The following is a 57,671-nucleotide window of genomic DNA, read 5'->3' as shown; positions in this document are numbered from 1 at the left end:
GGACGTCACGGCCAACGTGCGCAGCATCCGCGACGTGCCCGGTGAGCTGACGCCGTCGGCCGAGTTCCCGGCGGTGCCTGACCTGATCGAGATCCGGGGCGAGGTCTACTTTCCGGTCGCCGCGTTCGCGGACCTCAACGCCGGGCTGGTCGAGCAGGGCAAGGCGCCGTTCGCCAACCCGCGCAACGCGGCGGCCGGCAGCCTCCGGCAGAAGGACCCCCGGGTCACCGCGTCCCGCCCGCTGCGCCTGGTCGTGCACGGCATCGGTGCCCGCCGCGGCTTCCAGCCGGCCTCCCAGTCCGAGTCGTACGCCGCGCTGAGGGCCTGGGGCCTGCCGACCAGCGATCGGTGGCGCGTCGTGCCCGACCTGGCCGGCGTTGCGGAGTTCATCGCCTACTACGCGGAGCACCGGCACGACGTCGAGCACGAGATCGACGGTGTGGTCGTCAAGGTCGACCCGGTCTCCATCCAGGGCCGGCTCGGCTCGACCAGCCGCGCGCCGCGCTGGGCGATCGCCTTCAAGTACCCGCCGGAGGAGGTCAACACCAAGCTGCTCGACATCGACGTGAACGTCGGGCGGACTGGCCGGGTCACCCCGTTCGCCGTCCTGGAGCCGGTCCGGGTGGCCGGGTCGACGGTCGCGCTGGCCACGCTGCACAACGCCCGCGAGGTCGAGCGCAAGGGGGTGCTGATCGGCGACACGGTGGTGATCCGTAAGGCCGGTGACGTCATCCCCGAGGTGCTCGGTCCGGTGGTCGAGTTGCGTCCCGCCGACGCTCGGCCGTTCGTCATGCCGACCACCTGCCCGGCCTGCGGCACCCCGCTCGCCCCGTCGAAGGAGGGCGACGTCGACATCCGTTGCCCGAACACGCGCAGCTGCCCGGCCCAGCTCCGCGAGCGGGTCTTCCACCTCGCCGGGCGGGGGGCCTTCGACATCGAGGTCCTCGGCTACAAGGGCGCCGCCGCGCTGCTCGACGCGCAGATCATCACGGACGAGGGCGACCTGTTCGGCCTCGACGCCGAGCAGCTCGCCCGGTCACCGTTCTTCGTCAACAAGGACGGCAGCCTCGGCAGCAACGCGGTGAAGCTGCTGGAGAACCTGGCGGTGGCCAAGGAACGCGACCTGTGGCGGGTGCTGGTGGCGCTCTCCATCCGGCACGTCGGCCCGACGGCGGCGCAGGCGCTCGCCCGGCACTTCCGGTCGGTCGAGGGGATCGACAAGGCCACCGAGGAGGAGCTGTCCTCGGTCGACGGCGTCGGGCCGACCATCGCCGCGAGCATCCGGGAGTGGTTCGCGGTCGACTGGCACCGCGAGGTGGTGCGGAAGTGGGCCGAGGCCGGCGTCCGGATGGCGGAGGAGGCGGTCGACGAGGGGCCGCGCCCCCTGGAGGGGGTGACCGTGGTGGTGACCGGCACGCTCTCCGGTTTCTCCCGGGACCAGGCGGCGGAGGCGATCCAGTCCCGGGGCGGCAAGGTCAGCGGGTCGGTGTCCAAGAAGACCGCGTTCGTGGTGGTCGGCGACAATCCGGGCTCCAAGGCCGACAAGGCGGTGAGCCTCAAGGTGCCGACGCTGGACGAGGAGGGCTTCCGCGTCCTGCTCGACTCCGGTCCGGACGCCGCCCAGAAGGTCGCCCGGATCGGCGAATAGCCGGGGATCTTGGGCGCGTATACCAACTTAATTACGACTACGACCGATTCGTGACTGTCGGACGGGGAAACTCGGCACCTGGGGCGTTTCATTGGGGCACGGCGTACGGACGGGTACGCCGTTCGTGACCGCCGGAGGTGTGATGGAGACCGCCGACCCGCGCAACTCCGTCCCACCAGGACGGGTGGCGCCGTTCTCCGCCTTCGTGGCCGCGGTCATCGCCGTGGCCGCGTTGGTCTCGGCCGCTCCTCTGCTCGCGTTCACCGACCAGGTGTCCCGGCTTCCCGCCGCGTTCTGGACCATGGCCGTGCTGGCCGTCGCCTGCGACGCCCGTCCGTTCGTCGCGCCCGGGCGGCGCCAGTCGTCGGCGGTGTTCCCGTCGACGTGCTTCACCTTCGCGATCCTGCTCGGCTGGGGGCTGGGCCCGGCGGTCGCCGTGCAGGCCGTTGCCGTGGTCGTGTCGGGAGCCCGGTTGGGATACGCCCCCTGGCGGACCGCCTTCAACGCCGGGCAGTACGCGTGCGCGCTCGGTGCCGCGTACGCCGTCACCCGCCTCGGTCCCGGCGACCTGTTCGACGGCGGCCGGCTGCGGGGGACCGACGTGGCGGTCGTGGGCGGGGCGATGCTGGCCTGGTTCGCCGTCAACTACGGCCTGGTCAGCTCGGCGGTGCGGCTGCGCTTCGGTGAGCGCTGGACGCCCGGCCTGCGGCAGGGCCTGGGGTTCGAGCTGCTGTCCACCGGTTCGCTGCTGCTGCTCGCGCCGGTGCTGGTCACCGCCGCCCGGGCGAGCGCGGCGCTGATCCCGCTGGTGCTCGTGCCGCTGTTCGCCGTCTACCGGATGGCCCGGCTCAGCGTGGAGCAGCAGCAGCTCGCCTCCCTCGACCCGCTCACCGGGCTGCCCAACCGCAAGGCGCTGCTCGCCGAGGTCGGCGAGCAGTTGCACCTGCACGCGGAGCGGGCGGCGCGCGGCGAGCCGCCCGCCCGGCTGGCGCTGCTGCTGATCGACCTGGACCGGTTCAAGCACGTCAACGACGCGCTCGGGCACGCGGTGGGTGACCGGCTGCTGGTCGAGGTGAGCGCCCGTCTCACCGAGGTGGTCGGGCGGGACATGGTCGCCCGGCTCGGCGGGGACGAGTTCGCCATCGTGATGACGGGGCTGACCGACGCCGGCGAGGCGCGCGAGTTGGCCGACCGGGTGGTCGCGGTGCTGGCTGAGCCGGTGCCGCTGGACGGGCTGCCGCTGGACGTCGGCGGGTCGATCGGCATCGCGCTCTTCCCCGACCACGGGGAGGACTTCGCCACCCTCATGCGCCACGCCGACGTGGCGATGTACGACGCGAAGCACCGCAACGACACGGTCGCCGTGTACGCGGCCGAGTCCGACCACAACTCCGCCGAGCGGCTCGGGCTCCTGGCCGACCTGCGCCGGGTCCTGGAGACCGGGGCGTCGGCCGCCGATCCCTCGACCGCCCAGCCGGGACCGGGCGAGCCGGCCCCGGACGCCGGCGCTCCGGGCCTCGACGGCCGGCCGGAAGCGGAATTCGCTGACCCCGACGTCGAAGCGGCCGGTGGCGAGACGGTGGGCGCCAACGGCCGGGACGGGGACGTGACCCAGCCGGTGCTCGCCCCCGGTGGGCCGGCGCTGGCGGTTCCGGCCACCGCGCGGGGTGGGGACGGCGCCGCGCTGCCGGCCCGCGACGGCGGCTCCCGTACCGGCCGCTGGCGGCTGCGTGGCCGGCGGCAGCGGGACGACGACCTGGCCCACACCGACGAGCTGATCCAGCGGATCGTCACCGCCGCCGACCCGATCCGCCGCCGGGAGGCGCGGGCGGCGGGAGCCGACGCACCAGCGGCCGGCGCCGCCGGACCGCCGGGCGTCGCCGCCGGGCACCCGGCCGGTCCCGCCGCACACCCGGGCGTCGCCGCCGGGCACCCGGCCGCTGCCGACCGGGCCGACCCCGCGCGGCACCACGACCGCGCCGGTGGCGCACGGAACGGATCGCGGGGCCGGGGCGGCGGCCGTCCCGACGGGACCCCGCAGCGCCGGGGCCGTGGCACGGCCGACCGGCAGTCCGGCGAGCCGGCCGCTGACGCCGGTGAGATCACGATGTATTACCAGCCGCAGATCGCGATCGCCACCGGCGAGGTGGTGGGTGTCGAGGCGCTGCTGCGCTGGCGGCACCCGCGGCGGGGGATGGTCGACCCGGAGGAGCTGATCCGGGTGGCGGAGCAGAGCGCCGTGATGCGCCTGCTCACCTTCCGGGTGGTCGACGACGTGGTGGAGCAGCTCGCGAAGTGGTCGGCCGCCGGTCTCGGATTGCGGGCCTCGCTCAACGTCAGCGTGCGGGACCTGCACACCGGCGAGATCGCCGACCGGATCGCCGGCCGGCTGGCCCGGTACGGCGTACCGCCGCAGCGCCTTCAGCTGGAGATCACCGAGGGGGCCCTGATGGCGGACCCGCGCCGGGTGCTGGCCACCATCTCCCGGCTGCACCGCCTCGGGGTGGGGATCGCGCTGGACGATTTCGGCACCGGGTACTCGTCGTTGCAGCACCTGCGCCGGCTGCCGCTGTCCGAGGTGAAGGTGGACCGCTCCTTCGTGCTGGGCATGGCGGAGGACGCCGACGACGCGGCGATCGTCACGTCGATGATCGAGCTGGCCGGCGCGCTCGGGCTGCGGGTGGTCGCCGAGGGGGTCGAGGACGAGCGCACCTGGCGGCTGCTGCACGCGGCCGGGTGCGACGCCGCGCAGGGCTGGTTCTACGCCCGGCCGATGCCGGCCGAGGAACTCGTCGCCTGGCTGGCCCGGTACCGCCCGGTCCGTCCGGCCGCCGGTCCGGACACCGCGGTCCCGCGCCGGCACCCGCGTTGAGCGTGCGCGGGAAACCGGGGCGCGGCGGGACCGCTCGTGGTCGGCGCCCCCGACGAGCCGGGGGTGCGGGCAGTGGCGTCCGGCGGGCTCGGAGGGGGAGTCGGGGACGCGCCGCCAAGGCGGAACAATAGACTCGCTCCGGTCACCGCGCGTCACGCACCACCGCCGCGGTCGGCGCAGGAGGACCCAGCAGGACAGCCACGAAGGGGGCACCGATGGCCGCCATTTCCCGCGAGGAGGTCGCGCACCTGGCGCGACTGTCGCGGCTCGCCGTGACGGAGGAGGAGCTGGACACCTTCGCCGGCCAGCTCGACGTGATCCTCCAGGCGGTCGCCCAGGTCGGCGAGGTCGCCGCCGCGGACATTCCGCCGACCTCCCACTCCGTGCCGCTGACGAACGTGCTGCGGGAGGACGTGGTGACGCCGTGCCTGACCCCCGAGGAGGCGCTGTCGGGCGCGCCCGACGCCGAGGAGCAGCGGTTCCGCGTCCCGCGGATCCTGGACGAGGATGTGGCATCGTGACCGATCTGACGAGACTGACCGCCGCGGAGCTCGCCGGCCTGGTGGCCAAGGGCGAGGCTTCCGCCGTCGAGGTCACCCAGGCCCACCTGGACCGGATCGCCGCCGTCGACGACCGCGTGCACGCGTTCCTGCACGTCGACACCGCCGGTGCGCTGGACGCGGCCCGCGCGGTGGACGAGCGCCGCGCCGCCGGTGAGAAGCTGGGCCCCCTCGCGGGCGTGCCGGTCGCGGTCAAGGACGTGCTCACCACGAAGGGCGTGCCGACCACCGTCGGCTCGAAGATCCTGGAGGGCTGGCGCCCGCCGTACGACTCGACGATCGTGCAGCGGCTGCGTGCCGCGGGCACGGTGATGCTCGGCAAGACCAACATGGACGAGTTCGCGATGGGCTCCTCCACCGAGTACTCGGCGTACGGCGCGACCCACAACCCCTGGGACCTGAACCGGATCCCGGGTGGCTCGGGCGGTGGCAGCGCCGCGGCCCTCGCCGCGTACGAGGCGCCGCTCGCGATCGGGTCGGACACGGGCGGCTCGATCCGCCAGCCCGGCGCCGTCACCGGCACCGTCGGTGCGAAGCCGACGTACGGCGGGACGTCCCGGTACGGCCTGGTGGCGTTCTCGTCCTCGCTGGACACGCCCGGCCCGTGCGCCCGTACGGTGCTGGACGCCGCGCTGCTGCACGAGGCGATCGCCGGCCACGACCCGCGCGACTCCACCTCCATCCCGGCCCCGGTGCCGGACGTGGTGGCCGCCGCGAAGCTCGGCGCGACCGGGGACCTGACCGGCGTCAAGCTGGGCGTGGTGGAGGAGTTCGCCGGCGAGGGCGCCGAGCCGGGCATCACGGCCGCGTTCCGCGACGCGGTCGACACGCTCACCAAGCTGGGCGCCGAGATCGTCGAGGTGTCCTGCCCGCACTTCAGGTACGCGCTGCCGGCGTACTACCTGATCGCCCCGAGCGAGTGCTCCTCCAACCTGGCCCGGTTCGACGGTGTCCGCTTCGGCCTGCGGGTCGGCGACGACGGCAACCGGTCGCTGGAGGAGGTCATGTCGCTGACCCGCGAGGCCGGCTTCGGCCCCGAGGTCAAGCGCCGCATCATGATCGGCACGTACGCCCTCTCGTCGGGCTACTACGACGCGTACTACGGGCAGGCGCAGAAGGTCCGCACGCTCATCACCCGGGACTTCACCGCCGCGTTCGAGCAGGTCGACGCGCTGATCTCGCCGACGACGCCGTTCGTGGCGTTCCCGATCGGGGCGCGCACCTCCGACCCGTACCAGATGTACCTGGCCGACCTGTTCACCATCCCGACGAACCTGTACGGCGGTCCGGGCATCTCGGTGCCGTGCGGCCTGTCCGAGGGGTTGCCGGTCGGGCTCCAGGTCATGGCACCGACGATGGCCGACGACCGGATGTACCGGGTCGCGGCCGCGCTGGAGAGCGCCGTCGGCACGTTCACCCCACCGGCACTGTGAGGCAGGAGCACCGATGACGACGACACTGCCCGCGTACGACGAGGTCGTCGCGCGCTTCGAACCGGTGATCGGCCTGGAGACCCACGTCGAGCTGGGCACGAACACCAAGATGTTCTGCGGCTGCCCGACCGACTTCGGCGGCGCGCCGAACACCCGGGTCTGCCCGGTCTGCCTGGGCCTGCCGGGCTCGCTGCCGGTGGCCAACAAGGCGGCCATCGAGGCGACGATCCGGATCGGTCTGGCGCTGAACTGCTCGATCGCCGAGTGGTGCCGGTTCGCGCGGAAGAACTACTTCTACCCGGACATGCCGAAGAACTTCCAGATCAGCCAGTACGACGAGCCGCTCTGCGTCGACGGCTACCTGGACGTCGACGTGAACGGCGAGACCGTGCGCATCGGCATCGAGCGGGTGCACCTGGAGGAGGACACCGGCAAGACGTTGCACGTCGGCGGCGCGACCGGTCGCATCCACGGCGCCACCGAGTCGCTGGTGGACTACAACCGGGCCGGCATCCCCCTGGTCGAGATCGTCACCAAGCCGGTCACCGGCACCGGCGCGCTGGCGCCGGAGGTGGCCCGCGCGTACGTCACCGAGCTGCGTGACGTGATCCGCTCGCTCGGCGTCTCCGACGTGCGGATGGAGGAGGGTTCGCTGCGCTGCGACGTCAACACCTCCCTCAACCTGCCCGGGGAGGAGTGGGGCACCCGCACCGAGACGAAGAACGTCAACTCGCTGCGTTCGGTGGAGCGGGCGGTCCGCTCGGAGATGATCCGGCAGGCGTCGGTGCTCGACGTGGGCGGCCGGATCACCCAGGAGACCCGGCACTTCCACGAGGACACCGGTGACACCACGCCGGGCCGGTCCAAGGAGACGGCGACCGACTACCGGTACTTCCCCGAGCCGGACCTGGTGCCGCTCGCGCCGGACCCGGCGTGGGTGGCCGAGCTGAAGGCCGCGCTGCCCGAGCTGCCCCGGTTGCACCGGCGGCGCCTGCAGGAACAGTGGGGTCTGTCCGACCTGGACATGCAGTCGGTGCTCAACGCCGGTGCGGTCGAGCTGATCGAGGCGACGGTCGCCGCCGGCGCGACCCCGGCCGCCGCCCGCAAGTGGTGGCTCGGTGAGCTGTCCCGCCGCGCCAACGAGGCCGGCGTGGAGCTGGCCGACGTCGGGGCCACCCCGTCGCAGGTGGCCGAGCTGCAGAGCCTGGTCGACGCGGGCAAGCTCAACGACAAGCTGGCCCGGACCGTCCTGGAGGGCGTCGTGGCCGGCGAGGGTACGCCCACCGAGATCATGACCAACCGGAACCTGGAGGTCGTCTCGGACACCGGGGCGCTGACCGCCGCCGTGGACGAGGCGATCGCCGCCAACCCGGACATCGCCGACAAGGTCCGTGGCGGCAAGACGGCCGCGGCCGGCGCGCTGGTCGGCGCGGTCATGAAGACCACCCGGGGTCAGGCCGACGCCAAGACCGTCCGCGAACTGATCCTGACCCGCCTGGGCGCCCAGGGCTGACGTGCAAGGAAGGGCCCCTTCTTAACGCCTGGTGCATAGGAAGGGGCCCTTCCCAACCCCCCCCACACCCCTCGGAGGGCGTCAACGGCGACGCCCGGATGGAGTCACCGTGAACCAGCACGACCTCGACGTCCTCGACGAGATCCAGCGGCGGGTGCTCTGGCTCGCCACCCGCATCGTCGACGCCGCCAACCACGACCGGGACACCGGTGACGGGGTGAAGGTGGGCGGGCACCAGGCGTCGAGCGCCTCCCTGGTCACCGCGATGACCGCGCTGTGGTTCGCGCACCTCGACGCCGAGGACCGGGTCGCCGTGAAACCGCACGCGTCGCCGGTGTTCCACGCCGTCCAGTACCTGCTCGGCAACCTGGACCGGTCGTACCTGACCCGGTTGCGGGCGCGGGGCGGCCTCCAGTCGTACCCGTCCCGGACCAAGGACCCCGACGAGGTGGACTTCTCCACCGGCTCGGTCGGGCTGGGCGCCGCCGCGCCGCTGTTCGCCGCGGCCACCCGCCGCTACGTCGACGCGCACTTCGGCGAGCGCCCGCGCTCCCGGTTCATCGCCCTGATCGGCGACGCCGAGCTGGACGAGGGCAACATCTGGGAGGCCGTCGCCGACCCCGCGACCACCGGCCTCGGGAACGTCATGTGGGTGGTCGACTTCAACCGGCAGTCGCTGGACCGGGTGGTTCCCGGCGTCCGCATCGACCAGTGGCGGGGGCAGTTCGAGGCGGCCGGCTGGCACGTGGTCGAGGTCAAGTACGGCCGCCGGCTCGCCGAGGCGTACGCCCGGCCCGGCGGCGAGGCGCTGCGCGACTGGATCGACGCGATGCCCAACGAGCAGTACCAGTCGCTGTTCGGGCTGGCCGGGCCGGCCCTGCGCAAGCAGTTCCTCGACGGTGCCCCGGCGGGCGTCGCCGACCTGATCGCGGACGTCTCCGACGACGAGCTGGGCCCGCTCGTCACCGATCTCGGCGGCCACGACCTGGCGGCCATGCTCGACGCGTACGCCCAGTGCGACGCGGTCACCGACCGGCCCAGCGTCGTCTTCGCGTACACCGTCAAGGGCTGGGGGCTGCCGATCGCCGGCAACCCGCGCAACCACTCGGCTCTGCTCACCACCGAGCAGGTCGCCGCCCTGCGCGCCGCGCAGGGCCTGACGTCCGAGACCGAGTGGGACCGCCTCGACCCGGCGTCCCCGGCCGGCATCCGGGCCGGCGAGCGCCGGGAGGCGCTGTCCCGCGCGCCGCGCACGCGGGCGCTGGGCGTCCCGGTCCCGGAGACCACCCGGGTACGCGCGAACAAGCCGATCTCCACCCAGGAGGTCTTCGGTCGGGTGCTGGTCGACCTGGCCCGCGACCCGCAGGTGGGGCGTTACCTGGTCACCACCGCGCCCGACGTGGCCACCTCGACCAACCTGGCCGGGTTCATCAACAAGACCGGGGTGTTCGCCCCGACCGAGCAGCGTTCCTGGAGCGAGGACCGGATGCTGCGCTGGACCGAGAGCCCGGCCGGGCAGCACATCGAGCTGGGCATCTCGGAGATGAACCTGTTCCTGCTGCTCGGGCAGCTCGGCCTGTCGTGGGACCTGTCCGGGCAGCCGCTGCTGCCGGTCGGCACCGTGTACGACCCGTTCGTGCTGCGCGGCCTCGACGCGTTCCTGTACGGCACCTACTCCGGGTCGCGGTTCGTCGTCGCGGGCACCCCGTCGGGCGTCACCCTCGCGCCCGAGGGCGGCGCACACCAGTCGACGATCACCGCCAGCGTCGGCCTGGAGCTGCCCGGGGTCACCTTCGTCGAGCCCGCGTACGCGGCCACCCTGGACTGGCTGCTCTGCGACGCGTTCGGCCAGATCGCGCAGGGCGGGGCGCCCGCCGCCACCGCCGCACCGGCCGAGGACGGCGCGTACTACTTCCGGCTCAGCACCCGCCCGATCGACCAGGCGCCCTTCGAGGCGGCCCGCGCCCGCCTCGGCGACGCCGTGCTGCGCCGGCAGGTGCTCGCCGGCGCGTACCGCCTGGTCGACGCCCACCAGGCGTACCCGCACCTGGCGGACGCCCCGGTCGTGCAGATCGCCGCGTCCGGTGCGGTGCTGCCGGAGGTGCTGGCCGCCGCCGCGGAACTGGCCGAGGAGGGCGTCGCCGCGCACGTCGTGGACGTCACCAGCCTGGACCGTCTCTACGGGGCCTGGCAGCGCACCCTGCGGCAGGGCGTGCGCACCGCCACGGTCCCCAGCGTCCCCGGTGCCCTGCGGTCGGCCTTCGCCGACCGGGTGCCGGTGGTGACGGTGCACGACGCCGCCTCGCACGCGATGGCCTGGCTCGGCTCGGCGGTCGGCGCTCCGGCGGTGCCCCTCGGCGTGGACGAGTTCGGTCAGTCCGGCAGCGTCACCGAGCTGTACGAACTGCACGACCTCCTCCCCGGCAGCATCGTCAACGCCGCTCTCGCCGCCCTGTCCCTCCGCTGACGCGGGCGCCGCCGGCGCGTACGCCCGCGCCCGGGTCAGCGGGTCGGGGTCGGGGTGACCGGGGCGGGGGCGCCGGCCTTCGGGTCCTCCACGATGTGCCGCTGGAGGTTCACCTGGGCCTGCCCGGTGCCGCCCACCGTGATGTCGTCGTACGCCTGGAGCAGCTTGTTCTCGTCGTCGAAGTACAGGACGCTCATCGACAGGGGCGTCGGCTGCTCGCCCTCCAGCCCGCGCAGGCCGGCGCCGCCGCTCGACCCCTGCACCATCAGCAGGGTGGGCGACTGACCGGGTGCCTGCGGCAGCTTGGACACGTCGCGCCGGTGGGTGTGGCCGGCGAGCACCAGGGGAGTGGTGCCGGCGAGCGGCCCGGCGGACGCGGGATCGTGCACCAGCCCGATGTTCACCGGCCGGGGCGAGCTGCGTACCGTCGCGGCGAGCTTGTCGCCGGTGTCGATGAGCTGGTCGGCGGTCTCCCGGGTCAGGCCGCTGCCCGCCGGCGAGGTGCTCTTGTCCGGGGTGAACCGGGGGTCGCCGATGCCGGCGATGGTCAGCCCGGCGACGGTGGTGGTGTTGTTGTCGAGCACGATCGCGTTGCGCTGGCGGGCCACCGCCGCCGCCGTACGGCCCGAGTCGTGGTTGCCCCGGATGAACACGTACGGCTTCTGGAGCAGCCCGATCGCGCCGACGTAGGACGCCTCCGGCTCGCTGCCCCAGTCGGTGATGTCGCCGGTGTCCACCACCACGTCGATGTTGAACTGCTCCACCACGGTGCGGATGAGCTGCCAGGCCGCGGGGTTGAGGTGCATGTCGGAGATGTGCAGGACCCGGGTGGTGTCCGGGTCCGGCTCGTACACGGGCAGCGCCGAGACGGTGGTGTAGAGCTGGCTGACGTTGCCGACGATGTGCTGGAGCTGCTCGGCGTACCGGGTGTAGTCGTTGGCGATCCGGCGCGCGTCACCGACGATGGCCGGCGCGTTGACCAGCAGCCCCTCGTAGCGCGGCTCCTCGATCGCCTGGGGGCGCAGGGTGGACGCCGCGGTGCCGAGGCTGACCGCGGTCACCGCCAGCGCGAGCCCGCCCGCCCAGGCGGCCCGCCGGGTGTCGCGGAACACCAGCAGGGCCAGCACCAGGGTGACCAGCACCGTCGAGGCCGCCGTACGCAGGCCCAGCCGCATCACGCCCTCGCGGACGTCGTCGACCGCGGTGCGGCTCGCCTGGCTGAGGCTGGCCGGGTCGTCGAGGAGCGCCTCGGTGCGGCCCTGGTCGAGCGCACCCAGCTCCACGGTCAGGTGGGTCGGCCCGTCGTGGCTGTCGAGCAGCAGCGCGCCGAGCGGGGGGACGTCGACGGTGGTGCTGCCGGTGAGCGCCGGGGCCACCGTCAGGTCCGCCTGGAACGGCCCGATGTCGGTGCTGACCCGGCCGCCGGCCAGCGCACCGATCATGACCCCGGCCAGGGCGACCGCGAGGACCGCCAGCGTCACACCGGTCGCGCGGAGGGCCCGCCACCTGCGCCGGCCGTCGGTCGGCCCGCGGAGGGCGAACCGCCGTGTACGGCCGGCCTTCGGTGCCACGTCGCTCCGGCCCTCCTGCTGCTCGTTCTCCTGCCCGTCCATGCTGAGATTCTGACCTGCCCGCCGACGGATCTTGGCAAACCTTGCGCGTGGCGTCCCCCGACGTCAGCTTCGTCCGGCTCCGCCCTGAGCGAACACCAGGCGCAGCAGCCGGTCGTCCTCCGGTGCCGGGTCGCCGCGCCCGTCGTGGTTCGACGTGCTCACCCACAGCGAGCCGTCCGGCGCCGCCGCGGCCGCCCGCAGCCGGCCGAAGCGGTTGGTCAGCAGGTCACGCGGCTGGCCGAGCACCGTACCGGTCTCGGTCAGCTCGACCAGCCAGAGCCGCCGGCCCCGCAGGCAGGCCGTCGCCAGCACCGACTCCGCCCGGGCGAGCCCGGAGCACGAGGCGTCGGAGGTGGGCCACTGGGTGATCGGGTTGACGTACCGGCGGTCGTCGGAGCGGCCCTCGACCTCCGGCCACCCGTAGTTGCGGCCCTTGACGATCTCGTTGATCTCGTCCCAGGTGTTCTGTCCGAATTCGACCGCGTACATCTTCTGGTTGGCGGCCCAGGTGAACCCCTGCACGTTCCGGTGTCCGAGCGACCAGACCGGGGAGTCGGGGAACGGGTTGCCGGGCGCGGGCTTCCCGTCGGTGGTGATCCGCAGGATCTTGCCGCCGAGGCGCTTGGCGTCCTGCGACTGCGTCCGGTCGCCGGCGTCGCCGGTGCTGGCGTAGAGCTGGCCGTCCGGCCCGAACGCGAGGCCACCGCCGTTGTGGATGCCCGCCTTCGGGATGCCGGTCAGGATCGGCTGGGGCCGCTCGCCCAGCCGGAGCCGCGCGATCCGGTTGTCGCGCTCGGCGGTGTAGTAGATGAAGATCGTCCGGTCCCGCTGGTAGCTCGGCGAGACGGCGATGCCCATCAGCCCGCCCTCGCCGCCGGCCGTCACCTCGGCGACCGTCTGCACCCGGGTGACCTTCAGGCCGTCGGGGCCGGACTCGGGGCCGACCTGGAGGATGCGGCCGGTGTCCCGTTCGGTGACCAGCGCTCCCCCGTCGGGCAGGAAGGCGATGCCCCACGGCACGCGCAGGCCCTTGGCGAGCACGGTGGCCACGACCTCCCGGCCGGCGCCGCCGGGGCTCGCCGTCGCCGACGGCGTGGGGAAGGTGGGCGGCTCACCGGCCCGGTCCGGCTCCGGCTCGCCGAAGGTGCAACCGGTGGTGACCAGCAGCGCCGCGCACGAGGCGGCGAGCGCCGCCCGGAGGCGGCGGGTGCGACGGTACGGGGGACGGGCGCTCACCCGGCCCAGCGTAGCCCGCTGCGGTGGCGATGCGGGCCCGCCGGGCATCGCCGGTCGGCGCGACGGAGGTCAGCGGGCGCGGACGGCGAGCAGCGCGATGTCGTCCTCACGGCGGTGCGCCGCGGTCACCAGCAGGTCGCACAGCCGGTCCAGGGGCAGGCTTTCCGTACCCCGGAGCCGGTCGGCCAGCTCGTCGAGGCCGGTGTCGATGGGCTGGTCCCGCCGCTCCACCAGGCCGTCGCTGAAGAGCAGCAGCGTGTCGCCGCCGGCGAGCGTCGCGTGGTGGGTGGTCCGCCGTACCGGTGCGGTCAGGCCGAGCAGGGGCTCCGGCGGCGCCGCCAGGGCCTCCACGGTGCCGTCCGCGCGTACCACGAGGGGCGCCGGGTGCCCGGCGTTGCACCAGGCGACCGACTGGCCGCCCCGGCCGTCCGACCGCAGGCGGACCAGGACGGCGGTGGCTACGGCGGGGATCCGCAACCCGCGGATCGTGTCGTCCAGGTGGCGCATCAGGTCGGCGACGGCGTCCGTCCGGCCGTACGCGTTGCCCCGGACCAGGTTGCGGAGCTGCCCCATGGTGGCGGCCGCCTCGATGTCGTGCCCGGCCACGTCCCCGATCGCGGCGACCAGGTCGCCGTCGGGTTGCCGGAAGACGTCGTACCAGTCGCCACCGACCTCGACCCGGTCCGCCGCCGGCTGGTACCGGGCGGCGAGCTCCAACCGGTCGTCGGTGGGCAGCGGCGGCAGCATGCTGTGTTGCAGGACGTGGGCGACGTGCCGCTGCTCCCCGTACATCGAGCTGTTGCCGATCGCCTGCCCCGCCCGGCGGCCGATCTCCACGGCGGTGAGCAGGTCGCCGTCGTCGAGATGCCGTCGGGCCGGGCCGTTGACGAGAGTGACCGTCCCGAGCACGCGGTCGCGGCCGGTGTCCGTGATCGGCACGGTGAGATGCGAGGCGAAGCCCAGCCGCTCGGCGATCTCGGGCATCTCGGAGCCGATCGTGCCGCTCCGCACGTCGGCGAGGGTGGCGGCGGCGCCGAGCACCGGTGTGCCGGTGCGCAGCACGGTCAGGGTGATCGACCCGGGCCCGAGTCGGGTGCGCATGAGCTGGGCGAAGCGGGCCACGTCCGCCGCGCGGGCCGGATCCCGGTGCGCCGCCACCACGTCGTGCAGCCCGCCGTCCGGGCCCACCACGCTGACCACGCACCAGTCGGCGAGCAGCGGGACCATGGTGGCGGTGAGCTGGCGCAGCGCGGTGCCGATGTCGAGGGTGCCGGCCAGCGTCTCGCTCAGTCCGGCCAGCAGCGCCAGCCGTGAGTGCGCCTCCTCGGCCCGCCGCCGGGCCTGCTCCGCGCCGTCGAGCGCGATCCGCAGCCGCAGCTCGGACGAGCAGGCCGCCGCCAGGTCGGCGAGCGTCCGCAGCTGGGCGGCGGTCCAGGCCCGGGGCTTGCTGTCGATCGCGCACAGCGAGCCCAGGACCCGACCGTCCAGGTCGGTCAGGGGCATCCCGGCGTACGCGACCACACCGAGGTCGGGGATGGCCAGGTTGTCCCGCACCCGGGGGTAGAGCCGCGCGTCGGGCAGCACCATGGGCGTTTCCAGGTCGACCACGTGCTGGCAGAACGAGTGGCTGAGCGGGGTCTCGCGCCGGTCGGCCCACGGTTGGGGCAGCCCGGTCTCACCCGGGAAGAACTGTCGTTCGGCGTCGACCAGGGAGACCAGCGCGACGGGCACGTCGAGCAGGTCCGCCACCAGCCGGGCGAAGCGGTCGAAGGCGTCGTCGGGGGTGGCGGCCAAACGCGTCTCCGCGAGCGCCCGCAGCCGGGCGGGGTCGCCGAGGCCCAGGATCGGGACGGACCGCCCGGAGGGTCGGTCGGTGCCGTCGCTCATGGAACCACCTGTCTGGCCGCGTTGACGATCCGGAGACCGGCTGGCACTCCGGCTCCCGTTATACCCGCCCGAGGGGCGGATCGATGCCGCCCGTCGGTCGCCCTGGTCACCCGCGACCCGGCGCCCGTTCGGGTGTGGGAGACCGCCCCGAAGGGCGCCCGGCCGGCCGAGGGCCTATCGTCGGCGGGCGTGAAGCTGTGGATCCCGCACGAGGACGGCCCGTCCCTGCTCGGTGACCTGCCACCGGGCGTCACCGTGGAGGTGGCGTCGGACCCGACGCGCCTCCCGTCGACGGTGTCCGACGTCCGGTTCTGGGTGCCGCCCTTCCTCGCCGGGCCGGCGGCCACCGCCCTGCTGCGGGACCTGCCCGACCTCGAGGTCGTGCAGTTGCTCTCCGCCGGGGCGGACGCGTGGGTCGGCCGGATGCCGGCCGGGGTGACGCTCTGCGACGCCCGCGGGGTGCACGACCCGGCCACGGCCGAGTGGGTGGTCACGGCGATCCTCTCCCACCTGCGGGCCTTCCCGGCGTTCGCCCGCGCGCAGGCCCGCCGCGAGTGGGCGTACGCCCAGGTGACGCCGACCGACGAGTTGATCGGCAAGCGGGTGCTCATCGTCGGGGCCGGCTCGATCGGCGCCGCGGTCCGGCGGCGCCTCGAACCGTTCGAGGTGAGCCTCACCCTGGTCGCGCGGACGGCCCGGCCGGGCGTCCACGGAGTGGCCGAGCTGCCCCGGCTGCTTCCCGAGGCCGACGTGGTGGTGCTGCTGGTGCCGCTGACCGAGCGGACCCGTGGGCTGGTCGACGGGGCGTTCCTCGGGGCCATGCGGGACGGCGCGTTGCTGGTCAACGCCGCGCGTGGCCCGGTGGCCCGGACCGAGGCGCTGGTCGCCGAGCTGCGTACCGGCCGGATCTCGGCCGCGCTGGACGTGACCGACCCGGAGCCGCTGCCCTCCGACCATCCCCTGTGGACGATGCCGAACGTGCTGCTCACCCCGCACGTCGCCGGCTCGGTACGCGGCCTGCTGCCACGGGCGTACCGGCTGGTGGGGGATCAGGTCCGCCGGTTCGCCGCCGGGGCGCCGCTGATCAACGCCGTGGTCGACGGCTACTGAGCCGGCTCGTCGGGCCGGCTCTGGCCGGTGGCGGCGACCAGCCGGGGCAGGTCCTTCCCGCGGACCGCCGGGAGCGGCACCTCCCGGCCGTCGTCGAGGCGGGCGACCGCCCGGCCGCGCGGATCGCTGGCCAGCTCGACGACCTGGTCCCAGGTGATGCGGCGCTCCCCGGTGAGCGCCCGCAGGCGTAGACCCCGGGAGTCGGCGTCGGTGCCGGCCCGCCACGCCCACAGGCCCACGGCGAGGGGGACGAGCAGCACCGGCAGGAAGTACCACTCGGCGTTGGCCAGTGGCAGGGCGCCGATGAAGGCGATCACCGCGGCCGCCGCGATGGCCTGGTTGTGCCGGAACCGGACGGTGTCGGAGCTGCTCACCCCCCGATGATCCCACCCTGCCCAGCCGCCGGACGCGGCGGGCCGCACCGGTCACCGCCCGACCCGGGCGGTGACGCACGTCACGGTAAGGTGGTCGTCACCGCCCGGTCGCCGCCTCGTTGACGAGGGTTGGGCACCGGACTTTTCGTTCGCGTCCCGCCCCGCCGCACCGCCCCCGTGCCCCCTCACGAAGGCGATCGCCGTGCCCCTCGCGTACCCGCTCCGCGCCCCGGCCCGCCGGCCGGCCCTGCCGGAGGTCGTCGTCCTCGCAGTGGTCACCGTGCTCCTGCTCGCCGCCGCGGTCGGACCGCTGCCCGCCCTGGGCGTGGTGGCGCTCACCGCGGCCGCCGGGAGCGCGCTCGCCGGCACCCGGCTGTCGCGGCTGGCCGCCGGCCCACCCCGTCCGGCCGCCCGGGACGGCGACACCCGGGCCGCCGCGCGGCGCCGGGCGGCCCGGCCCCGGCGGGTCGCCGCCCTGCTGGACGCGGCCGTCGTCGCCGCCGGGCTCACCGCCGCCGTCCTGCCGCTGACGGACGACGCGCAGCGCAGCAGCGCGGCCGTCACCGGGCTGGCCGTCGCGGCCGTGCTGTTCGGGGCCGGCCTGGCCGTGCTGGCCAACCCGCCGCACCCACCGGTCCGGGTCCGGCTGCGCCGCGCCGCCGACGCGGCCGGGCCGGGCGCCGGCCTGGCCCTCGCCGCCTGGTTGCTCCTGCCACGCGACAGCGTCGGCGCCCCGGCCCGTCTCGCCGCGGCGGTGGCGCTCGGCGTGCTGGCGGTGGCCGCGCTCACCGCGCTGACCGGGCCGCACCGCCACTCCGGTGCGGCCCGGTGCCGCGGTGGGGCGGCGCTCGCGCTGACCGGCCTGGTCGTGCTCGCCACGTTGACCGCCGGCCCCCTGCCCGACCGGGCCGGGCTGCTGGCCGTACCCCCGCTGGTGGGCGGGGTGCTGCTGACCGCGGGGGGTGCGCGGCGCGCGCTGCGCCCGGAGCTGGACCCGCCGCCGCGGCCGACCGCCGTCTGGCCGCGGGTGGTGGCACCGGCGGTCGCCGTGGTCGCGGCGACCGCCTGGTGGCTCGGTTCCGGGTTGGCGCCCGATCCGACCGCCGTGCTGCTCGCGCTCTGCGTGATCCCGCCACTGGTGCTCCGGGAGCTGCTCCGGCCCCGGCGGCGTCCGCACGCCGGGTGGGTTCCCGCGCCGGTGGACGGCGCGGCCGGGTCCGTCGGGGCGGGCGGCTCGGTGCCGCCGCCGGCGGGCGGGGCGGCCGGGGCCGGCCTGACCGGGGACCGGGATGCGCTGCTGCGGGCGCTCGCCGTGCTGCGGGACGCGCCGCCCCCGTCGAGTGCGCTGCTCGTGGTGGAGCTGCACGCGCCCAGCGCCGACGTGGCGGAGCGGCTCGCCGGTCCCGACCTGGCGGCCGAGGTGGCGCGCCGGACCCGGGCCGTCCTCGGCCCGGGCGACCTGGTGGCCGACGTGACCCACACGGGCTTCGCGGTGGCGACCGGCGTCGGGCCGTTGCTCGCGTACGCGCTGGGGACCCGGCTGGTCGCCGCGCTCACCCAGCCCTACCAGGTGCCCGGCGCGGTGCTGCGGCTCCAGGCCAGCATCGGGCTGGCCGAGACCGGCGGGACCGACCCGGAGGACGTGCTGCGCCAGGCGGACCTGGCTCGCCGGCGGGCCGTGCAGCTCGGCCGGGACCGGGTCGAGTGGTACGACGCCTACCTGGAGGAGCAGCTGGTCCGCCGCCTGGATCTGGAGCGGGAACTGCCCGGTGCGGTCGCCCGGGGGGAGCTGGACCTGGTCTTCCAGCCGGTGCTCGGGCTGGCCGACCGGGTGCCGGTGGGCGCGGAGGCGCTGCTGCGTTGGCGCAGCCCGGTGCTCGGCACGGTGCTTCCCGCCGAGCTGCTGCCGGTGGCGGAGGATCTCGACGTGGTGGGCGAGCTGGGCCTCTGGGTCCTCGACCGGGCCTGCCGGCAGCTGGCCGACTGGACCGGCACCGGGCGTGAGCTGTGGATGGCGATCAACGTGACCGTCCGTGAGTTGACCGCGCCGGACTTCGTGCCCCGGACGGCGGCGGTGCTCGACACGTACGGCTTGCCGCCGGATCGGCTGGTGGTCGAGGTGGCCGAGCCGAGGGTGGCGGCGGAGCTGCCGACGGTGGTGGCCCGGCTGGCGGGGTTGCGGTCGTTGGGTGTCCGCACCGCGCTGGACGACTTCCGCGCCGAGCACGCCTCCCTCGCGCAGCTACGCCGGCTCCCGATCGACCTGCTCAAGGTGGGCCCGGAGCTGGTGACCCGGGGGACGGACGCGTCGGGGCCGCTGATCGACGTGGTGGTGAGTGTCGGCGATCGGCTCGGCCTGGAGATCGTCGTCGAGGAGTTGGAGTCGGAGGACCAGGTGGCGGGGGCGCAGCGCGCCGGGTGCCGGTACGGGCAGGGGTTCGCCCTCGCCCGGCCGGCCACCGCCGAGCGGGTCGAGGCGTACTTCGACGAGTTCCCCTACGCGTCCCGCTGACGACGCTGCGGCTGAATCGGTTCAGCCGAGCCGGGGTGGCGACGCGGTGCTGCCGCGCGGGGTGAGGTGCGCGGTCTCGTCCTGGAACCCGCCGACCGGCGACCCGCCGATCAGGGCCAGCAGTTGGCGGGCGGCGTGGGCGCCGTACGCGGGGATGTCCCGGCCCAGCGCCGTCAGCGGCGGGTGCACGAGCCGGCACAGCGGTGAGTCGTCCCACGCCACGATGGACAGGTCGCCCGGGACGGCGAGCCCCATCTCCTGCGCCACCGACAGCCCGGCGATCGCCATCACGTCGTTGTCGTAGATGACGGCGGTGGGCCGCGCGGGCGAGCTGAGCAGGCGGCGGGTGGCGCGGGCGCCCTCCTCGCCGGTGTAGTCGGACGAGACGGTGACCGCGTCGGGCAGGTCGAGCCGCCGGCACACCTCGGTGAAGGCCTCGGTGCGGATGGACGTGTGCAGCAGCTCGGGCAGGCCGCCCACCCGGGCGATGCGGCGGTGGCCGAGGGCGACCAGGTACTCCATGGTCTCCACCAGGGCCGCCGCGTCGTCGGACCAGACGCTGGCCAGCCGCCCGGTGCCGCCGGGCCCGCCGATCACGACGGCGGGCAGGCCCAGCTCCTCCAGGACGGGGACGCGCCGGTCGTCGGCGCGCAGGTCGCACACGAGCACCCCGTCCACCCGCCGCTCGCCCCACCAGCGGCGGTAGACGGCGATCTCGGCGTCCTGGTCGGCGACCACCTGGAGGGTCAGCGCGTACGACCGGGCGGAGAGCTCCGCCTCGACGCCGCTGATCAGCTCCATGAAGAACGGCTCGATCCCGAGGGTGCGGGCGGGCCGGCACAACGCCAGGCCGATGGCGTCCGAGGTGGCGCCGGAGAGCGCCCGGGCGGCGCTGCTGCGGCTGAAGCCGATCTCCGCCGCGACGGCGAGGATGCGTTGCCGGGTCGCCTCCGAGACGCCGGGCTGACCGTTGAGCGCGTAGGAGACCGCTCCCTTCGAGACCCCGGCCCGGCGCGCGACGTCGGCGATGGTCGGCCGCTTCACCGGCGCCCCCTTCGTGCTCCGCCGCCCCGCGTCGGCGGCCGCTGATCACTTGCTCGGTTCAGCCTACGTCAGTCCGGGTCGTTGACAGGGTCGCAGGCCGCCCGTACGGTGTCGTAGCTTATCCGGTTCAGTAGATGTCGCTCGATGTCGGGAGCGATGCCAGTTGGGTGGAGGATGTGATGACGCGATCCCTGGCCCGGTGGGCGAGGAGAGCCGCCGTCGGCGCGGTCAGCCTCGTCCTACCGCCGGGTGCTGGCGGGCGCCCTCGTCGTCACCCTGCCCCTGCTGGTCATGCTGTTCATCGGTGGACGCCAGATCGTCCGCGGAATCATGGAAGGTGCGGTGAAGTCGTGACCCCGTTGCACGAGGGCTGGACCCTGCGGGCGCTGCCCGGACCGGAGGTGCCGGCCGCGGTCGCCGGCCGGGTGGTGCCGGCCACCGTCCCCGGCTGCGTCCACACCGACCTGCTCGCCGCCGGGCTCGTCCCCGACCCGTACCTCGACGACAACGAGACGCGGCTCGCCTGGATCGGGCGCACCGACTGGGTGTACGAGACGACGTTCGACCGGCCGTCGGGCGGGCACCAGCGCCTCGACCTGGTCTGCGCCGGCCTGGACACGGTCGCCACGGTGACCCTCAACGGCGCCGAGGTCGGCCGCACCGAGAACATGCACCGCGGGTACCGCTTCGACGTCACCGCCCTGCTGCGGGCCGGGGACAACGCCCTCGCCGTCCGCTTCGACTCGCCGTACCGGTACGCCGAGGCGCACCGTGACCGGCTCGGCGACCGGCCCAACGCGTACCCCGAGCCGTTCCCCTTCATCCGCAAGATGGCCTGCAACTTCGGGTGGGACTGGGGGCCCACGGTGGTCACCGCCGGCATCTGGCGGGAGATCGGCCTGCACGGCTGGTCCACCGCCCGGCTGCGGACCGTCCGCCCGCTGGTCACCGTCGCCGGCGGCGAGGGCCGGGTCGAGCTGCACGTCGACGTGGAGCGCGCCGCCGACGTGCCGGTCACCGTCCGCGCCTCCGTCGCCGGTGCCGACGCCGAGGCGCGGATCGCGGCGGGGGAGCACCGGGCCGTCCTGACCCTCACCGTCCGCGACCCGCAGCTGTGGTGGCCCTGGGGGTACGGCGACCAGGCGCGCCACACCCTGGACGTGGCCCTCGTCGACGGCGACGGCGCCGTGCTCGACACCTGGCGGCGGCGCATCGGCTTCCGGTCGGTACGGGTCGACACCGCCCCCGACGCGCACGGCGCCCCGTTCGCCCTGCACGTCAACGACACCCCGATCTTCGTCCGGGGCGTGAACTGGATCCCCGACGACGCCTTCCCCAGCCGGATCACCCGCCAGCGGCTGGCGCGGCGCTTCGACCAGGCCGCCGGCGCCAACGTCAACCTGCTGCGGGTGTGGGGCGGCGGCCGGTACGAGTCGGAGGACTTCTACGAGCTGGCCGACGAGCGCGGCCTCCTGGTGCAGCAGGACTTCCCCTTCGCCTGCGCCGCGTACCCCGAGGAGGAGCCGTTCGCCACCGAGGTCGCCGCGGAGGCGGCCGAGCAGGTGGTCCGCCTCGCGCCGCACCCGTCGCTGGTGCTGTGGACCGGCAACAACGAGAACATCTGGGGCTGGCACGACTGGGACTGGCAGGAGCCGCTCGCCGGGCGCACCTGGGGCCGCGGCTACTACCTGGACCTGCTGCCCCGGATCGTCGCCGAGCTGGACCCGACCCGCCCCTACTGGCCGGGCAGCCCCTGGTCCGGCAGCGAGGACATCCACCCCAACGATCCCGCCTACGGGACCACGCACATCTGGGACGTCTACAACACCGCCGACTACCTGACGTACCGCGAGTACGTGCCCCGCTTCGTCGCCGAGTTCGGCTGGCAGGCGCCCCCGGCGTACGCGACGCTGCGCCGGGCGTTGACCGACGAGCCGCTCGCCCACGACTCGCCCGGCATGGTCCACCACCAGAAGGCGACCGACGGCGACCGCAAGCTGCGCCGGGGTCTCGACGCCCACCTGCCGGCCCCGCGCGACTTCGACGACTGGCACTACTTCACCCAGCTCGTCCAGGCCCGCGCGATCCAGGTCGGGGTGGAGCACTTCCGCTCCCACCGGGACCGCTGCACCGGCACCATCGTGTGGCAGCTGAACGACTGCTGGCCGGTCACCTCCTGGTCCGCGGTCGACGGCGACGGCCGGCGCAAACCGCTGTGGTACGCGCTGCGCCGGGCCTACGCCGACCGGCTGCTCACCGTCCAACCCCGCGACGGCGGGCTGGCGCTGGTCGCGGTGAACGAGACCGGTTCGCCGTGGCGGACCGGGGCGACGGTCACCCGGCTCACCCTGGCCGGTGAGCCGCGGGCGAAGACCGCGGTCGAGCTGGACGTGCCGCCGTACTCCTCGGTGGTGCGGGCGCTGCCGGCGGAGCTGGCGCGGCCGGAGGAGGCCCGCCGGGAGCTGCTGCTCGCCGAGGCGGGGGAGGAGGCCGAGCGGGCGCTCTGGTTCTACGCCGAGGATCGCGACGTCGCGTGGCCGGCGGCCGGGTACGACGCGACGGTCGAGCCGGCCGACGCCGGCCACCGGGTCCGGGTCTCCGCGCGGACGATCCTGCGTGACCTGACCCTGTTCCCGGACCGCCTCGATCCGTCGGCCGAGGTCGACGAGGCGCTGGTGACGCTGCTGCCCGGCGAGTCCGTCACCTTCACCGTCCGCGCGCACACCCCGCTGGACCCCGCCGCGCTCACCCGCCGCCCGACCCTCCGCTGCGTGAACGACTGAAAGGAAGGGCCCCTTCTTAACGTCTCCGGTAGTGGAGGGGCCCCTTCTTAACGCCTTCGGCACGGCGTTGCCCGGTGCGGTTTCGCCGGCGCCCGTGGGGTACCTGGTGGGCATGACGAAACCGGTTGATCCCTCCCTGCCCGAGGAACTCGACGAGCACGCCGGGGGCGCAGACCCCGGTCCCGGAGCCCCCGACCGGATCCACGGCGAGACCGGCGAGCCGGACGAGCAGTTCCAGTCGCCGATGGGGGTCGCAGGAATGTCGCCGGGCGGCGGATCGTACGGCGGCACCTCGCCCGCCGACCAGAACCCCGCCGCCGATCCGGGTGGCGTCCCTCGCGGCAACCAGTGAAGCCACCGTGCCCGCTGCGATGTTAAGAAGGGCCCCTTCCACCGCCCTGGGCGTTAGGAAGGGGCCCTTCCTTCTCACTCGGGGACGCGGCGGTAGGCGCCGTCGCTGGCCGAGGTGGCCATCGAGGCGTACGCGCGCAACGCCGCCGACACCGGGCGCTGCCGGTCGACCGGGGTGTACGGGCGGTCCCGCTTCTCCTGGGCGATCCGGCGGGCCTGGAGCACGTCGTCCGGCACGTTCAGCTCGATGGAGCGCCCCGGGATGTCGATGACGATCTCGTCGCCCTCCTCGACCAGCGCGATCAGGCCGCCGGAGGCCGCCTCCGGTGAGACGTGCCCGATGGACAGCCCGGAGGTGCCGCCGGAGAACCGACCGTCGGTGAGCAGCGCGCAGGCCCGGCCCAGCCCGCGGCCCTTGAGGAACGAGGTGGGGTAGAGCATCTCCTGCATGCCCGGGCCGCCCTTCGGCCCCTCGTACCGGATCACCACCACGTCACCGGCGACGACGTCCTTCGCCAGGATCGCCGACACCGCGTCGTCCTGGGACTCGTACACCTTCGCCGGGCCACGGAACGTCAGGCACTCCTCGGGCACGCCGGCGGTCTTCACCACGCAGCCGTCCGGCGCGAGGTTGCCGTGCAGGATGGCCAGCCCGCCGTCGGCGCTGTACGCGTGCTCACGGTCACGGATGCAGCCGCCCGTCGCGTCGGTGTCCAGCGACGACCAGCGGTTGGTGGTGGAGAACGGCTCGGTGGTGCGGACCCCGCCCGGGGCGGCGTGGAACAGCTCCACGGCCTCCGGGACCGCCGTTCTGCCGCGCACGTCCCAGTCGGCCAGCCAGCGGTCCAGTGAGGGGGAGTGCACGGCGTGCACCTCCCGGTTGAGCAGGCCGGCGCGGTCCAGCTCGCCCAGGATGGCCGGGATGCCGCCGGCCCGGTGCACGTCCTCCATGTGGTACTGCGGCGAGTTCGGTGCGACCTTGGCGAGGCAGGGCACCCGCCGGGAGATGGCGTCGATGTCGGCGACCGAGAAGTCCAGCTCGGCCTCCCGCGCGGCGGCGAGCAGGTGCAGGATCGTGTTCGTCGATCCGCCCATCGCCACGTCCAGGGCCACCGCGTTCTCGAACGCCGAGCGGCTGGCGACCGACCGGGGCAGCACGGCGGCGTCGTCGCCGTCGTACCACCGCTTGGCGATCTCCACCACGGTGCGCCCGGCCTCGACGAAGAGCGACCGGCGCGCGGCGTGGGTGGCGAGGGTCGAGCCGTTGCCCGGCAGCGCCAGGCCGATGGCCTCGGTGAGGCAGTTCATCGAGTTGGCCGTGAACATGCCGGAGCAGGAGCCGCAGGTCGGGCAGGCCGAGCGTTCGATGGCCCCGAGCTGGTCCTCGGTGACCGCCTCGTTGGAGGCGGCGATCATCGCGTCGATCAGGTCGATCTTGGAGTGGACCACGCCCTCGATCGCGACCGTCTTGCCGGCCTCCATCGGCCCGCCGGAGACGAAGACGGTCGGGATGTTCAGCCGGAGCGCGGCCAGCAGCATCCCCGGCGTGATCTTGTCGCAGTTGGAGATGCAGACCAGGGCGTCCGCGCAGTGGGCGTTGACCATGTACTCCACGGCATCGGCGATCAGCTCCCGGCTGGGCAGCGAGTAGAGCATCCCGCCGTGGCCCATCGCGATGCCGTCGTCGACCGCGATGGTGTTGAACTCTCGGCCGACCCCGCCGGCCTCGGCCACCGCGTCGGCGACGAGACCGCCGAGGTCCTTGAGGTGGACGTGACCGGGGACGAACTGGGTGAAGCTGTTGGCGATGGCGACGATCGGCTTGCCGAAGTCGTCGTCGGTCATCCCGGTGGCCCGCCACAGGGCCCGGGCGCCGGCCATCGTCCGACCGTGCGTGGAGGTCTTCGACCGCAGCTCAGGCATGCATACCAGTCTGGCACCGCCGCCGCGCGACCGCCGCCCGCGCAGGACGTGTCCCAACAGATGCACACCCGGTACCCCACCGCGCGGGGTGATCCGGCACAGTTGAGGGCGTGCTGTCACCCCCGGGCATGCTCACCGTCGCGGTGCTGAGCGCGCTCGTCGCCGCGTCGGGCGTCGCGCTGCTGACCGCCGGCGTGCGGCGGCGGGAGGTGGCGCACCGCTCGGCGTACGTGCTGCTCGCCGCGGCGGCCGGCGTCGGGCTGGTGGCGGTGCTGGTCGGGGCGGGCGTGGCGCTGGAGGCGGCGGGGCACGCCGGGCACGGGTCGGTCCGGCGCACCGGCTGGGCCGAGGTGGTCGCGCTGGTCACCGCCGTCAGCGGCCTGCTCTTCGCGGCCGGGATCCTGCGGCTGCCCGGGGTGGCGCCCACGCCCGGGGTGGCCACCCGGCTGTCGCTGGACGGCCTGATCGTCGCCACCGCGCTCTGGTTCGTGGGGTGGGTGCTCTTCTCCGAGCCGACCCGGCTGCTCGGCGACGCCACCCCGATGGCCTGCGAGCCGATCCTGCTCGCCACCGTCAGCGCGGCGCTCACCGCGGGGTTGGCCGTCATCGTGGTCTTCCGGGCCCCGCCCCGGCGGCACCGGCTCGCCACGCTCGTGACCGGCGCCGTCGGCGTGACCACCGGCGGGCTCGGCATCGCCACCGGGCTGTGCCAGGCGGGCCCGGCGGTGGCGCTGGTCGGCGCGGCGGTGCTGGCCGCCGGTCTGCTGACCGTCGCGCTGGTGGTCCGGCGGCTCGACCCGCCCTGCCGGTTCGAGGTCGACGTGAACCGGCGCGACGCCGAGTACGGCGTGCTGCCGATGGTCGCGATGGCGGCCTCGGCGATGTACCACCTGCTCCAGGACGGCCGGTTCGACGCGCTGGGCATCGTGGCCGGCAGCGTGGAGGGCTTCGCGCTGGTGGCCCGGCAGTACCTGACCCTGCACGACGTCCGCAGGTACGCGGGCCGGCTGGCCGAGCGGGAGGCCCACTTCCGTGAGCTCGCGCACACCGACCCGCTGACCGGCCTGGCCAACCGGCGGGGGCTGCTGCGGGCCCTGCACCGCTGCGCGGCGGCGGGCACCCCGTGCGTGCTGCTCACCCTCGACCTCGACGGCTTCAAGAACGTCAACGACATGCGGGGCCACGACGCCGGCGACGCGGTGCTCGCCGAGGTGGGCCGGCGGCTGCGCGGCAACCTGCGCCCCGGCGACGTGGCGGCCCGTCTCGGCGGCGACGAGTTCGCCGTGCTGATGCCGGGCCGGCCGGCCGACGCCGACCGGGTCGGTCAGCGGCTGCTCGGGGTGCTCGGCGCCGCGTACCAGCAGCCGGAGGGGGCGGTCTTCCTCTCGGTGAGCATCGGCACCGCCGGCTGGGCCGGCGAGCCGGACGTCGAGCTGCTGCTGCGCCACGCCGACCTCGCCCTGCGGTACGCCAAGCAGCGCGGCAAGAACCGGATCGAGCGGTACGACGCCGCGTACGACCGGCTGCTGCGCCGGCGGACCACCCTGGAGCACGAGCTGCGCGGCGCGATCGACCGCGGCGAGCTGCGGCTCGCGTTCCAGCCGGTCGCCTCGCTGCCGTCGGTGCGCCCGGTCGGCGCCGAGGCGCTGCTGCGGTGGCGCCATCCGGAGCTGGGCAACGTGCGGCCCGACGAGTTCATCCCCCTCGCCGAGGAGTGCGGGATGATCGCCAAGCTGGGTGCCTGGGTGCTGCACGAGGCCTGCCACCAGCTCTCCCGCTGGCTGGCCGACGGCCACGACGTGTGGGTGTCGGTGAACGTCTCGCCCCGGGAGCTGCACGCCCCGGAGTACGTCGTCCAGGTCGCCGAGGCGCTGCGCGCCCACCACGTCCCACCGCAGCGCCTGGTGCTGGAGGTCACCGAGCACGCGGTCGCGACCGACCTGGACGAGCTGATCCGCCGGCTGAGCGCGCTGCGGCGCACCGGCGTCCGGATCGCCCTGGACGACTTCGGCGCCGGGTACTCGTCGCTCGGCCAGCTGCGCCGCCTCCCGATCGACATTCTCAAGATCGATCACAGCCTCGTCGCCGAGCACGAGCCGGTCCGGCCGATCGGTACGGACGGGCCGGCCTTCGCACCGATGGTCGACATCGTGATGCGGCTCGGTCACCAGCTCGGCCTGGAGGTCATCGCCGAGGGCGTCACCACCCCGACGGAGCTGGCCGCGGTGGTGGCGGCCGGCTGCCGCTTCGGCCAGGGCGCCCTCTTCGGCTGGGGCGTGCCGGCCGAGCACCTGGAGGCGATGTTGGAGGCCGCCACGTCGCCCGGGGCCCGGCCGGTCCCGACCTCGGCGCCGCCCGCCCCGCCGGCCCGTCCCACGCCACCGCGACGCCTGCCGAGGCTTCCCGCGCCCCGCCAACCCGCCTCCGAGCAGGCCGAACAGGGCCCCGAAGCTCCCCGAACGGGGGATTCCACAAGATCCGTTAACCAGCATGTGGGATCAGTTGACTCAGCGCGTGAGATGCGTCAGGCTTGACCGCATGTTGTCGTACTGGTCGCGTCGAGTACTTACCTGAGCGCACTCTCCCCACCGAGAGTGCGCTGGCCCCGTGCATCCTGCACGTGGGCTTTTTTGTTGCCGTCAGACCCCATCGGTGCGGGCCCCGCCCGCGTTCCACTGCCCGAGAGCCGCACCCACTCCAGCCGAAGGCCTGAACCGCCATGACGAGACCCACGCCCGAGACCCTCGCCAACTCCGCCCGGCGGGCCCGCGCGGCCGCCGAGCCGGCGCACGACGCCGAGCCGGCCGCCCGCGCCGCGGCCACCCCGACCGTCCCGGGGGTACGCACCCCCGCTCCGGCCCAGGTCTCCGGTGCCGGTTCCCTCGTGCGGTCCCTCGAAGCCCTCGGCGTCGACGTCGTCTTCGGCATCCCCGGTGGCGCGATCCTGCCGGCGTACGACCCGCTCTACGACTCCACCGTCCGGCACATCCTGGTCCGGCACGAGCAGGGGGCCGGGCACGCCGCGACGGGGTACGCGCAGGCCACCGGCCGGGTCGGCGTCTGCATCGCCACCTCCGGGCCGGGCGCGACCAACCTCGTCACGCCGATCGCCGACGCGTACATGGACTCGGTGCCCATGGTGGCGATCACCGGCCAGGTCGCGCGGCCCTCGATCGGCACGGACGCCTTCCAGGAGGCGGACATCCAGGGCATCACCCTGCCCATCACCAAGCACAACTTCCTGGTCCAGAACGCCGACGAGATCCCCCGGGTGCTGGCCGAGGCGTTCCACCTCGCCTCGACCGGCCGACCCGGTCCGGTCCTGGTGGACATCCCCAAGGACGTCCTCCAGGCGCCGACGGCGTTCGCCTGGCCGCCGACGCTCGACCTGCCCGGCTACCGGCCGACGCTGCACCCGCACGGCAAGCAGATCCGGGAGGCGGCCCGGCTCATGGCCGTCGCCCGGCGGCCGGTGCTGTACGTGGGCGGCGGCGTGCTGAAGGCCGGCGCCACCGAGGGCCTGCGCAAGCTCGCCGAGCTGACCGGCATCCCGGTGGTCACCACGCTGATGGCCCTCGGCGCGTTCCCCGACTCGCACCGGCAGCACCTCGGCATGCCCGGCATGCACGGCACCGTGGCGGCGGTCTACGGCCTCCAGAAGGCGGACCTGATCGTCGCGCTCGGCGCACGGTTCGACGACCGGGTCACCGGCCGGCTGGACTCGTTCGCCCCGGACGCGACCGTCGTGCACGCCGACATCGACCCGGCGGAGATCGGCAAGAACCGCCACGCGGACGTGCCGATCGTCGGTGACGCCCGGCACGTGATCGACGAGCTGATCGCGGCCGTCACCACCGAGCAGGCGGGCGGGCACCGTCCCGACCTCGCCGACTGGTGGACCCAGCTCGACGACCTGCGCAAGCGCTACCCGCTGGGGTACGAGGAGCCGGCCGACGGCACCCTGTCCCCGCAGTACGTCATCAAACGGCTCGGCGAGATCGCCGGCCCGGACGCCATCTACGTCGCCGGTGTCGGCCAGCACCAGATGTGGGCCTCCCAGTTCATCTCGTACGAGAAGCCGTACACGTGGTTGAACTCCGGTGGCCTCGGCACGATGGGGTACGCGGTGCCGGCGGCCATGGGCGCCAAGGTCGGCAAGCCGGACACGGTGGTCTGGGGGATCGACGGCGACGGCTGCTTCCAGATGACCAACCAGGAGCTGGCGACGTGTGCCCTGGAGGGCATCCCGGTCAAGATCGCCGTCATCAACAACGGCAACCTCGGCATGGTGCGCCAGTGGCAGACCCTGTTCTACGGGGAGCGCTACTCCAACACCGACCTCGGCACGCACAAGCACCGCATCCCCGACTTCGTGAAGCTGGCCGAGGCGCTCGGCTGCATCGGCCTGCGCTGCGAGACGGCCGAGGACGTCGACAAGACGATCGAGGCCGCGATGGCCATCAACGACGCCCCGGTGGTCATCGACTTCGTGGTCGGCAAGGACGCGATGGTGTGGCCGATGGTCGCCGCCGGCACCAGCAACGACGAGATCATGTTCGCCCGCGGCGTCCGCCCGGCCTTCGACGAGGATGACATCTGATGACGATGCACACGCTCTCCGTGCTCGTGGAGAACAAGCCCGGTGTCCTGGCCCGGGTGTCCGGGCTGTTCTCCCGGCGCGGCTTCAACATCGACAGCCTCGCCGTCGGCGAGACCGAGAACCCGGACGTCTCCCGCATCACCATCGTGGTGAACGCCGAGTCGTCCCCGCTGGAGCAGGTCACCAAGCAGCTCAACAAGCTGGTGAACGTGCTCAAGATCGTCGAGCTGGACCCGCAGGTGTCCGTCGCCCGCGAGCTGCTGCTGGTCAAGGTCCGCGCGGACCGCAACGCCCGGGGTCAGGTGCTGGAGACGGTCAACCTGTTCCGCGCCCGGGTGGTCGACGTCGCGCCGGACACGCTGACCATCGAGGCGACCGGCACCCCCGACAAGCTGGACGCGCTGCTGCGCGACCTCGAACCCTTCGGCATCAAGGAGATGGTCCAGTCCGGCACGGTGGCGATCGGGCGCGGCTCGCGCTCCATCACCGCCGGTCCGGCGCTCCGGGCCGCCTGATCCTCCGCACCGCTTCAGACCACGACGGGCCGCCCGGGCCGCCGTACGAAAGGGAATTCCATGAGCGTTGAGGTGTACTACGACGACGATGCCGACCTGGGCCTGATCCAGGGCCGCAGGGTCGCGGTGATCGGCTACGGCAGCCAGGGCCACGCCCACGCGCTGTCGCTCCGGGACTCCGGCGTCGACGTGGTGATCGGCCTGCAGGAGGGCTCGAAGAGCCGGGCGAAGGCCGAGGAGCAGGGCCTGCGGGTGGTCACGCCCGCGGAGGCGGCGGCCGAGGCCGACGTGATCATGATTCTCGCCCCGGACACCGCGCAGCGCCGCCTCTACGCCGAGTCGATCGCGCCGAACCTGAGCGCGGGCAAGGCGGTGTTCTTCGGCCACGGCTTCAACATCCGCTACGGCCTGATCACCCCGCCGGCCGACGTGGACGTGGCGATGGTGGCCCCCAAGGGCCCCGGTCACCTGGTCCGCCGCCAGTACGTCGACGGCAAGGGCGTGCCCTGCCTGGTCGCGATCGAGCAGGACGCCAGCGGCGGCGCGCTCGCGCTGGCCCTGTCGTACGCGAAGGGCATCGGCGGCACCCGGGCGGGCGCCATCCGGACCTCCTTCAAGGAGGAGACGGAGACCGACCTGTTCGGCGAGCAGGCGGTGCTCTGCGGTGGCGCGGCGGCGCTGGTGCAGACCGGCTTCGAGGTGCTCACCGAGGCCGGGTACGCGCCCGAGGTGGCGTACTTCGAGTGCCTGCACGAGCTGAAGCTCATCGTCGACCTCATGTACGAGGGCGGCATCGCGAAGATGCGCTACAGCATCTCCGACACCGCCGAGTACGGCGACCTCTCCCGCGGCCCGCGCGTCATCGACGCCCGGGTCAAGGAGGAGATGCGCAAGATCCTGGGCGAGATCCAGTCCGGCGAGTTCGCCCGGGAGTGGGTGGCCGAGGACGAGGCCGGCCGGCCGAACTTCAGCAAGTGGCAGGCCGAGGGCGCCGCGCACCCGATCGAGGAGACCGGCCGCAAGCTGCGCGGGATGATGAGCTGGGTGGACCGGCCGATCACCGAGACCGCCTGACCGCCCGGTCCGGCTACCGCCAAGCGGCCCGGGTCCCGACGCTCGCTCCCCCGGGCATCGGGACCCGGGCCGCCGTCACGTTTCCGCCAGGGCTTCCGCCTCGGCGGCGGTCCGCTCCGCCTCTTCGGTGCGGCCCAGTGCCGCGAGGGTGCGGGCCAGGTTGCGCAGCGGCGTGACGGCCTGCGCCGGTGGCAGGCCGGAGTCCGTCGCCCGGATCAGTGCGACGCTCTCCTCGTACGCGGGCAGCGCCTCGTCGAGCCGGCCGAGGACGTGCAGCCGGTTGCCCAGGTTCACCAGCGCATCGACCAGGTCCGACCGGTGCGCCGCCGGTTCCTCGGCGAACAGCTGACGGCGCAGGGCCACGCACTCGCGCAGCAGCTCGGCGGCCTCCCGTACGTCGCCGGCCCGGTTGACCGCCTTGTCCAGTCCGAACAACGCGTGCCCCAGCAGGACGCGGTACTGGGGATCCGCCGTGGCCAGGTGCCGGGCCAGCTCCACGGCCTCCCGTCCGGCGGTCACCCCGTCCAGCCCGGCCACCCGGTCGCGCGGCGGCGCGCCCGGCCCCGGGTCCCCGCCCGGCGTCTCGAACGCGGTCATGGCCAGGACCAGGAGCAGCGCCTGGACCAGCATCGGGCGGAACTCCTCCGGCAGGTCCCCGGTCCAGCGCCGGCAGACCGGGAGTAGCTCGTCCAGCAGCGGCTCGACCGCGTCCCACCGCCGGTCCGCGATCCGCGCGGCGGCGAGCTGGGTCAGGGCACGGGCCAGCTCGCCGTCGTCGGCGCCCCGGGCCACCTCGACCGCCTCGGCGACCCGGTCGGCGCCCTCCTCCCGCCGGCCCGACCGGAGCAGCAACTGCCCGTGCACCCGCAGCGCCGCAGCCAGGTGGCCCCGCCGGGCGCCCGGGGCGGCGCCGACCAGCCGACGCAGCCGGCCGGTCGCCTCACCGGCAGCCCGCACCGCCGCCTCGGTCTCGCCCAGCTCGGCGCGGCACTCCGCCTCCACCAGCAGGGCGTCGGCCGTGAGCTTCCGCCCGCGCGGCGGTTGGACGAGGCGCAGGAACCCGAGGTCGTCGCGGGCCGGGTCGAGCAGGGCGAGCGCTTCCTGGACGCGGCCGGCCGCCGCCTCGCTACGTGCGAGGTCGATCGCCGCCGTGGCCCCGAGCGAGGCCCACCGCGACTGCTGGTAGCGGGAGAGTGCCTGGTGCAGGTCCCGGGCCTGCCGCCGGACGTCGAGCGCCTGCTCCGGCCGGCCCAGCCTCGCCTGGCAGTCACCGATGACCAGCAGCGTCCCGGCCAGCCGCATCCGCTCGTCCGGCCCGAGCGGAGCGGCGGCGTCCCAGGTGGCCCGGGCACGAAGCGCCAGCGGTAGTGCCTCGCGCGTCTCGCCCAGTTCGGACAGGTTGGCGGCCAGCCGCTCGCGGGCGGCGGCGAGCACCACGAGGGCGGCGCGGTCCGGCGGGTCCGCCACGTACCCGATCGCCTCCCGTAACTGCTCGATCGCCTCGGCTGCGGGCTGGGCGTCGGGGACGGCGGCCCGGGCCACCAGGGCGCGCGCGAGGTCCACCCGGTGCGGGTTCGGCCGGTCGGCCGCCAGTCGACGGCACAGCGCCACCGCCTCCTCCGCGGCGGCCGCGCGCCGGGCGGTCCCGCCGATCAGTCCGCTCACCTGGTGGGACCGCGTGACCAACGACTCGGCCAGCCGCGGCCCCCACCGCAGGGGCCGGAGCCGGGCCAGGGGCCGGAGCAGCGCGATCCGGACCACGAGCGACATAGGTGGCTCCTTCCCGCGTGGTTGCCGGCTCCCGTTGTACCGGGGCCACGCCAACCGGGTCCTCGGGTGAACGGCGGATGTCGGACGTGCGAACCACCTGTGTGAGGGCGCTCACGCGCAGTCCGGAGGCACGTCGGCGGGGCAGCCCCCTACGATCCTTGGATAGGTGCCCCAGCCGGCACCTGACGGCCACGGCACGGAACAGCGCAGGGCGCAGCGCGGCGTCCCGTCGCCCCCGGCCGAACGCATACGACGTCTACGAGGACCGATGAATCCTGTCGTACTGATCGCCGAAGAACTCGCTCCCGCCGCCATCGAGGTGCTCGCCCACGACTTCGACGTCCGTCACGTGGACGGCACCGACCGACCGGCCCTGCTCTCGGCGCTCTCCGAGGCCGACGCCGTCATCGTCCGCAGCGCGACCCAGATCGACGCCGAGGCGATCGCCGCCGCGCCGCGCCTGAAGGTCGTCGCTCGCGCCGGCGTCGGCCTGGACAACGTCGAGGTGCCGGCCGCCACCGCGCGGGGCGTCATGGTCGTCAACGCCCCCACCTCCAACATCGTCTCCGCCGCCGAGCAGGCCGTCGCGCTGCTGCTCGCGGTCGCCCGCAACACCGCGAGCGCCAGCGCCGCGCTCAAGGCGGGGGAGTGGAAGCGGTCGAAGTACACCGGCGTGGAGATCCAGGGCAAGACCGTCGGCGTGGTCGGCCTCGGCCGCATCGGTGTGCTCTTCGCGCAGCGGATCGCCGCGTTCGGCACCCGGCTGATCGCGTACGACCCGTACATCCAGCCGGCCCGCGCCGCCCAGCTCGGCGTCCGCCTCGTCGGCCTCGAGGAGCTGCTGCGGGAGAGCGACTTCATCTCCATCCACCTGCCGAAGACGCCGGAGACCGTCGGCCTGATCGGCGAGAAGGAGCTGGCGATCGTCAAGCCCGGCGTGCGGATCGTCAACGCCGCCCGGGGCGGCCTGGTCGACGAGCAGGCTCTCGCGGACGCGATCGCCGAGGGCCGGGTCGCCGGTGCCGGCGTCGACGTGTACGCCAAGGAGCCCTGCACCTCCTCGCCGCTGTTCGCGTTCGACAACGTGGTCGCCACCCCGCACCTGGGCGCGTCGACCCACGAGGCGCAGGACAAGGCCGGCCTGGCCGTGGCCAAGAGCGTCAAGCTGGCCCTCCAGGGCGAGTTCGTGCCGGACGCGGTGAACGTCCAGGCTGGCGGCGTGGTCGCCGAGGACGTCCGGCCGCTGCTGCCGCTGGCCGAGAAGCTCGGCCGCGCCTTCACCGCGGTCGCCGGCGGGGTCGCCGCCAGCGTGACCGTCGAGGTCCGCGGCGAGATCGTCAGCCACGACGTCTCGGTGCTCAAGCTCGCCGCCACCAAGGGGCTGTTCAGCTCGGTCGTCGAGGAGCAGGTCACCTACGTCAACGCGCCGCACCTCGCGGCCGAGCGGGGCGTCGAGGTGTCCCTCACGACCCAGCCCGAGACCGCCGACCACCCGGTGCTGGTCACGATCCGCGGTGCCCTGCCCGACGGCCGTACGGTCAGCGTCTCCGGCACCGTCACCACCGCCGGCACCCGCGACGTCATCAAGCTGACCGAGGTGGACGGCTTCGACGTCGAGATCGGTGCGGAGGGCATCCTCGTCTTCCTCCGGTACGTCGACCGGCCCGGTGTCGTCGGCACCGTCGGCACCCTGCTCGGCGAGGCGGGCATCAACATCGCCGCCATGCAGGTGGCCCGGCGGGAGGCCGGTGGCGAGACGCTGATGACGCTCACCATCGACCAGGCGCTCGGCGCCGACCTGCTCACCTCGGCGGCCGACTCGATCGGCGCGACCGCGGCCAGCGCCGCGGACCTGCGCGACGAGTGACCTGAGCGCACGACGCGGAGGGGCCCGGCGGACGCCGGGCCCCTCCGCCGTCCCCGTCCCCTTCGCCTGCGCCCCGCGCGATCCGCACCCGCGCCCGCGAGACCCGCGCCCGCGAGATCCGCGCACTTTCCCGGAAAGAGTGGCCATCCGGCCTCGGATGAGCGCACCTTCCCCGAGAGTGCGGCCTCCTCGCGGCGTCAGGTGGTGACGCGGGTGGGCGGTGGGTAGACCGAGCCGTCCTGGGCGTCGAAGAGCATCAGCCCGTGCTCGCCGGCCAGCCGCTCGATGTCCAGCAGCACCTGGTCCTCGCAGGTCGGGTGCAGGTTCAGTTCGACGTGGTCACCGGCCGCGTGCAGCGGCGCCACCGCCCACGGCGTGTCCGCGCCGGCCGGACGGTCCGGGTACGTGCTGGTGATCGCCCGGTAGAAGGCGACGACACGGGGATCGGGTTGACGGTCCGTATGCTGGCCCTGCCGGCACCGTTGCACCGCCGCTCGTACGTCCTCGGGCGTCGCCCCGTCCGCCAGGGCCCACACGCTCAGATCGAAACTCACGGCGGACAGCGTGCCATCCGTCGTTCACCATGTCGAAATTGCCCCGCCGCAGGTCCGTCGCAATCTTGTCGGGAGGGTCCGCAGTGGAGACTCTTGCGTCGAGTTGCGTCGATTCGCTAGCGTACCGGTGCGGTCACCGGCCGAGCGCGTGACGTGGGCCCGTCTTCGGGTGGCGAGGTCGACGTCCAAGCCCGACTGGCCCGCACCCCTCGATTGCGCGAGCCACGCGCACTCGTCGCTGACCGGCCCTCACGGTCGTTGCCGAGACCGTGGGGGCCGATCGCGGATCGGCCGCCGAGGGGTCACTCACCCAACACTCCGACGCGTCCACGCCGGCCGTGGAGTTCCGCGCCGCGCCGGTCACGTTCGCCGGCGAGGCCGGCGCCCGGGAGCAGTCTGCTCAGCGGCGGTCGGCGAAGAGCGCGCGGTAGTCGGATCCGTCGCGGAACCAGGCCAGCCCGGCGGGGCCGGCGGCGTAGAGCGCGGTGGCGTAGGCGTCGGCGACGGCCAGGTCCGGCCCGATGACGGTGGCGGCGACCAGGTGGTCGGCCGGCTCGCCGGTGTGCGGGTCCACGACATGTCCCTGTCGCCCGGTCACGCCGGACGTGCCGACCGCACCGGCGGTCATCTCCAGCACCAGCGGGGCCCGCCGCCGGTCGGTGGGGTGGTGCACCGCCACCCGCCAGGGACCGCCGTGCGGCGCGTGACCGCGTACGACGAGGTCGGCGCCCGCGAGCACGGCGTAGTCGTGGACGCCCGCGGCGCGCAACCGGGCCGCCGCCCGCTCCACCGCCCACCCGCCGAGCAGTCCGCCCGGGTCGAAGCCGCCGGGCACCGCCCACGCGTCGAACCAGCCGTCGGTGGCGGCCCGCATCGCGGCGCAGCGGTCCACCAGGTCGGCCAGCGGTGGGTACGACTCCGGGCTGATCTCGCCCCGGCGCAGCCGGGACACGAGGCTCTCCGGCCGGGTGGGGCCGTAGGTCAGGTCGATCGCGCGCAGCTCCGCCACGGCGTCGCGCAGCGCCTCGCCGACGCCCCGGCGGCCGAGCCACTCCGGCGCGTTCAGCAGCAGCGTGTACTCGGCGGTGGCGGTGCGGACCGTGTGCTGGACGGCGATGCGGTCGTCGGCCGCCGCGCAGACCCCGTCGACGCGGTGGTGGAGGGCGCCGAGGCGCAGATCCGGACGCGGGTGGGGCTGGAAGACCGACGGGTCGACCCAGCGGGTCCGTGGCTGCTCGTCGATCCGCACAACTACCATGCCTCCTCGGCCGACGGCTCCGCCCCGTCGCGGCGCCGGTCGCGAGCCCCCGTGACCCGCTGGTCATCAGGCTAGGCAGCGGAGATGACCACCCCATGAATGTCACCTGGAAGCCTCCTGTGCATCCCGGTTTCCCAGATTATGGAAGATTCGTACCGGGAGTCGGGACGGCGGCGTACCGTCGGTTGAACGGTGGAGCAAAGGAGCGCAGCGTGGCACGGATCGCGGTGGTGGCCGGGGACGGCATCGGCCCTGAGGTGGTCGCGCAGGCCCGCAAGGTCGTCGACGCGGTGCTTCCCGGCGTGGCGGCCACCGAGTACGACCTCGGTGCCGCCCGTTACCACCGCACCGGCGAGGTGCTGCCCGACTCGGTGCTCGACGAGCTGGCCGGGCACGACGCCATCCTGCTGGGTGCCGTCGGCGACCCGACCGTCCCGCCCGGTGTGCTGGAACGCGGTCTGCTGCTCAAGCTGCGCTTCGCCTTCGACCAGTACGTGAACCTGCGCCCGTCGCGGCTCTGGCCCGGCACGGCCGGCCCGCTCGGCGGCGTCAAGCCCGGCGAGGTCGACCTGGTCGTGGTCCGCGAGGGCACCGAGGGCCTGTACGCGGGCGCCGGTGGCAGCCTGCACCGGGGTACCCCCGCGGAGATCGCCACCGAGGAGAGCCTCAACACCCGGCACGGAGTGGAGCGGGTGATCCGGGACGCGTTCGCCCGCGCCCGCCGGCGCGAGCGGCGCAAGGTGACCCTCGTGCACAAGACCAACGTGCTCACCCACGCGGGATCGCTGTGGGCGCGGACCTTCGAGACGGTCGCCGCCGAGCACCCCGACGTGGCGACGGAGTACCAGCACGTCGACGCCGCCGCGATGTTCCTGGTGACCCAGCCCCAGCGGTACGACGTGGTGGTCACCGACAACCTGTTCGGTGACATCCTCACCGACATCGCCGCCGCGGTCACCGGTGGCATCGGGCTCGCGGCCAGCGGCAGCATCAACCCCGAGGGCGCGTACCCGTCGATGTTCGAGCCGGTGCACGGCTCCGCGCCGGACATCGCCGCGCGGGGCGTGGCCGACCCGGTGGCGGCGGTGCTCTCCGCCGCTCTCCTGCTCGACCAGCTCGGCCACGCCGAGGAGGCGGCCCGGATCACCGCCGCCGTCGGCGCGGAGCTGGCCGCGCGGACGCCCGGCGTACCGGTACGCACCGACGAGGTTGGCGACCGGCTGGCCGCGTACGCGACCGCCTGAACCCGTCCGGTCGCCGCTCGGCGACCGCGATCCACGGGCCCCGACCCGGCGCCCGTGGCCACCGACCCGGCCCGACCCCGTCACCAGGGGCGGCGCCACGTCGGCCCGTCCGGCGGCGCCCACGCGGCCCGGCGGCGCTACCCGCTGAACGACCGTTCGGGGTAAGTTTCTCGCACCAGATTTCTCGGCATGCGGACCCGTGTGCCGTCCGTCCCCCAGGGAGGTCAGCGCGATGAGCGGTGGTGACAAGCTCGACTTCGAGATCCGTCCGAATCCCGCGCCGGTATCCGCCGCCGACCGGGCCGCACTGCTGGCCAACCCCGGCTTCGGGCGGGTCTTCACCGACCACATGGTGACCATCCGCTACGCCGACGGCAAGGGCTGGTACGACGCCCGGGTGGAGGCGCGGGCGCCGATCCCGATGGACCCGGCCGCCGCCGTCCTGCACTACGCGCAGGAGATCTTCGAGGGGATGAAGGCGTACCGGAGCGGCGACGGCGGGGTGACGATGTTCCGCCCGTACGCCAACGCGGCCCGGTTCGCCGCGTCCGCCCGGCGGATGGCGATGCCCACGCTGCCCGAGGAGACGTTCGTCGACTCGCTGCACCGGCTCATCGAGGTCGACCGCGAGTGGATCCCGGAGGGCGAGGACGGCAGCCTCTACCTGCGACCGTTCATGTTCGCCAGCGAGGTGTTCCTCGGTGTCCGCCCCGCCAACGAGTACCTGTACGCGGTCATCGCCTCCCCGGTCGGGGCGTACTTCTCGGGTGGGGTCCGGCCGGTGACGGTCTGGGTCTCGCCGGACTACACGCGGGCGGCACCGGGCGGCACCGGCGCCGCGAAGTGCGGCGGCAACTACGCCGCCTCGCTGGTCGCGCAGGCGGAGGCGATCGAGCACGGCTGTGACCAGGTCGTCTTCCTGGACGCGGTGGAGCGCCGGTTCGTCGACGAGCTGGGCGGCATGAACATCTTCTTCGTCTACGACGACGGCACGCTGGTCACTCCGCCGCTGACCGGCACGATCCTGCCCGGCATCACCCGCGAGTCGGTGCTCGCCCTGGCCGCCGGCGCGGGGCACCGGGTGGAGGAGCAGCCGGTCACGTTCGCGGACTGGCAGGCCGACGCGGCCAGCGGCCGGCTGCGCGAGGTGTTCGCCTGCGGCACCGCCGCCGTGATCACCCCGATCGGCACGGTCCGCTTCCCGGACGGCGAGTTCCTCATCGGCGGCGGGGAGCCGGGCCGGGTGACGATGGCCCTGCGCCAGCAGCTGGTCGACATCCAGCGCGGCAACGCCCCGGACCCGCACGACTGGGTCCACCGCGTGTTCTGAAAGGAAGGGCCCCTTCCTAACGTCGGGGCCTCGGCGGCTACTCCAGCAGGTGGTTGCGGAGGGTGTCGAGCTGCGCGTCGGTGACGCCCGCGTGCCGCAGGTACCCCTCGACCGAGCCGTACCCCTCGCGGAGCTCGGCGAGGAACAGCAGCATCGCCTCCTCGGGGCAGGTGAGCGGCGGCAGCCCCGGCCGCACTTGCTGCCCGGTCGACCTGAACCAGGCCATGAACTTCTCGCCGGCCTCGGTGCTCAGGGCGTAGTCCGCCGCGATGTCGGCGTCGGCGACGCCGAGCACGGCGAGCGTGAGGCCGCAGACGATGCCGGTGCGGTCCTTGCCGGCCACACAGTGCACCAGCACCGGCGCGTTGACGTCGTCGGCGATCAGCCCGACGGCCTCGCCCAGCCCGGCGGTGCCGGTCTGCGCCAGGTCCGCGTACCGGTCGGCGAGGTAGCGGGCCAGGTCGGCTCCGGGCCGGTACGGGTTGTCGCTCCACTCGGCGTGTTCGGGGTGGATGTGCCGCCAGGTCAGGCCGTCCAGGTCGGGGATCCGGCCGTCGCGCTCCACCTCGTACGGGCGGCGCAGGTCGAGCACCGTCCGTACCCCGAGGGCGGCCAACGCCTCCCGGTCGGCGTCGTCGAGCCGGTGCGGTGAGTCGGACCGGAAGAGCCGGCCCCGGCGGACGGCGCGGCCGTCGTGGCCGACCGCCCCGCCGATGTCGCGGAAGTTGAAGAGGGTGGAGAAACGGGTGACCTCGATTGCGTCCACCCCGACACGGTAACGGCCGGCGGGGCGGAGCCCCACCGGCCGTCGAACAGGATCACCGTCACCTGGCGGTACCCGGCGGGATGGCCGAGTACGTGTCGCCGTAGTAACCACCGAGCTTGTCCCGGTATGCCGGGTCGGTGTCGGCGGTCTCGTCGAACTCGGGCGCGGCCTTGATCTGGTCCTTGCTCCGGTCGACGTAGACCTTCCGCTCGTCGTGGTCGACGTGGTTGACGGTGCCGGCAGGGATCATGACCTTCTTGCCGAAGATCCACGGGCCGGTGTCGACAACGAGGTAGCTGGAGTTGACCTCGTGGCTGGACCGGTCCACCTTACCGATGCTGCCGTCACTCGCCTCGACCTTGTAGTCCACCAGGTCGGCGCCGATCAAACCGGCGTCGTCCCGGTAGCTCCAGGGGTCGAAGGTGCCGCCGGGCGTGCCGCCCGGGAAGGCGCCCTGACCGCCGGTCACGAGCGGGTCCGGCGTCCCGTGGGTCGTTCGAGGGTCGAGCCGCTCCATGGCGTTCCATCTCCTCTACTCGACTGATCGGGGGTTGGTGCCTGTCAGCCCCATGTCCTACCCGGTGTCGAGATCGGCACACCCCGGGCCGCGAACGAAAAGGGCCGGCCGGTGTGCACCGGCCGGCCCTTCGCGGCTGACTCAGGCGAGCGCGGCCTCGGCGTCGAGGGTGACCGCGGCGGCGTGCACGACCGCGGCGATGCGCAGGCCCTCGTGCACCTGCTCACGGCTGAAGCCGGCGGCGCGCAGGGTCTTCTCGTGCGACTCGAGGCAGACACCGCAGCCGGTGATCGCGGAGACGGCGAGGCACCACAGCTCGAAGTCGGCCTTCTCCACGCCCGGCCGCGCGATGATCTGCATCCGCAACCGCGCCGGGATCGACTGGTACTGCTCGTCGCCGATCAGGTGCTTGGCCCGGTAGTAGACGTTGTTCATCGCCATGATCGCGGCGGCGCCCTTGGCCGCCTCGACCGCATCCGGCCCCAGGTGAGCGGCGGCCTCCTCGGCGACCTCCTTCAGCACCACCGCGTTGCGCGCCGCGACGGCGCAGGCCAGGGCGGTGCCCCAGGCCTGTTCCGGCTTGAGCGTGGAGGTGCCGATGGTCGAGCCCAGGTTTAGCTTGATGTCCTTGGCGTACTCGGGAAGAGCCGCCTTCACCGCGTCCAGACCCATGGTCAGGCCCCGGCGCCGGCGAGGAGCGCGGTGGCGTCGAGAGTCTCGCCGCCCTTGTTCCAGTTGCACGGGCACAGCTCGTCCGTCTGGAGCGCGTCGAGCACCCGCAGCACCTCGGAGACGTTCCGGCCGACCGAGCCGGCGGTCACCATGGCGAACTGGATCTCGTTGTCGGGGTCGACGATGAAGGTCGCCCGCTGCGCCACGCCGTCCTCGCCGAGGACGCCGCACGCGGCGGTCAGCTCACGCTTGATGTCGCTCAGCATCGGGAAGGGTAGGTCCCGCAGGTCCGGGTGGTCCTTGCGCCACGCGTAGTGGACGAACTCGTTGTCGACCGACACACCGAGGACCTGGGCGTCCCGGTCGGCGAACTCGCCGTTGAGGCGGCCGAACTCGGCGATCTCGGTCGGGCAGATGAACGTGAAGTCCTTCGGCCAGAAGAACACGACGCGCCACTTGCCCTCGTAGGACTTGTGGTTGATCGTCTCGAACGCCTTGTCGGCGTCGAGCGACACGCAGGCGGTGAGTTCGTACTCGGGGAAGTGGTCACCGACAGTGAGCACGGGTCCTCCTTGACAGCGGTACGGGGCCGGCAACTGGATCGGTTCCAGATACTTCCCCCACCGGTGTTCACGCCTGGTGGCGGCCGGGTGACTTGTGAAGCTGATCACCAACGCCGGATTTCCGCCGGCTCGCCGACATCGACAGGGTATGACGACCCTCCGTCACCGTCCCGGAATGTGGATTGCGCTCCCAAAACCAGCACCGGGGTGGCACAGTAACGATCGTGACCAGCACCGTCCTGATTATTGGCACCTAGCGCGCCGGCCTCCCCTCCGCCGAGCGCGCAGACCTCCCGCATCCGCGGGGGGTCTTTTTGTTGCTTGAGAAAGGATCCCGATGACGTTCCAGGTCTACGACACGACCTTGCGCGACGGCGCCCAGCGCGAGGGGCTCAGCTACTCGGTGGTGGACAAGCTCGCGGTGGCCCGGCTGCTCGACGAGTTCGGGGTCGGCTTCATCGAGGGCGGATGGCCGGGCGCCGTGCCCAAGGACACGGAGTTCTTCCGCCGGGCGCGTACCGAACTCGACCTGAGGCACGCGGTGCTGGTCGCGTTCGGCGCCACCCGCCGGGCCGGGGTGCCCGTAGCCGAGGACCCGCAGGTACGCGGCCTGCTGGACGCGGAGACCCCGGCGATCGCCCTGGTCGCCAAGGCCGACCTGCGGCACGTGGAGCGGGCGCTGCGGACCACCGCCAAGGAGAACCTGGCGATGATCCACGACACGGTGGCGCACCTGGTGGCCGAGGGGCGGCGGGTGTTCGTCGACGGCGAGCACTTCTTCGACGGCTACCGGCACGACCCGGCGTACACGGCGGGGGTCGTCGAGGCCGCGCTCGCCGCGGGCGCCGAGCGCTTCGTCCTCTGCGACACCAACGGCGGCATGCTGCCCTCCCACGTCACGGCCGCCATCGCCGACCTCACCGACCGGATCGGCGTCGCTCCCGACCTGCTCGGCATCCACTGCCAGAACGACACCGCCTGCGCGGTGGCCAACACCATCGCCGCGGTGGAGGCGGGCGTACGGCACGTCCAGGGCACCGCCAACGGGTACGGCGAGCGCCCCGGCAACGCCGACATCTTCGCCGTCGTGGCGAACCTCCAGCTCAAGCTCGGGCTGCCGGTCCTACCGGAGGGCTGCCTCGAGCAGATGGTGCGGGTCTCCCACGCCATCGCCGAGATCGCCAACATCGCCCCCGACACCCACCAGGCATACGTCGGGGCCGCCGCCTTCGCCCACAAGGCGGGGCTGCACGCGAGCGCGATCAAGGTGGATCCGCTGCTCTACAACCACGTGGACCCACAGGTGGTGGGCAACGACATGCGGATCCTCGTCACCGAGATGGCCGGCCGGGCCAGTGTCGAGCTCAAGAGCCGAGAGCTGGGCCTGGACCTGGCCGGCCATCCGGAGACCCTGACCCGGGTCACCAACCGGGTGAAGGAACTGGAGGCCGGCGGCTGGTCCTTCGAGGCCGCCGACGCCTCGTTCGAGCTGCTGGTCCGCTCCGAGCTGCCGGACGCGGCGCCCGCGCGGCCGTTCGCGCTGGAGTCGTACCGGGTGCTGGTCGAGCACCGCGAGGACGGCGCGGTCGTCTCCGAGGCGACGGTCAAGATCCGCGTACGCGGGGAGCGCGTGATCGCCACCGCGGAGGGGAACGGCCCGGTCAACGCGCTCGACGAGGCGCTGCGCGTCGGCCTGGCGAAGCACTACCCGGAACTGCGCGACTTCGAGCTCGCCGACTACAAGGTGCGGATCCTGGAGGGCAGCCACGGCACCGGCGCGGTGACCCGGGTGCTGGTGGAGACCTCCGACGGCGCCGGCCGTGACTGGACCACCGTCGGGGTGCACCCGAACGTGGTGGAGGCCAGCTGGCACGCCCTCGTCGACGCCCTCACGTACGGGCTGGACCGGGCGCGGGTGTGAGGCGTTAGGAAGGGACCCTTTTACTACACCAGGCGTTAATAGGGGGCCCTTCCTTACACCGAGGTCGGGAGGCGGAGGACGGCGAGCACTGCGCGGTGGTCGCTGCCGCGGACCGGGTGCACGGAGACGGCGCGGACGGCGATCCGCCGGTCCACCAGCACGTGGTCGATGGTGACCGGCGGGATGGGATCGCCGTCGTACGGCCCCCACGTCCCGGTGAGCCCGGCGCCGGCCGCGTCGGCCGCGTCCACGTACCCGGTGTCGAGCAGGGCGCGCAGCGGGCCGTGGTCGAGCGTCGCGTTGAAGTCGCCGGCGAGGATGCTCAGCGACCCGTCCGGGGTCGCCGGTGGCTGAGCTGCGAGATCCGTGCGCCAGTGGCCGACCTGGTCGAGCGCGTAGGGCGCGGCGGGATGCGCCGACTCCACCCGGACCGGCGGCGCGCCCGGCACGGCGACCGTCGCGTACGCCTGGTCGAAGCCCCAGCCGCCGCGGTTGTGCCGGACGCCGCCCGCGCTGACAGGGAAGCGTGCGTACAGCCCGGAGCCGAGCGTGCCCTCCGCCGGGTGCAGTTCCCGGTGCGGTAGCAGGGTGTCCAGGCCCAGCCGGTCCAGCTCCGCACCGATCTCCGGGGTGAACTCCTGCGCGGCGAGCACGTCGACCGAGTGCCGGCGGACCAGGTCGACGAGCACCCGTGCGTCGGCGGTGCCGGCCAGCAGGTTCGCGGTCAGCAGCCGGATGGCCGGCCCGCCGGCGTCCGGCGGGGCCGAGTCGATTGCCCGCGGCGCCACCACGGCGACCAGCGCCACCGTCGTCAGCGCCGCGACCATCGCGGGCCACCGGCGCCGCAGGGCGACCGTCAGCACCAGGGGGAGCAGGCTGCCCGCCGCGACGTACGGCGTGAACGCCAGCAACTGGACGAGCGGTCCCCGGTCCAGGCCGAGCAGGCGGACCACCGCCCACCCGACACCCGGCACGACGGCCGCCCAGCAGACCAGCGTGGCGGCGCGCCCGCCGCCGTCCCCGTCCGTTCCGCGCACGGCAGCAGACTAGGGTGTCACCGCCGGGGGCGCGGACCCGGACCGCGAACGCAGCGTTTTCATGAATGGGCGGGCGTTCGCTTTTCGCATTTATGGAATGGGTTGCCAGGCGTGATCGACTATTGACGCCCGGCTTTTTGTGGTGTTAGTTTCCACCTGGTTGCGGCGTCACGTCTTTCAGTGGTTGCCGCAGGTCAGAGTCCATATGGTCGGTGTGAAGCCGCCATTCGCGGTGCGCTCGGTGATCAATGATTCCCGGCGAATGGTGCTCATTTTCCGCACCGGCGAAATCGTCAGGCAAACCGTCCCGTCATCCCGGGTCGGCCGGATCATCACGGTCACAAAAAGGGAGTCCTGTCATGACCTCGATCCTCAGACGCAAGGCCGCGACGGTCGCGTTCGTCGTCCTGGCCCTCACCCTCGCCGGCGGCGGGATTGCCGTCGCGAAGCCGGGCACGCAACCTCCCGCCGAGGCCGCGCAGTCGCTGCGCCAGCCGCGGGCGAACGCCCAGCCCCCGGTGACCGGGGTGGAGCGGGCGGCGGCCAGGGCCGCCCTCGCCAGGGGTGAGGCGGGCACGCTCGCGATCGGCACCCTGTACGGAGCGGTGGTCGAGCAGAACCCGGTGACCGGGGTGTGGCAGGTCACCCGCGCCTCCCACCCGGGCATCACGGTCACCCAGGTCGGCGTCGGCTGGTTCTCGGTGAACTTCCCGGTCAACGTCGCCACCGCCATCCACACCGCGACCATCGGCACGACGAGGAGTCTCTACGTCCCGCCGAGCGGGGAGATCGCTTCGGCGCCCCGGCGGGACCTGGCCAACTCGATCTTCGTGGCCACCCGCACCTCGGCCGGCGGCAACAAGAGCCTGCCGTTCCACCTGGTCGTCCACCCGGTGGTCTGATTCCTCGACGGACCGGCTCCCGGCGTCGCTTGAAGCCGGGAGCCGGTCGCTCGAAGCCGGGAGCCGCTTCCCTCTCCGGCCGGCTGGGCGGCTTGTCCCGCTCCGGCCATGGTTCGACCGGTAAGTGCCTGGTAGCGGCGGTAATTCCGACGTTTGTCCGACGGCCGGCACGGGAAGCAAGCACCGTGACGGACATCTCGGACACCCTGGCCAGCATGCCCAACGCGGTCGATCCCGACGCGACCGGCGCCGAGCTGCAGCAGACCCTCGCCGAGGTCAGACGCGTGATCGTCGGGCAGGACCGGCTTGTCGAGCGCCTGCTCACCGCCCTCCTGGCCGACGGTCACTGCCTCCTGGAGGGGGTGCCCGGCGTCGCGAAGACGCTCGCGGCGCAGACCCTCGCCACGGTCGTCGGGGGCGGTTTCTCCCGTATCCAGTTCACCCCCGACCTGGTCCCGTCGGACATCGTCGGCACGCGCATCTACCGGGCCTCGCGGGAGACCTTCGACATCGAGCTGGGCCCGATCATGGCGAACCTGGTGCTCGCCGACGAGATCAACCGGGCTCCGGCGAAGGTGCAGTCCGCGCTGCTGGAGGCGATGGCCGAGCGGCAGGTCTCGATCGGCGGGCGGAGCTGGGAGGTCCCCGAGCCGTTCCTGGTGCTGGCCACCCAGAACCCGATCGAGTCCGAGGGCGTCTACCAGCTGCCCGAGGCACAGCGTGACCGGTTCCTGATGAAGATCGTCGTCGACTACCCGAGCGACGACGAGGAACTCGCGATCCTCTACCGGATGAGCGTCGACCGGCCCACGCCCCGCCGGGTGCTGGACCCGCAGCGGCTGCTCGACCTCCAGGCCCGGGCGGCCCGCATCTTCGTGCACCACGCCCTCGCCGAGTACGTGGTCCGGCTCGTCCTCGCCACCCGCGACCCCGGCCGGTTCGGGCTGCCCGAGATCGCGCCGCTGCTCGCGTACGGGGCGAGCCCCCGCGCCACGCTCGGCCTGGTCGCCGCGGCACGGGCGCAGGCGCTGCTGCACGGCCGGGAGTACGTGCTGCCCGAGGACATCCGCGATCTTGCGGTGGACGTGCTCGCCCACCGGCTGGTGCTCTCCTTCGACGCGGTCGCCGACGGGGTGTCCGCCGAGTCGGTGGTCCGGCGGCTGGTCGATGCCGTACCACCGCCCCGCGTCGCCACCGAGCACCCGGAACAGGCCGCGGACCTGGCGGCCGCCTGATGAGGTGGCGGGGCAGGACGGCGGCGACCCTGCCGCCGGACCCCGGCGTGGCCGACCTCGCCGGGGACGCGCGGCTGCGCCGGCTGGAGCTGACCGTGACCCGGCGGCTGGAGGGACTGCTGCACGGGGAGCACCAGGGGCTGCTGCCGGGGCCGGGCAGCGAGCCCGCCGGCAGCCGGGAGTACCGCCCCGGGGAGGACGAGGTCCGGCGGATGGACTGGGCGGTGACCGCCCGCACGGCGGTGCCGCACGTGCGCGAGGTCGACGCGGACCGGGAACTCACCACGTGGCTGCTGGTCGACGCCAGCCCCAGCATGGAGTACGGCACGGCGGAGCTGGACAAGCGGGAACTCGCCGTGGCCGCCGTCGCCGCGGTCGGCTTCCTCACCGCCGGGGTCGGCAACCGCCTCGGCGCGCAGGTGCTCACGCCGACCGGGCTGCGCCGCTTCCCGCCCGGCACCGGGCGTACCCACCTGTTCGGGCTGCTCCGGACGCTGCTGGCCGCGCCGCGTACCGGTGGCTACGACGAGGACGCCGCCCCGCTCGCGCCGCCCGACCTGGTCGAGGCGCTGGACGCCGTGCACCGGGTGGCCACCCGGCGCGGGCTCGTGGTGGTCGTCTCGGACTTCCTCGACGGTCTGCCCGACGACCCGACACAGGCGGCGCCCTGGGAGCGGACCCTGCGCCGGCTGGCCGTCCGCCACCAGGTGCTCGCCGTCGAGGTGACCGACCCGCGGGAGTGGGACCTGCCGGACGTCGGCCTGGTCACCCTGATGGACCCGGAGAGCGGCCGGCGGCGGGACGTCTGGACCGGGGATCCGGCCCTGCGGGAGCGGTACGCGGCCGCTGCGGCCGCCCAGCGCGACCAGGTACGCGAGGCGCTGCGGCGCAGCGGCGCGGCGCACCTGCCGCTGCGGACCGACCGGGACTGGGCGGCGGACGTCGTGCGCCACGTGCACCGGCAACGCCGGCTGGCCGCCGCACCCGCCACGACGATCCGGGGAGGTGCCGCGTGATCTGGCTGTCGCCGATCCGCCTGTGGCTGCTGCTCGGCGTGCTCGCGCTGGTCGTCGGCTACATCCTGGTGCAGCGCCGCCGCAGCCGGTACGCCGTGCGCTTCACCAACCTGCGGCTGCTCGACCGGATCGCCCCGCAGCGTCCGGCGTGGCGCCGGCACGTCCCCGCCGGGCTCTTCCTCGCCATGCTCGCGCTGCTGGTGGTCGGCTTCGCCCGGCCCACCGCCGAGGTGCGGGTGCCCCGGGAGCGGGCGACCGTCATGGTGGCGGTGGACGTCTCCACCTCGATGCTCGCCGACGACGTGGAGCCGGACCGGCTCAGCGCCGCCCGGGAAGCGGCCCGGTCCTTCGTCGACGGCCTTCCCGACGAGTTCAACGTCGGTCTGGTGGCGTTCGCCGGCAGCGCCGCCATGCTGGTGCCGCCGAGCACCGACCGGGAGGCCCTGCACGAGGGGATCGGCCGGCTGGTCGAGGGCGCGACCGGCGTGCAGGGGACCGCGATCGGGGAGGCGATCAACACCTCGCTCGGGGCGGTGCGGAGCTTCGACGCCCAGGCGGCGAAGAACCCGCCGCCGGCCCGGATCGTCGTGCTGTCGGACGGTGCCAACACGGCCGGCATGGACCCGATGGAGGCCGCGGCCGACGCGGTGGCCATGAAGGTCCCGGTCTACACCATCGTGTTCGGCACCCCGAACGGCTTCGTCGACCGGTTCGGCCGGCCGATCCCCGTGCCGGTCGACGGGCAGACCCTGAGCGCCGTCGCCGACGAGACCGGCGGCCGGTTCCACGAGGCCGGCAGCGCCGAGGAGCTGAAGGCGGTCTACGAGGACATCGGCAGTTCGGTGGGCTACCGCACCGAGCGGCAGGACGTCTCGGCCCGGTTCATCGGCCTCGGACTGGTTTTCGCCATGGGCGCGGCGGCGGGCTCGATGCGCTGGTTCTCCCGCCTGCCCTGACCCGACCGGAGCCGGTCACGGTGCGGCCGATCGACACGTGAGGAGCGTACGCATGGCAGTGCAGACCGGGCTGGGCGAGCCGCGCGGCCCCTGGTTCGTCTCGCCGGAGCTGGACCCCGACGGGCGGTCCCGCTGGGACGTACCCGGATCGGACCGGGCCGGGGCGGGACGGCGCTGGCACGGGCGGCTGCTGGCCGGCCTGGCGGTGGTCGCCCTCTCCAGCGCCTCCGGCGCGGCGGCCGGTGGGCTGGTCGCGAGCCGGGAGGGCGCACCGGGCCCGGCGGCGGCCTCGGCCGCCCCGGTGCCGGCGGAACTGGTGACGGCGGCCGAGAAGACCGTCCCGGGGGTGGTGTCGGTGCTGGTGGGCGGTGCGGGCGGCGCCTCGGCGACCGGCTCCGGTTTCGCCGTGGACGACCAGCAGCACATCATCACCAACGACCACATCCTGGCGAAGGGCCGGAACGGCTCGGTGACCGTGGAGCTGCCGGACGGGCGGCGGTTCGCCGCGGAGGTGGTCGGCCGGGAGCCCCGCAGCGACCTCGCGGTGCTGCGGGTCCCGCCGTCGGCCGGCCTGTCCGCGCTGCCGCTGGCGAAACCGGGGTCGACCCGGGTGGGGGAGCCGGTCCTCGCCGTCGGCTCGCCGCTCGGCCTGGCCGGTACGGTCACGGCCGGCATCGTGAGCGCCCTGGACCGGCAGGTACGCCTCGGCGACAACCGGCACACCGCCGTCCAGACGGACGCGTCGATCAACCCGGGCAACTCCGGCGGTCCACTGGTGAACGCGCGCGGCGAGGTGGTCGGTGTGAACACCGCGATCGCCACGATCGACGGGAACGGGTCGATCGGCATCGGCTTCGCCATCCCGATCGAGCAGGTCCAGCAGACGGCCGACACCATCATCGGCAAGGGTGGCTGAGTTACGGTGAGTGACTGACCGATTACGCGTGGAATAGGGGATGTGTCGGATTTCAGCACGCATCCATCAAGCCATGGAAATATCACGCTGAGTATGAATACTGACGGGGGTGGAGCGTCCTCTCATCGCGGTCCTCCTCCTGGTGGGCCTGATCATCGGAACCGGTGTGGGGTCGGCGTACGCCCGGGCGCGACGCGGGTGGACCGACTACCAGACCGTGAAAAAGTCGGTGCCCGGCGCCCGGCGCACCGCGTGGCTGCTCATCCGGGTGGTCACCACCAAGGTCGGCGTGATCGCCCTGCTGCTGGTCGGTGCCGTCGCGTACGCGGCGGTCGGCTCCGACGGCGAACCCGAGCGTGCCGACCCGAGCCCCTCCGCCACCACCGCTCCCCGCTGACCGGCGCGGGCCGCGCGTGCGGGGGACCGCGCGTACCGCACCGGCCGCGGCGTTAGCCTCGGGGCATGGACGGAGGGCTGCGGGTGAACGACCGGTGGGTCGTGCCCGACGCCGAGCTGCGGGAGCGCTTCTCCCGGTCCTCCGGCCCGGGCGGCCAGGGCGTCAACACGACCGACTCGCGGGTCGAGCTCAGCTTCGACCTGGGCACCTCCCCGGGCATCCCGGACGCCCTCCGCGCGCGGGCCCTCGACCGTCTCGCCGGCCGGCTCGTCGACGGGGTGCTCACCGTGACCGCCAGCGAGCACCGGGCCCAGCTCGCCAACCGGGAGGCCGCCCGGGACCGGATGGCGGCGCTGCTGCGCGAGGCGATCGCGCCGCCGCCGAAGGCGCGGCGCCAGACGCGACCCTCCCGCGCGGCCAAGGAGCGCCGCCTGGCCGAGAAGAAGCGGCAGTCCCAGCGCAAGCGCGACCGTCGCGTCGACGGCGACTGACCAGGGCCTCACCGCTGCCCGGCCGCCCCGGCCGATCCGGGGGAGGGCGCCGGACGCCGCAGGTCCGCACCCCGGGTCACCTCCACGACGACCAGCAGCAGCCCGGCACCGACCAGCGCGCTCAACGTCACCAGCGGGGACAACCCGGCGGTCACCACCGCCAGCGCCGCCACGACGAGAGCGGTGACCACCCGGCGCGGCCGCAGGTCGCCGGTGACCCGCCACCAGAACGCCTCGTCCGCGACCAGGAACAGCAGGACTCCGCCGTACAACGCGACGTGCGCCACCGGGTACAGCGGGGGACTGGCCACGAAGAACGCCTGGGTGCCGAGCACCATCATGACCTTGCGCAGCCCGAGGGAGACGAGCACGATCCCGGCGATCATCGGCAGGTGCAGGTAGAGGTACGCGTCCCGGGCCAGGGCGCCCCGCGCTGCTCCGTGCCGCTCCGCCAGCGTCCGCTCGGCGATCTCGGCGTCGCACCCGAAGTAGAGCCACCACAGGACGCCCAGCAACGCGGTGCCGAGCACGGCGGCCACGACGATGCGGTTGGAGACGGGGGAGTAGAAGACGGCGGCACCGATCGCGATCACCGCCTCGCCCAGGCCGATGATGATGATGAGGCTGAACCGGTCCGCCCAGTGCCGGGCGGACATGATCCGCCACCGGTGGGGGCGGATGATCAGCGGCCCCATGATGTCGATTCCGATCGCCGCCACCCACAGCGTCACACGGAGCGGCGAGAGCTGCCGGATGTCGCCGACCGGGTGCGGCGCGAGGGCCGCCACCACCAGCAGGGCCAACGCGAGCAGCGTCGGTGCCGCCATGCGACCGACGTTGCCCCGGCGAACCCGCTCGCCCCGACTGTGCGACGTCAACCACAGCGCCGCGAGGGCCAGCAGCCTGATCACCGCGTAGCAGGTCACGAACACCACCGGTCCCGACAGGCCGCCCGCGGCGTCCGCGAGGGCCTGCGGCACGGCAATGCTGATCACCGCCGTCACCGCGACCACCGTCACGATCGCGGCCCGCACCGCCGCCGTCTCCGCACGGACCGACGTGGCGAGCCAGACGTAGGTAGACCACGCCGACCAGAGCACCGCCAGCACCAGCAGGCCACGGAGCAGACCGGACCAGGTGGGATCATCCGACATCAGGGCGGACACCTGAAGGAAGGCGAACACGAAGACCAGATCGAGGAAGAGCTCCTTCGGGGTGACACCGGTGCCCTCCTCGCTCGGCGTACCGATGTGGGCGTGCAGTTCCCGGTGCTTGTGCCGGAACACGGTGGCGTCGGAGATCGCCATGACGCCCACCCCGACGGTCAGCAGGACGAGCTGCGGCAGTACCGGCAGGCCGACCGCCACCGGCAGCAGCGCGAGGGTCAACACGATGCCGAGCAGGGGCGAGCGCCCGAACAGGCGCAGGGTCCGGACCTCGAAGGCGAAGAGGCCGACCAGGTAGAGCACGACGCCGCCGTAGAGCACCATCGGCCCGAGGGCGTCCGGCTCCGACGGGATGCGCAGCTGGGCCAGAGCGTGCTTGAGCGCCAGGGACACCAGGATCAACCCGGCCATCATCGGCAGGTGCAGATAGCTGTACGCGTCCCGGGCGAGTCTGGTCCGCCGGGCACCGGAAACCTGCCCCAGCGCCTGCTCAGCGGCGAAACGGGCGATGTCGAAGTAGGTCCACCAGAGCGTCCCGATCAGCACCACGCTGAGCAGCACACCGGCGATCACCGGCCAGGTCACCGGTTGGGCCACCGCAGCGCCCTGGCTCAACCCCACCGAGATGATGGTCTCGCCGAAACCGATCAGGATGATCAGGCTGTGCCGCTCCGCCCAGTACGGGATGGACCGTAGCCGCCACGCCCCGGTCCCGGCGGCGTACACCCCCGCGTACTCGATGACGATGGCGAGCACGACGAGACCGAACCGGGTCCAGTCCCGTAGCAGCCGGTCGTCGGTGAGCGCCGGGAGCAGGGCGGACGCGAGGACGAGCAGCATCCCGGCGATGGCTGGCGGCCACACCCGGCGGAACTGCCGGCGCAGCTCGGGCCGGTGGCGCAGCGCCAACGCGGCGACCAGCAACGGCCCGCCCCGGGCGACGACGTACCCCACCGCGAAGACCAGCGGTCCCGGCAGCCCGCCGGGCCGGTCGACGAACGCCTCCCGAACGGTCAGCGCCATCACGAACAGCGTCGCGGCCAACCCGAAGGTCACCGCCGGCAGCACGCCCCGGTTGAGCCGGACCACGTTGCCCAGCCACGCGTAGTGGACCCAGCACCACCACAACAGCACCAGCAGCAACATGCCGCGGGGCACCCCGGCGACGTTGAACTGCTCGGCGGTCACCCCGGTGACGTTGAGGAACGCGTAGACGAAGACCAGGTCCAGGAAGAACTCCAGGCGGGTCACGCCCTCCGCCCGGCCCGCCAGATGGATGCGGCCGAAGTACGCGACGGTCCCGGCGTGCCTCACCCGACCACTGTGTCAAGCGCGGCGGCTCGCCCGGCCCGGTTCGGACTACTCGGGCAGGGCGTCGAGCAGGCGGGCGCGCAGCGCCGCGGCCCGCTCGGCGAAGCCGCGCTGCGCGGTCACGTACTCCGCCCGCCCCTCCGCGGTCTCCACCCGCACCGGCGGGTACCCGAGCGCGGCCAGATCGTACGGACTGGCCCGCATGTCGAGGGTGCGGATCTCCCTCGCCAGGTCGAAAGCGTCCGCCACGAGTTCGCTCGGCACCAGCGGGGACAGCTTGTACGCCCACTTGTAGAGATCCATATTGGCGTGCAGGCAGCCGGGCTGCTCCAGTGCGTGCTGGCTCTCCCGGGTCGGGGTGAGCACGTTGAGCGGCCGGGCCGGGGCGGTGAAGAAGCGGTACGCGTCGAAGTGACTGCACCGTACGCCCCGCTCGTCGACGACCGCCGCGGTGCGCTCCGGGCTCAGCCGCAGCGGCCAGGCGTTGTGCCGCACCTCCGCCTGCGTCTGCCGGTAGACCATCGCCCACTCGTGCATGCCGAAGCAGCCGAACTGCGCGGACCGCCCGGCCGTGGCGCTGAGCAGCGCCCGGATCCAGGCGACCGACTCGGCGCGCCGGGCGCGTACCCCCTCGGTGTCGAGCGTCACCCCGGCGGCGCCGGCGCGGTAGTCCCGCCCGAGGTCGGCGGCGTCCGCGTCGCGCAGCACCACCCCGGCGCCCGGATGCCAGCGGCGCAGCTGGGCGGGGCGGTACGAGTAGTAGGTGAAGAGGAAGTCCTCCACCGGATGCTTCTCGCCGCGCCGCCGGCGGGCCAGGTGCGGCGTCAGCCAGGCGTCGACCCGCTCCTCGTGCGCCCGGTGCCGCGCCCGCCAGACCGCCGCGTCGAGTACGGCGGTCGGGGCGAGGGCGGCGGTCACGCACCCAGGGTACGACCGCCGCCCGCGCCGCCGGTCAGGGCACGTCCACCCGCACCCCGGCGGAGAAGACGCCGCTGCGCAGCTCCAACTGGGTCGGCGGCTCCCGGCCGTTCACCGTGAACACCAGCGGGAGCACCATGCGGCTGCCGGCCGCCATCGGCCGGGCGAACACGTCGCGCCCCAGGTTCGCCCGGCGCGTCGCCTGCTCGTCCGTGCTGACGAAGTTGCCGTCGGCGAGGTACGCGCGCTGGAGGCGGCCGTGCCAACTCTGCTGCTCAGGTGTGAGATTGCGGACGCCGACCGTGGCCGCGCACTGCCGCGCGCCCCGGCCCGGCTCGCAGGCGACGCGGTAGACGGTGAACTCGAACGCCGCCTCGCGCAGCGGCTCGCCGACCGCGCCGGACACCCCGGTACCGACCCAGGCGCCACTGGTGGGGCGGCTGTCGGTGTCGACCGCGGCGGCCTGCCGGGTCGCCGTCCAGGTCGCCGTGCCGAGGGTGCCGGCCAGCATCACCGCGGCCACCGGCACGATCAGCCACGTCGACGGCTTGCGCCGCAGCGGCGGGGCGCTGGGCGTCGCCGGCCGCGGGTAGACCGTGCCCCGCGCGTGGTCGGCGAGGGCAGCGGCCTGCGGACGGCGCCGGCGCCGCCACGTCCAGAGACCGCCCAGGGCGACGACGGCGAGACCGCCGAGGCCGGCCACCAGCGTCGCGGGCTGCCGCCACACCGGCGGGTCGGCCTTCGTGACCGTCGTGGTCTGGGAAGCCACGCCCTGCCAGGTGGCGGTCGCGCAGTCGTACGGGCGGTAGCCGTCGGTGGCGAAGGCGCAGGCCGGCGCGGTCAACGGTCGGCCCGGGGCGGCGGTGATCGCGGTGCCCAGGGTCGTGGTGCTCCGGGCGGGAAGCCGCAGGTTCCAGGTCACCTCGGTCACGTCCTGCCCGCCGTTGCGGGTGGCCCGACCACCGCTGGTGATCGAGGTCGGCGACGTACCGGGGGGCAGTTCCTGGCGGACGGTGGTGGCGACCGGCCGGCTGCCGTCGTTGCGGACCTGGATGCGGTAGCGCGGCGCGGGCGTGCCCTCCGGCGCGACCCGCACCGTGACCGGCGGCTTCGGCGGTGGGAGAGCCGCCCGGGTCGGGATGGGCACGGCCGGCGGGGCCGACGGCCGGCCCGGTTCCACGCTCGCACCCGGCTGGTCGGTCGGCGCGGCGGCCGGTCGCGGCGCGGCCACCGGTGCGACGGCCAGCGGCGGCCGCGCCACCGGGTGCGCCGGCACCGGCCGCGCGCTGGCCCGGTGCGCGGTGGCCTCCGGCGCGGTGGCCTGGCGCGTGGTGGCACCCGGTGCGGCGGCCGGCTGGGTGACGGCCGGCTGGGTGGCGGCCGGCCGCGTTGTGCCGGCCGGGTCGGGTGCCGCCACCGGCAGTGCCGGTACGGCGGCGAGGATGCCGAGGCAGTGGACGATCACTGCGAGGGTCCTGTGGTGTCGTGTCGATGCAGGCATACGAACGAACCTCCGGAGCCGACGCTAGGGGCGGGCTCACGCCGTGCGGGTACGAAGTCGGGAAGTCCGCCCCGACGGCCCGCCGATCCCGTAGGGTGCCCGCCCGGCGCGGGCGGTGACCTGCCCGGCGGCCGTGGCCGACGCCTTCGATGAACGCGTGGGCCCCGGCGCCGCTCAGGGCCGTGCCGGGGCTCGGCGCAGCCGTCCGTGCCGGGCGCGTGACCCGGCGGCCCCGCAGTCGCCTGTGCCGGGGCGCGTGGCCAGCGGTTCCCGCCGCGGTCGCCCGGACTAGATTGGCCTGGTGCGTATCGCTCGTTTCGCTCATGCCAACGGAATGTCGTTCGGGGTCGTCGAGGGGGAGCCGGAGGCGGGCCCGCAGGGCCTGACCGTCGCCGAGATCGACGGGCACCCGTTCGGGCGGATCAACTTCACCGGCGGGCGGTGGGCCCTGTCCGACGTACGGCTGCTGTCGCCGATCCTGCCGAGCAAGGTGGTCTGCGTCGGCCGCAACTACGCCGAACACGCCGCCGAGCACGGCAGCGAGGTCCCCAGGGAGCCGCTGCTGTTCCTCAAGCCGTCCACCTCGGTGATCGGGCCGCGGGACGCGATCCGGCTGCCGATCTTCTCCAAGCAGGTCGAGCACGAGGCCGAGCTGGCGGTCGTGATCGGCGCCCCCGGCGCCCGCCGCGCCGACCGGGCCGCCGCCGAACGGGCCGTCTTCGGCTACACCTGCGCCAACGACGTGACCGCGCGGGACCTGCAGCGCGCGGACGGCCAGTGGACCCGGGCCAAGGGCTTCGACTCGTTCTGCCCCATCGGCCCCTGGATCACCACCGGGCTCGACGTCACCGACCTGGAGATCCGGTGTGAGGTGGGTCGCAACCCGGACGAGATGGAGGTCCGCCAGCTCGGCCGCACCCGGGACATGGTGTTCGACGTGCCGGCCCTGGTGTCGTACGTCTCGCACGTGATGACGCTGCTCCCGGGCGACGTCATCCTGACCGGTACGCCGGCCGGGGTTAGCCCGCTCGCGGACGGGGATACGGTGACCGTGCGGATCGAGGGGATCGGTGAGCTGAGCAACCCGGTGGTACCCGTCACGTGATCCGCCCTGAGGCCCGTTTCCGCAGCTCGCGGGCGGTTTGTGGGGCTCGATTTGGCCTGTCGGCAGCGGGAGGGTAAAGTTTGATCCCGGCGCCGCAAGGGGCCAATGGGGTATGGGGTAATTGGCAGCCCGACTGATTCTGGTTCAGTTAGTCTAGGTTCGAGTCCTGGTACCCCAGCGCAGTCGCGATTCGCGAGAATCGCGGTCGCTGGATTCTGGCGGAGGTCCGACCTCTGATAGAGTTCGGCTTCCTGCCCGCGAGGGTGGGAGCAGCAGGTTCTGGCCCCGTCGTCTAGCGGCCCAGGACGCCGCCCTCTCAAGGCGGTAGCGCCGGTTCGAATCCGGTCGGGGCTACAGAAGCGGTGACAGCCCGTCCCACATGTGGGGCGGGCTTAGTCGTTCTCCGGCACCGATGCGCCTCCGGGTCGCCGCCCACCCGTCGGTGGCGGGCCCGCCGGCCGGCGCTGGTGTCCGGAGACGTCCCGGGCCGGCGCCCCTCGGGCGTGACGGCCGGCAGCGCGCGGACGCCCCCGCCGTCGGCCCGATGACCGGTGCCGCTAGACTACTTCCGCGCCGCCCGACCGGGCGGTGAAGCAGGAAAACTCCTGGCCCCGTCGTCTAGCGGCCCAGGACGCCGCCCTCTCAAGGCGGTAGCGCCGGTTCGAATCCGGTCGGGGCTACAGATCAAAGGGCCCGCCTCGCACCCGCGAGGCGGGCCCTCCCACACATACCCCCCGCCGCGG

Annotated in this window: 44 protein-coding genes, 3 tRNA genes and 1 pseudogene (1 of these 48 running past the window's edge); 30 read left to right on the top strand and 18 right to left on the bottom strand. The window is 73.8% G+C overall.

Annotated elements, in window-relative coordinates; genetic code table 11:
• The 6 genes from ligA to AB0873_RS04145 form a co-directional block, all read left to right on the top strand.
• On the top strand, positions 1-1,648 hold the 3' portion of the coding sequence (gene ligA / locus AB0873_RS04170) for an NAD-dependent DNA ligase LigA (protein WP_366598335.1). The gene continues 488 nt to the left of window position 1, outside the view; 1,648 of the gene's 2,136 nt are visible here — the last part of the coding sequence; the start codon falls outside the window, past its left edge; it ends in the stop codon at positions 1,646-1,648.
• A gap of 142 nt (positions 1,649-1,790) precedes the next feature.
• On the top strand, positions 1,791-4,520 hold the full coding sequence (locus tag AB0873_RS04165) for a bifunctional diguanylate cyclase/phosphodiesterase (RefSeq protein WP_366598562.1): 2,730 nt from the start codon (positions 1,791-1,793) through the stop codon (positions 4,518-4,520).
• A 215-nt stretch (positions 4,521-4,735) separates the two neighbouring features.
• On the top strand, positions 4,736-5,041 hold the full coding sequence (gatC, locus tag AB0873_RS04160; RefSeq protein ID WP_088995614.1) for an Asp-tRNA(Asn)/Glu-tRNA(Gln) amidotransferase subunit GatC: 306 nt from the start codon (positions 4,736-4,738) through the stop codon (positions 5,039-5,041).
• Positions 5,038-6,513 carry an Asp-tRNA(Asn)/Glu-tRNA(Gln) amidotransferase subunit GatA gene (gene gatA / locus AB0873_RS04155; RefSeq protein WP_366598333.1) on the top strand — a complete coding sequence of 492 codons (1,476 nt, stop codon included), beginning with the start codon at positions 5,038-5,040 and terminating at the stop codon, positions 6,511-6,513. The genes gatC and gatA overlap by 4 nt, the downstream gene beginning before the upstream one ends.
• A 13-nt stretch (positions 6,514-6,526) precedes the next feature.
• Positions 6,527-8,026, top strand: a complete 1,500-nt coding sequence (gene gatB, locus AB0873_RS04150; protein WP_366598332.1) for an Asp-tRNA(Asn)/Glu-tRNA(Gln) amidotransferase subunit GatB — start codon at positions 6,527-6,529, stop codon at positions 8,024-8,026.
• 109 nt (positions 8,027-8,135) lie between these two features.
• On the top strand, positions 8,136-10,493 hold the full coding sequence (locus tag AB0873_RS04145; RefSeq protein ID WP_366598331.1) for a pyruvate dehydrogenase: 2,358 nt from the start codon (positions 8,136-8,138) through the stop codon (positions 10,491-10,493).
• A gap of 35 nt (positions 10,494-10,528) precedes the next feature.
• Here the strand turns inward: AB0873_RS04145 and AB0873_RS04140 are convergent, their stop codons facing one another.
• From AB0873_RS04140 to AB0873_RS04130, 3 genes are all read right to left on the bottom strand, one after another.
• Positions 10,529-12,106, bottom strand: coding sequence for a metallophosphoesterase (locus AB0873_RS04140; RefSeq protein ID WP_366598330.1), 1,578 nt, complete (start codon positions 12,104-12,106; stop codon positions 10,529-10,531).
• Positions 12,107-12,169: 63 nt separating this feature from the next.
• Positions 12,170-13,342, bottom strand: a complete 1,173-nt coding sequence (locus AB0873_RS04135; protein ID WP_366598329.1) for a PQQ-dependent sugar dehydrogenase — start codon at positions 13,340-13,342, stop codon at positions 12,170-12,172.
• Between the two features lie 69 nt (positions 13,343-13,411).
• Positions 13,412-15,229, bottom strand: a complete 1,818-nt coding sequence (locus AB0873_RS04130) for a SpoIIE family protein phosphatase (RefSeq protein WP_366598328.1) — start codon at positions 15,227-15,229, stop codon at positions 13,412-13,414.
• Positions 15,230-15,418: 189 nt separating this feature from the next.
• Here AB0873_RS04130 and AB0873_RS04125 point away from each other — a divergent pair, with 189 nt between their 5' ends.
• On the top strand, positions 15,419-16,339 hold the full coding sequence (locus tag AB0873_RS04125) for a 2-hydroxyacid dehydrogenase (RefSeq protein ID WP_366598327.1): 921 nt from the start codon (positions 15,419-15,421) through the stop codon (positions 16,337-16,339).
• Here AB0873_RS04125 and AB0873_RS04120 read toward each other — a convergent pair.
• Positions 16,333-16,713, bottom strand: coding sequence for a PH domain-containing protein (locus AB0873_RS04120; RefSeq protein ID WP_155333700.1), 381 nt, complete (start codon positions 16,711-16,713; stop codon positions 16,333-16,335). The genes AB0873_RS04125 and AB0873_RS04120 overlap by 7 nt on opposite strands.
• A 202-nt stretch (positions 16,714-16,915) precedes the next feature.
• Between AB0873_RS04120 and AB0873_RS04115 the strand changes: the two genes are divergently transcribed.
• Entirely contained in the window at positions 16,916-19,225 is a 2,310-nt protein-coding gene (locus AB0873_RS04115; protein ID WP_366598326.1) for a GGDEF domain-containing phosphodiesterase, read from the top strand.
• 21 nt (positions 19,226-19,246) lie between these two features.
• Here the strand turns inward: AB0873_RS04115 and AB0873_RS04110 are convergent, their stop codons facing one another.
• Positions 19,247-20,269 (bottom strand): LacI family DNA-binding transcriptional regulator, encoded by a 1,023-nt coding sequence (locus tag AB0873_RS04110; RefSeq protein ID WP_366598324.1) that lies wholly within the window; start codon positions 20,267-20,269, stop codon positions 19,247-19,249.
• A gap of 240 nt (positions 20,270-20,509) precedes the next feature.
• Here AB0873_RS04110 and AB0873_RS04105 point away from each other — a divergent pair.
• The 3 genes and pseudogenes from AB0873_RS04105 to AB0873_RS04095 form a co-directional block, all read left to right on the top strand.
• Positions 20,510-20,623: pseudogene (locus AB0873_RS04105) on the top strand (carbohydrate ABC transporter permease); the annotation flags it as partial.
• Complete coding sequence (locus tag AB0873_RS04100) at positions 20,620-23,052, top strand: glycoside hydrolase family 2 protein (RefSeq protein WP_366598322.1); 2,433 nt, start codon at positions 20,620-20,622, stop codon at positions 23,050-23,052. The pseudogene AB0873_RS04105 and the gene AB0873_RS04100, both read left to right, overlap by 4 nt.
• Positions 23,053-23,164: 112 nt before the next feature.
• Positions 23,165-23,404: a hypothetical protein gene (locus AB0873_RS04095; RefSeq protein ID WP_155333696.1), complete on the top strand. Its 240-nt coding sequence runs from the start codon at positions 23,165-23,167 to the stop codon at positions 23,402-23,404.
• Between the two features lie 74 nt (positions 23,405-23,478).
• Here AB0873_RS04095 and ilvD read toward each other — a convergent pair whose 3' ends face one another.
• Positions 23,479-25,326 carry a dihydroxy-acid dehydratase gene (ilvD, locus tag AB0873_RS04090; RefSeq protein WP_366598321.1) on the bottom strand — a complete coding sequence of 616 codons (1,848 nt, stop codon included), beginning with the start codon at positions 25,324-25,326 and terminating at the stop codon, positions 23,479-23,481.
• Between the two features lie 110 nt (positions 25,327-25,436).
• Between ilvD and AB0873_RS04085 the strand changes: the two genes are divergently transcribed.
• The 4 genes from AB0873_RS04085 to ilvC all read left to right on the top strand — a co-directional run bounded on the left by AB0873_RS04085 (position 25,437) and on the right by ilvC (position 31,515).
• Positions 25,437-27,860 (top strand): bifunctional diguanylate cyclase/phosphodiesterase, encoded by a 2,424-nt coding sequence (locus AB0873_RS04085; RefSeq protein WP_366598320.1) that lies wholly within the window; start codon positions 25,437-25,439, stop codon positions 27,858-27,860.
• A gap of 185 nt (positions 27,861-28,045) precedes the next feature.
• Positions 28,046-29,926 carry an acetolactate synthase large subunit gene (locus tag AB0873_RS04080; RefSeq protein WP_366598319.1) on the top strand — a complete coding sequence of 627 codons (1,881 nt, stop codon included), beginning with the start codon at positions 28,046-28,048 and terminating at the stop codon, positions 29,924-29,926.
• Positions 29,926-30,441, top strand: coding sequence for an acetolactate synthase small subunit (ilvN, locus tag AB0873_RS04075; RefSeq protein WP_073832451.1), 516 nt, complete (start codon positions 29,926-29,928; stop codon positions 30,439-30,441). Before AB0873_RS04080 ends, ilvN begins: the two co-directional genes overlap by 1 nt.
• Positions 30,442-30,501: 60 nt before the next feature.
• Positions 30,502-31,515, top strand: a complete 1,014-nt coding sequence (gene ilvC, locus AB0873_RS04070) for a ketol-acid reductoisomerase (RefSeq protein ID WP_366598318.1) — start codon at positions 30,502-30,504, stop codon at positions 31,513-31,515.
• A 75-nt stretch (positions 31,516-31,590) separates the two neighbouring features.
• Here the strand turns inward: ilvC and AB0873_RS04065 are convergent, their stop codons facing one another.
• Positions 31,591-33,285: a tetratricopeptide repeat protein gene (locus AB0873_RS04065; protein WP_366598317.1), complete on the bottom strand. Its 1,695-nt coding sequence runs from the start codon at positions 33,283-33,285 to the stop codon at positions 31,591-31,593.
• A 268-nt stretch (positions 33,286-33,553) separates the two neighbouring features.
• On the opposite strand from AB0873_RS04065, the gene serA reads away from it, so the two are divergent.
• The gene (serA, locus tag AB0873_RS04060; protein WP_155333690.1) at positions 33,554-35,152 is read left to right on the top strand and encodes a phosphoglycerate dehydrogenase; all 1,599 of its coding nucleotides are present in this window, start codon (positions 33,554-33,556) and stop codon (positions 35,150-35,152) included.
• A gap of 197 nt (positions 35,153-35,349) precedes the next feature.
• On the opposite strand, the gene AB0873_RS04055 is transcribed toward serA, so the two are convergent.
• Both AB0873_RS04055 and AB0873_RS04050 read right to left on the bottom strand, forming a co-directional pair.
• Complete coding sequence (locus tag AB0873_RS04055; RefSeq protein WP_155333689.1) at positions 35,350-35,706, bottom strand: hypothetical protein; 357 nt, start codon at positions 35,704-35,706, stop codon at positions 35,350-35,352.
• Between the two features lie 400 nt (positions 35,707-36,106).
• The gene (locus AB0873_RS04050; protein WP_366598316.1) at positions 36,107-36,964 is read right to left on the bottom strand and encodes an FAD:protein FMN transferase; all 858 of its coding nucleotides are present in this window, start codon (positions 36,962-36,964) and stop codon (positions 36,107-36,109) included.
• A 212-nt stretch (positions 36,965-37,176) separates the two neighbouring features.
• Between AB0873_RS04050 and AB0873_RS04045 the strand changes: the two genes are divergently transcribed.
• Positions 37,177-38,208, top strand: coding sequence for a 3-isopropylmalate dehydrogenase (locus AB0873_RS04045; protein ID WP_366598315.1), 1,032 nt, complete (start codon positions 37,177-37,179; stop codon positions 38,206-38,208).
• Between the two features lie 232 nt (positions 38,209-38,440).
• On the top strand, positions 38,441-39,538 hold the full coding sequence (locus AB0873_RS04040) for a branched-chain amino acid aminotransferase (RefSeq protein ID WP_366598314.1): 1,098 nt from the start codon (positions 38,441-38,443) through the stop codon (positions 39,536-39,538).
• Positions 39,539-39,575: 37 nt separating this feature from the next.
• On the opposite strand, the gene AB0873_RS04035 is transcribed toward AB0873_RS04040, so the two are convergent.
• From AB0873_RS04035 to AB0873_RS04020, 4 genes are all read right to left on the bottom strand, one after another.
• Positions 39,576-40,304, bottom strand: a complete 729-nt coding sequence (locus AB0873_RS04035) for a tyrosine-protein phosphatase (protein ID WP_366598313.1) — start codon at positions 40,302-40,304, stop codon at positions 39,576-39,578.
• Positions 40,305-40,362: 58 nt separating this feature from the next.
• The gene (locus AB0873_RS04030) at positions 40,363-40,821 is read right to left on the bottom strand and encodes a PRC-barrel domain-containing protein (protein ID WP_155333684.1); all 459 of its coding nucleotides are present in this window, start codon (positions 40,819-40,821) and stop codon (positions 40,363-40,365) included.
• A gap of 141 nt (positions 40,822-40,962) precedes the next feature.
• Positions 40,963-41,493 carry a carboxymuconolactone decarboxylase family protein gene (locus tag AB0873_RS04025; protein ID WP_155333683.1) on the bottom strand — a complete coding sequence of 177 codons (531 nt, stop codon included), beginning with the start codon at positions 41,491-41,493 and terminating at the stop codon, positions 40,963-40,965.
• A gap of 2 nt (positions 41,494-41,495) precedes the next feature.
• Positions 41,496-42,056 (bottom strand): peroxiredoxin, encoded by a 561-nt coding sequence (locus AB0873_RS04020; protein WP_155333682.1) that lies wholly within the window; start codon positions 42,054-42,056, stop codon positions 41,496-41,498.
• A 337-nt stretch (positions 42,057-42,393) separates the two neighbouring features.
• Between AB0873_RS04020 and cimA the strand changes: the two genes are divergently transcribed.
• Complete coding sequence (gene cimA / locus AB0873_RS04015; protein ID WP_366598312.1) at positions 42,394-43,977, top strand: citramalate synthase; 1,584 nt, start codon at positions 42,394-42,396, stop codon at positions 43,975-43,977.
• 53 nt (positions 43,978-44,030) lie between these two features.
• Here cimA and AB0873_RS04010 read toward each other — a convergent pair whose 3' ends face one another.
• Both AB0873_RS04010 and AB0873_RS04005 read right to left on the bottom strand, forming a co-directional pair.
• Positions 44,031-44,972, bottom strand: a complete 942-nt coding sequence (locus AB0873_RS04010; protein ID WP_366598561.1) for an endonuclease/exonuclease/phosphatase family protein — start codon at positions 44,970-44,972, stop codon at positions 44,031-44,033.
• A 219-nt stretch (positions 44,973-45,191) separates the two neighbouring features.
• Entirely contained in the window at positions 45,192-45,356 is a 165-nt protein-coding gene (locus AB0873_RS04005; protein WP_155333680.1) for a hypothetical protein, read from the bottom strand.
• A gap of 17 nt (positions 45,357-45,373) precedes the next feature.
• On the opposite strand from AB0873_RS04005, the gene AB0873_RS04000 reads away from it, so the two are divergent.
• From AB0873_RS04000 to arfB, 7 genes are all read left to right on the top strand, one after another.
• Positions 45,374-45,916, top strand: a complete 543-nt coding sequence (locus tag AB0873_RS04000; RefSeq protein WP_366598311.1) for a hypothetical protein — start codon at positions 45,374-45,376, stop codon at positions 45,914-45,916.
• Positions 45,917-46,101: 185 nt separating this feature from the next.
• Positions 46,102-47,151 (top strand): MoxR family ATPase, encoded by a 1,050-nt coding sequence (locus AB0873_RS03995; RefSeq protein ID WP_366598310.1) that lies wholly within the window; start codon positions 46,102-46,104, stop codon positions 47,149-47,151.
• Positions 47,152-47,180: 29 nt separating this feature from the next.
• Entirely contained in the window at positions 47,181-48,167 is a 987-nt protein-coding gene (locus AB0873_RS03990) for a DUF58 domain-containing protein (RefSeq protein ID WP_366598560.1), read from the top strand.
• The gene (locus AB0873_RS03985; protein WP_366598308.1) at positions 48,164-49,123 is read left to right on the top strand and encodes a VWA domain-containing protein; all 960 of its coding nucleotides are present in this window, start codon (positions 48,164-48,166) and stop codon (positions 49,121-49,123) included. The genes AB0873_RS03990 and AB0873_RS03985 overlap by 4 nt, the downstream gene beginning before the upstream one ends.
• 52 nt (positions 49,124-49,175) lie before the next feature.
• Complete coding sequence (locus AB0873_RS03980; RefSeq protein WP_155333675.1) at positions 49,176-50,039, top strand: trypsin-like peptidase domain-containing protein; 864 nt, start codon at positions 49,176-49,178, stop codon at positions 50,037-50,039.
• 109 nt (positions 50,040-50,148) lie between these two features.
• Positions 50,149-50,436, top strand: a complete 288-nt coding sequence (locus AB0873_RS03975; RefSeq protein ID WP_155333674.1) for a hypothetical protein — start codon at positions 50,149-50,151, stop codon at positions 50,434-50,436.
• Between the two features lie 65 nt (positions 50,437-50,501).
• Positions 50,502-50,927, top strand: a complete 426-nt coding sequence (gene arfB, locus AB0873_RS03970) for an alternative ribosome rescue aminoacyl-tRNA hydrolase ArfB (RefSeq protein WP_155333673.1) — start codon at positions 50,502-50,504, stop codon at positions 50,925-50,927.
• An 8-nt stretch (positions 50,928-50,935) separates the two neighbouring features.
• Here the strand turns inward: arfB and AB0873_RS03965 are convergent, their stop codons facing one another.
• From AB0873_RS03965 to AB0873_RS03955, 3 genes are read right to left on the bottom strand one after another with little or no spacing between them, the layout of a single operon-like run.
• Complete coding sequence (locus tag AB0873_RS03965; protein ID WP_366598307.1) at positions 50,936-53,407, bottom strand: low temperature requirement protein A; 2,472 nt, start codon at positions 53,405-53,407, stop codon at positions 50,936-50,938.
• A gap of 45 nt (positions 53,408-53,452) precedes the next feature.
• On the bottom strand, positions 53,453-54,322 hold the full coding sequence (locus tag AB0873_RS03960) for a 3-methyladenine DNA glycosylase (protein WP_366598306.1): 870 nt from the start codon (positions 54,320-54,322) through the stop codon (positions 53,453-53,455).
• A gap of 34 nt (positions 54,323-54,356) precedes the next feature.
• The gene (locus AB0873_RS03955) at positions 54,357-55,787 is read right to left on the bottom strand and encodes a hypothetical protein (protein ID WP_366598305.1); all 1,431 of its coding nucleotides are present in this window, start codon (positions 55,785-55,787) and stop codon (positions 54,357-54,359) included.
• A 337-nt stretch (positions 55,788-56,124) separates the two neighbouring features.
• Here AB0873_RS03955 and AB0873_RS03950 point away from each other — a divergent pair, with 337 nt between their 5' ends.
• The 4 genes from AB0873_RS03950 (at position 56,125) to AB0873_RS03935 (ending at position 57,608) form a co-directional block, all read left to right on the top strand.
• Positions 56,125-56,928, top strand: a complete 804-nt coding sequence (locus AB0873_RS03950; RefSeq protein WP_366598304.1) for a fumarylacetoacetate hydrolase family protein — start codon at positions 56,125-56,127, stop codon at positions 56,926-56,928.
• Between the two features lie 106 nt (positions 56,929-57,034).
• Positions 57,035-57,106 (top strand) — tRNA-Gln (locus AB0873_RS03945).
• 103 nt (positions 57,107-57,209) lie between these two features.
• Positions 57,210-57,282, top strand: a tRNA-Glu gene (locus AB0873_RS03940).
• Between the two features lie 253 nt (positions 57,283-57,535).
• Positions 57,536-57,608, top strand: a tRNA-Glu gene (locus AB0873_RS03935).
• Positions 57,609-57,671: the final 63 nt, after the last annotated feature.

The organism is Micromonospora sp. NPDC047707 (genome assembly GCF_040704235.1).
GTDB lineage: Bacteria > Actinomycetota > Actinomycetes > Mycobacteriales > Micromonosporaceae > Micromonospora.
The sequence above is the reverse complement of the archived record's forward strand: the minus strand, read 5'-3'. Positions and strand labels throughout refer to the sequence as shown.

Excerpts from the sequence above, each read along its gene's own strand:
- AB0873_RS04165 (WP_366598562.1), top strand. The coding sequence starts at position 1,791 with ATGGAGACCGCCGACCCGCGCAACTCCGTCCCACCAGGACGGGTGGCG.
- gatC (WP_088995614.1), top strand. The coding sequence starts at position 4,736 with ATGGCCGCCATTTCCCGCGAGGAGGTCGCGCACCTGGCGCGACTGTCG.
- gatB (WP_366598332.1), top strand. The coding sequence starts at position 6,527 with ATGACGACGACACTGCCCGCGTACGACGAGGTCGTCGCGCGCTTCGAA.
- AB0873_RS04140 (WP_366598330.1), bottom strand. The coding sequence starts at position 12,106 with ATGGACGGGCAGGAGAACGAGCAGCAGGAGGGCCGGAGCGACGTGGCA.
- AB0873_RS04130 (WP_366598328.1), bottom strand. The coding sequence starts at position 15,229 with ATGAGCGACGGCACCGACCGACCCTCCGGGCGGTCCGTCCCGATCCTG.
- AB0873_RS04095 (WP_155333696.1), top strand. The coding sequence starts at position 23,165 with ATGACGAAACCGGTTGATCCCTCCCTGCCCGAGGAACTCGACGAGCAC.
- ilvD (WP_366598321.1), bottom strand. The coding sequence starts at position 25,326 with ATGCCTGAGCTGCGGTCGAAGACCTCCACGCACGGTCGGACGATGGCC.
- AB0873_RS04080 (WP_366598319.1), top strand. The coding sequence starts at position 28,046 with ATGACGAGACCCACGCCCGAGACCCTCGCCAACTCCGCCCGGCGGGCC.
- ilvN (WP_073832451.1), top strand. The coding sequence starts at position 29,926 with ATGACGATGCACACGCTCTCCGTGCTCGTGGAGAACAAGCCCGGTGTC.
- ilvC (WP_366598318.1), top strand. The coding sequence starts at position 30,502 with ATGAGCGTTGAGGTGTACTACGACGACGATGCCGACCTGGGCCTGATC.
- AB0873_RS04065 (WP_366598317.1), bottom strand. The coding sequence starts at position 33,285 with ATGTCGCTCGTGGTCCGGATCGCGCTGCTCCGGCCCCTGGCCCGGCTC.
- serA (WP_155333690.1), top strand. The coding sequence starts at position 33,554 with ATGAATCCTGTCGTACTGATCGCCGAAGAACTCGCTCCCGCCGCCATC.
- AB0873_RS04050 (WP_366598316.1), bottom strand. The coding sequence starts at position 36,964 with ATGGTAGTTGTGCGGATCGACGAGCAGCCACGGACCCGCTGGGTCGAC.
- AB0873_RS04040 (WP_366598314.1), top strand. The coding sequence starts at position 38,441 with ATGAGCGGTGGTGACAAGCTCGACTTCGAGATCCGTCCGAATCCCGCG.
- AB0873_RS04030 (WP_155333684.1), bottom strand. The coding sequence starts at position 40,821 with ATGGAGCGGCTCGACCCTCGAACGACCCACGGGACGCCGGACCCGCTC.
- AB0873_RS04025 (WP_155333683.1), bottom strand. The coding sequence starts at position 41,493 with ATGGGTCTGGACGCGGTGAAGGCGGCTCTTCCCGAGTACGCCAAGGAC.
- cimA (WP_366598312.1), top strand. The coding sequence starts at position 42,394 with ATGACGTTCCAGGTCTACGACACGACCTTGCGCGACGGCGCCCAGCGC.
- AB0873_RS04000 (WP_366598311.1), top strand. The coding sequence starts at position 45,374 with ATGACCTCGATCCTCAGACGCAAGGCCGCGACGGTCGCGTTCGTCGTC.
- AB0873_RS03980 (WP_155333675.1), top strand. The coding sequence starts at position 49,176 with ATGGCAGTGCAGACCGGGCTGGGCGAGCCGCGCGGCCCCTGGTTCGTC.
- arfB (WP_155333673.1), top strand. The coding sequence starts at position 50,502 with ATGGACGGAGGGCTGCGGGTGAACGACCGGTGGGTCGTGCCCGACGCC.